This window comes from Streptomyces sp. NRRL B-1347 (genome assembly GCF_000720325.1).
Taxonomy (GTDB): Bacteria; Actinomycetota; Actinomycetes; order Streptomycetales; family Streptomycetaceae; genus Streptomyces.
Genome location: NZ_JOJM01000029.1, coordinates 55667 through 111134, shown reverse-complemented (window position 1 = coordinate 111134; position 55468 = coordinate 55667). Strand labels below are relative to the sequence as shown.

At 71.7% G+C, this 55468-nt stretch carries 53 protein-coding genes and 7 tRNA genes (2 of these 60 cut by a window edge); 15 read left to right on the top strand and 45 right to left on the bottom strand.

The window, feature by feature from the left end; all coding sequences use genetic code 11:
- The 5 genes from mltG to IG74_RS0124160 form a co-directional block, all read right to left on the bottom strand.
- Positions 1 to 909 carry the 5' portion of an endolytic transglycosylase MltG gene (gene mltG / locus IG74_RS0124180; RefSeq protein WP_037825956.1) on the bottom strand. Its footprint begins 759 nt before the window's first position, so 909 of the gene's 1668 nt are visible here — the first part of the coding sequence; it begins with the start codon at positions 907 to 909; its stop codon lies beyond the left edge, outside the window.
- Positions 910 to 1034: 125 nt separating this feature from the next.
- Positions 1035 to 1508, bottom strand: coding sequence for a Holliday junction resolvase RuvX (ruvX, locus tag IG74_RS0124175; RefSeq protein ID WP_030681116.1), 474 nt, complete (start codon positions 1506 to 1508; stop codon positions 1035 to 1037).
- Positions 1508 to 4177 carry an alanine--tRNA ligase gene (alaS, locus tag IG74_RS0124170; RefSeq protein WP_030681112.1) on the bottom strand — a complete coding sequence of 890 codons (2670 nt, stop codon included), beginning with the start codon at positions 4175 to 4177 and terminating at the stop codon, positions 1508 to 1510. The genes ruvX and alaS overlap by 1 nt, the downstream gene beginning before the upstream one ends.
- Complete coding sequence (locus tag IG74_RS0124165) at positions 4177 to 4530, bottom strand: DUF6167 family protein (RefSeq protein ID WP_030681109.1); 354 nt, start codon at positions 4528 to 4530, stop codon at positions 4177 to 4179. The genes alaS and IG74_RS0124165 overlap by 1 nt, the downstream gene beginning before the upstream one ends.
- A 7-nt stretch (positions 4531 to 4537) precedes the next feature.
- Entirely contained in the window at positions 4538 to 4966 is a 429-nt protein-coding gene (locus IG74_RS0124160) for a DUF948 domain-containing protein (RefSeq protein ID WP_030681106.1), read from the bottom strand.
- A 195-nt stretch (positions 4967 to 5161) separates the two neighbouring features.
- On the opposite strand from IG74_RS0124160, the gene IG74_RS0124155 reads away from it, so the two are divergent.
- Positions 5162 to 7396 (top strand): ATP-binding protein, encoded by a 2235-nt coding sequence (locus IG74_RS0124155; protein WP_051855215.1) that lies wholly within the window; start codon positions 5162 to 5164, stop codon positions 7394 to 7396.
- 13 nt (positions 7397 to 7409) lie between these two features.
- On the opposite strand, the gene rpsD is transcribed toward IG74_RS0124155, so the two are convergent.
- The 5 genes from rpsD to IG74_RS0124130 form a co-directional block, all read right to left on the bottom strand.
- A complete protein-coding gene (gene rpsD, locus IG74_RS0124150) occupies positions 7410 to 8024 on the bottom strand; it encodes a 30S ribosomal protein S4 (protein ID WP_030681098.1) in 615 nt (204 codons plus the stop codon).
- Positions 8025 to 8354: 330 nt separating this feature from the next.
- Complete coding sequence (locus IG74_RS0124145) at positions 8355 to 9710, bottom strand: replication-associated recombination protein A (protein WP_030681095.1); 1356 nt, start codon at positions 9708 to 9710, stop codon at positions 8355 to 8357.
- A gap of 57 nt (positions 9711 to 9767) precedes the next feature.
- On the bottom strand, positions 9768 to 10409 hold the full coding sequence (locus IG74_RS0124140; RefSeq protein ID WP_030681092.1) for a vitamin K epoxide reductase family protein: 642 nt from the start codon (positions 10407 to 10409) through the stop codon (positions 9768 to 9770).
- A gap of 162 nt (positions 10410 to 10571) precedes the next feature.
- Positions 10572 to 11834, bottom strand: a complete 1263-nt coding sequence (hisS, locus tag IG74_RS0124135) for a histidine--tRNA ligase (RefSeq protein WP_030681089.1) — start codon at positions 11832 to 11834, stop codon at positions 10572 to 10574.
- Between the two features lie 15 nt (positions 11835 to 11849).
- A complete protein-coding gene (locus IG74_RS0124130; protein WP_030681086.1) occupies positions 11850 to 12572 on the bottom strand; it encodes an MBL fold metallo-hydrolase in 723 nt (240 codons plus the stop codon).
- 228 nt (positions 12573 to 12800) lie between these two features.
- On the opposite strand from IG74_RS0124130, the gene IG74_RS0124125 reads away from it, so the two are divergent.
- Entirely contained in the window at positions 12801 to 13625 is an 825-nt protein-coding gene (locus tag IG74_RS0124125) for a peptidylprolyl isomerase (protein WP_030681084.1), read from the top strand.
- A gap of 177 nt (positions 13626 to 13802) precedes the next feature.
- Positions 13803 to 15035 carry a DUF349 domain-containing protein gene (locus IG74_RS0124120; protein WP_030681082.1) on the top strand — a complete coding sequence of 411 codons (1233 nt, stop codon included), beginning with the start codon at positions 13803 to 13805 and terminating at the stop codon, positions 15033 to 15035.
- Between the two features lie 86 nt (positions 15036 to 15121).
- On the opposite strand, the gene IG74_RS0124115 is transcribed toward IG74_RS0124120, so the two are convergent.
- The 15 genes from IG74_RS0124115 to pgsA all read right to left on the bottom strand — a co-directional run bounded on the left by IG74_RS0124115 (position 15122) and on the right by pgsA (position 30883).
- Positions 15122 to 17716, bottom strand: a complete 2595-nt coding sequence (locus tag IG74_RS0124115; protein WP_030681080.1) for a RelA/SpoT family protein — start codon at positions 17714 to 17716, stop codon at positions 15122 to 15124.
- Between the two features lie 190 nt (positions 17717 to 17906).
- Positions 17907 to 18446: an adenine phosphoribosyltransferase gene (locus IG74_RS0124110; protein WP_030681077.1), complete on the bottom strand. Its 540-nt coding sequence runs from the start codon at positions 18444 to 18446 to the stop codon at positions 17907 to 17909.
- A gap of 17 nt (positions 18447 to 18463) precedes the next feature.
- Entirely contained in the window at positions 18464 to 19597 is a 1134-nt protein-coding gene (secF, locus tag IG74_RS0124105; protein ID WP_030681074.1) for a protein translocase subunit SecF, read from the bottom strand.
- A gap of 1 nt (position 19598) precedes the next feature.
- Complete coding sequence (secD, locus tag IG74_RS0124100) at positions 19599 to 21428, bottom strand: protein translocase subunit SecD (RefSeq protein ID WP_030681072.1); 1830 nt, start codon at positions 21426 to 21428, stop codon at positions 19599 to 19601.
- Between the two features lie 171 nt (positions 21429 to 21599).
- A complete protein-coding gene (gene yajC / locus IG74_RS0124095) occupies positions 21600 to 22067 on the bottom strand; it encodes a preprotein translocase subunit YajC (RefSeq protein ID WP_030681071.1) in 468 nt (155 codons plus the stop codon).
- 177 nt (positions 22068 to 22244) lie between these two features.
- Positions 22245 to 23351, bottom strand: coding sequence for a Holliday junction branch migration DNA helicase RuvB (gene ruvB, locus IG74_RS0124090; RefSeq protein ID WP_030681069.1), 1107 nt, complete (start codon positions 23349 to 23351; stop codon positions 22245 to 22247).
- A gap of 37 nt (positions 23352 to 23388) precedes the next feature.
- Positions 23389 to 24000 (bottom strand): Holliday junction branch migration protein RuvA, encoded by a 612-nt coding sequence (ruvA, locus tag IG74_RS0124085; protein ID WP_030681066.1) that lies wholly within the window; start codon positions 23998 to 24000, stop codon positions 23389 to 23391.
- Positions 23997 to 24527: a crossover junction endodeoxyribonuclease RuvC gene (ruvC, locus tag IG74_RS0124080; protein ID WP_030681064.1), complete on the bottom strand. Its 531-nt coding sequence runs from the start codon at positions 24525 to 24527 to the stop codon at positions 23997 to 23999. Before ruvC ends, ruvA begins: the two co-directional genes overlap by 4 nt.
- Before the next feature lie 195 nt (positions 24528 to 24722).
- Positions 24723 to 25475, bottom strand: coding sequence for a YebC/PmpR family DNA-binding transcriptional regulator (locus tag IG74_RS0124075; RefSeq protein ID WP_030681062.1), 753 nt, complete (start codon positions 25473 to 25475; stop codon positions 24723 to 24725).
- Between the two features lie 49 nt (positions 25476 to 25524).
- A complete protein-coding gene (gene pdxT / locus IG74_RS0124070; RefSeq protein WP_030681060.1) occupies positions 25525 to 26136 on the bottom strand; it encodes a pyridoxal 5'-phosphate synthase glutaminase subunit PdxT in 612 nt (203 codons plus the stop codon).
- A 3-nt stretch (positions 26137 to 26139) separates the two neighbouring features.
- Positions 26140 to 26988, bottom strand: a complete 849-nt coding sequence (gene pdxS, locus IG74_RS0124065) for a pyridoxal 5'-phosphate synthase lyase subunit PdxS (RefSeq protein ID WP_216678465.1) — start codon at positions 26986 to 26988, stop codon at positions 26140 to 26142.
- Between the two features lie 391 nt (positions 26989 to 27379).
- On the bottom strand, positions 27380 to 27925 hold the full coding sequence (locus IG74_RS0124060; protein WP_030681055.1) for a hypothetical protein: 546 nt from the start codon (positions 27923 to 27925) through the stop codon (positions 27380 to 27382).
- Between the two features lie 170 nt (positions 27926 to 28095).
- Complete coding sequence (locus IG74_RS0124055) at positions 28096 to 29256, bottom strand: glycosyltransferase family 4 protein (protein ID WP_030681053.1); 1161 nt, start codon at positions 29254 to 29256, stop codon at positions 28096 to 28098.
- Complete coding sequence (locus IG74_RS0124050; RefSeq protein ID WP_030681051.1) at positions 29253 to 30212, bottom strand: phosphatidylinositol mannoside acyltransferase; 960 nt, start codon at positions 30210 to 30212, stop codon at positions 29253 to 29255. Before IG74_RS0124050 ends, IG74_RS0124055 begins: the two co-directional genes overlap by 4 nt.
- A complete protein-coding gene (pgsA, locus tag IG74_RS0124045; RefSeq protein ID WP_030681048.1) occupies positions 30209 to 30883 on the bottom strand; it encodes a phosphatidylinositol phosphate synthase in 675 nt (224 codons plus the stop codon). The genes IG74_RS0124050 and pgsA overlap by 4 nt, the downstream gene beginning before the upstream one ends.
- Before the next feature lie 260 nt (positions 30884 to 31143).
- Here pgsA and IG74_RS0124040 point away from each other — a divergent pair, with 260 nt between their 5' ends.
- A complete protein-coding gene (locus IG74_RS0124040; protein ID WP_030681045.1) occupies positions 31144 to 33351 on the top strand; it encodes an elongation factor G-like protein EF-G2 in 2208 nt (735 codons plus the stop codon).
- Between the two features lie 213 nt (positions 33352 to 33564).
- A complete protein-coding gene (locus IG74_RS0124035; protein ID WP_030681042.1) occupies positions 33565 to 35220 on the top strand; it encodes a hypothetical protein in 1656 nt (551 codons plus the stop codon).
- A 112-nt stretch (positions 35221 to 35332) separates the two neighbouring features.
- Here IG74_RS0124035 and IG74_RS0124030 read toward each other — a convergent pair whose 3' ends face one another.
- The 4 genes from IG74_RS0124030 to IG74_RS0124015 all read right to left on the bottom strand — a co-directional run bounded on the left by IG74_RS0124030 (position 35333) and on the right by IG74_RS0124015 (position 39994).
- Positions 35333 to 35893 (bottom strand): HIT family protein, encoded by a 561-nt coding sequence (locus tag IG74_RS0124030; protein WP_030681037.1) that lies wholly within the window; start codon positions 35891 to 35893, stop codon positions 35333 to 35335.
- A 135-nt stretch (positions 35894 to 36028) separates the two neighbouring features.
- Positions 36029 to 38008: a threonine--tRNA ligase gene (gene thrS / locus IG74_RS0124025; protein ID WP_037825952.1), complete on the bottom strand. Its 1980-nt coding sequence runs from the start codon at positions 38006 to 38008 to the stop codon at positions 36029 to 36031.
- A gap of 151 nt (positions 38009 to 38159) precedes the next feature.
- Positions 38160 to 39431, bottom strand: a complete 1272-nt coding sequence (locus IG74_RS0124020) for a hypothetical protein (protein WP_420709934.1) — start codon at positions 39429 to 39431, stop codon at positions 38160 to 38162.
- Positions 39428 to 39994, bottom strand: coding sequence for a DUF4365 domain-containing protein (locus IG74_RS0124015; protein WP_030681028.1), 567 nt, complete (start codon positions 39992 to 39994; stop codon positions 39428 to 39430). The genes IG74_RS0124020 and IG74_RS0124015 overlap by 4 nt, the downstream gene beginning before the upstream one ends.
- 167 nt (positions 39995 to 40161) lie before the next feature.
- On the opposite strand from IG74_RS0124015, the gene IG74_RS0124010 reads away from it, so the two are divergent.
- Complete coding sequence (locus IG74_RS0124010; RefSeq protein WP_030681025.1) at positions 40162 to 40887, top strand: 3'-5' exonuclease; 726 nt, start codon at positions 40162 to 40164, stop codon at positions 40885 to 40887.
- Between the two features lie 108 nt (positions 40888 to 40995).
- Here IG74_RS0124010 and IG74_RS0124005 read toward each other — a convergent pair.
- From IG74_RS0124005 to IG74_RS0123990, 4 genes are all read right to left on the bottom strand, one after another.
- A tRNA-Val gene (locus tag IG74_RS0124005) sits at positions 40996 to 41067 on the bottom strand.
- A gap of 73 nt (positions 41068 to 41140) precedes the next feature.
- Positions 41141 to 41611: an SRPBCC family protein gene (locus IG74_RS0124000; protein ID WP_030681021.1), complete on the bottom strand. Its 471-nt coding sequence runs from the start codon at positions 41609 to 41611 to the stop codon at positions 41141 to 41143.
- A 180-nt stretch (positions 41612 to 41791) separates the two neighbouring features.
- Positions 41792 to 41863 (bottom strand) — tRNA-Val (locus IG74_RS0123995).
- 96 nt (positions 41864 to 41959) lie between these two features.
- Entirely contained in the window at positions 41960 to 42406 is a 447-nt protein-coding gene (locus IG74_RS0123990) for a TIGR02611 family protein (RefSeq protein WP_030681017.1), read from the bottom strand.
- A 191-nt stretch (positions 42407 to 42597) separates the two neighbouring features.
- Between IG74_RS0123990 and IG74_RS0123985 the strand changes: the two genes are divergently transcribed.
- Together IG74_RS0123985 and IG74_RS0123980 are read left to right on the top strand one after the other, a co-directional pair.
- A complete protein-coding gene (locus tag IG74_RS0123985) occupies positions 42598 to 43011 on the top strand; it encodes an SsgA family sporulation/cell division regulator (protein ID WP_003959770.1) in 414 nt (137 codons plus the stop codon).
- A 207-nt stretch (positions 43012 to 43218) separates the two neighbouring features.
- Positions 43219 to 43836 carry a CGNR zinc finger domain-containing protein gene (locus IG74_RS0123980; RefSeq protein WP_030681015.1) on the top strand — a complete coding sequence of 206 codons (618 nt, stop codon included), beginning with the start codon at positions 43219 to 43221 and terminating at the stop codon, positions 43834 to 43836.
- On the opposite strand, the gene IG74_RS52790 is transcribed toward IG74_RS0123980, so the two are convergent.
- On the bottom strand, positions 43810 to 43980 hold the full coding sequence (locus IG74_RS52790) for a hypothetical protein (protein WP_170316395.1): 171 nt from the start codon (positions 43978 to 43980) through the stop codon (positions 43810 to 43812). The two genes, IG74_RS0123980 and IG74_RS52790, sit on opposite strands and share 27 nt — an antisense overlap.
- Before the next feature lie 212 nt (positions 43981 to 44192).
- The gene (locus IG74_RS0123970) at positions 44193 to 44630 is read right to left on the bottom strand and encodes a hypothetical protein (RefSeq protein ID WP_030681012.1); all 438 of its coding nucleotides are present in this window, start codon (positions 44628 to 44630) and stop codon (positions 44193 to 44195) included.
- Positions 44631 to 44815: 185 nt separating this feature from the next.
- On the opposite strand from IG74_RS0123970, the gene IG74_RS0123965 reads away from it, so the two are divergent.
- The gene (locus IG74_RS0123965) at positions 44816 to 45337 is read left to right on the top strand and encodes a DsbA family protein (protein ID WP_030681009.1); all 522 of its coding nucleotides are present in this window, start codon (positions 44816 to 44818) and stop codon (positions 45335 to 45337) included.
- 51 nt (positions 45338 to 45388) lie between these two features.
- On the opposite strand, the gene IG74_RS0123960 is transcribed toward IG74_RS0123965, so the two are convergent.
- The 3 genes from IG74_RS0123960 to IG74_RS0123950 all read right to left on the bottom strand — a co-directional run bounded on the left by IG74_RS0123960 (position 45389) and on the right by IG74_RS0123950 (position 48141).
- On the bottom strand, positions 45389 to 46213 hold the full coding sequence (locus IG74_RS0123960) for a GNAT family N-acetyltransferase (protein ID WP_030681006.1): 825 nt from the start codon (positions 46211 to 46213) through the stop codon (positions 45389 to 45391).
- Positions 46214 to 46279: 66 nt separating this feature from the next.
- Positions 46280 to 47101 carry an aminotransferase class IV gene (locus IG74_RS0123955; RefSeq protein WP_030681004.1) on the bottom strand — a complete coding sequence of 274 codons (822 nt, stop codon included), beginning with the start codon at positions 47099 to 47101 and terminating at the stop codon, positions 46280 to 46282.
- The gene (locus IG74_RS0123950; protein ID WP_030681002.1) at positions 47098 to 48141 is read right to left on the bottom strand and encodes a chorismate-binding protein; all 1044 of its coding nucleotides are present in this window, start codon (positions 48139 to 48141) and stop codon (positions 47098 to 47100) included. The genes IG74_RS0123955 and IG74_RS0123950 overlap by 4 nt, the downstream gene beginning before the upstream one ends.
- Positions 48142 to 48297: 156 nt before the next feature.
- Here IG74_RS0123950 and IG74_RS0123945 point away from each other — a divergent pair.
- The 5 genes from IG74_RS0123945 to IG74_RS0123925 all read left to right on the top strand — a co-directional run bounded on the left by IG74_RS0123945 (position 48298) and on the right by IG74_RS0123925 (position 48800).
- Positions 48298 to 48370: transfer RNA gene (locus IG74_RS0123945), tRNA-Gly, on the top strand.
- 40 nt (positions 48371 to 48410) lie between these two features.
- Positions 48411 to 48484, top strand: a tRNA-Cys gene (locus IG74_RS0123940).
- A 1-nt stretch (position 48485) separates the two neighbouring features.
- Positions 48486 to 48557: transfer RNA gene (locus IG74_RS0123935), tRNA-Val, on the top strand.
- A 53-nt stretch (positions 48558 to 48610) separates the two neighbouring features.
- Positions 48611 to 48682, top strand: a tRNA-Val gene (locus IG74_RS0123930).
- A 43-nt stretch (positions 48683 to 48725) separates the two neighbouring features.
- Positions 48726 to 48800, top strand: a tRNA-Val gene (locus IG74_RS0123925).
- Between the two features lie 109 nt (positions 48801 to 48909).
- Here IG74_RS0123925 and IG74_RS0123920 read toward each other — a convergent pair.
- The 4 genes from IG74_RS0123920 to IG74_RS0123905 form a co-directional block, all read right to left on the bottom strand.
- Positions 48910 to 49200: a zf-TFIIB domain-containing protein gene (locus tag IG74_RS0123920; RefSeq protein WP_078868994.1), complete on the bottom strand. Its 291-nt coding sequence runs from the start codon at positions 49198 to 49200 to the stop codon at positions 48910 to 48912.
- Between the two features lie 69 nt (positions 49201 to 49269).
- Positions 49270 to 50226 (bottom strand): aminoglycoside phosphotransferase family protein, encoded by a 957-nt coding sequence (locus IG74_RS0123915; RefSeq protein WP_030680997.1) that lies wholly within the window; start codon positions 50224 to 50226, stop codon positions 49270 to 49272.
- Positions 50227 to 50472: 246 nt separating this feature from the next.
- Entirely contained in the window at positions 50473 to 50676 is a 204-nt protein-coding gene (locus tag IG74_RS0123910) for a hypothetical protein (RefSeq protein WP_030680995.1), read from the bottom strand.
- A 220-nt stretch (positions 50677 to 50896) separates the two neighbouring features.
- On the bottom strand, positions 50897 to 51163 hold the full coding sequence (locus IG74_RS0123905) for a hypothetical protein (protein WP_030680993.1): 267 nt from the start codon (positions 51161 to 51163) through the stop codon (positions 50897 to 50899).
- 196 nt (positions 51164 to 51359) lie between these two features.
- Between IG74_RS0123905 and IG74_RS0123900 the strand changes: the two genes are divergently transcribed.
- Entirely contained in the window at positions 51360 to 52685 is a 1326-nt protein-coding gene (locus IG74_RS0123900) for a serine/threonine-protein kinase (protein WP_030680990.1), read from the top strand.
- Positions 52686 to 52715: 30 nt separating this feature from the next.
- Here the strand turns inward: IG74_RS0123900 and IG74_RS0123895 are convergent, their stop codons facing one another.
- The 3 genes from IG74_RS0123895 to cobT all read right to left on the bottom strand — a co-directional run.
- Positions 52716 to 53543, bottom strand: a complete 828-nt coding sequence (locus IG74_RS0123895; RefSeq protein WP_030680987.1) for a TrmH family RNA methyltransferase — start codon at positions 53541 to 53543, stop codon at positions 52716 to 52718.
- 64 nt (positions 53544 to 53607) lie between these two features.
- Complete coding sequence (gene cobA / locus IG74_RS0123890; protein WP_030680985.1) at positions 53608 to 54870, bottom strand: uroporphyrinogen-III C-methyltransferase; 1263 nt, start codon at positions 54868 to 54870, stop codon at positions 53608 to 53610.
- A gap of 189 nt (positions 54871 to 55059) precedes the next feature.
- A protein-coding gene (gene cobT, locus IG74_RS0123885; RefSeq protein ID WP_030680982.1) for a nicotinate-nucleotide--dimethylbenzimidazole phosphoribosyltransferase crosses the window boundary here: on the bottom strand, positions 55060 to 55468 show its 3' end. 3833 nt of this gene lie beyond the right edge of the window; the window shows 409 of its 4242 coding nt (coding positions 3834-4242); its start codon lies beyond the right edge, outside the window; it ends in the stop codon at positions 55060 to 55062.

Sequence of the window (55468 nt, the reverse complement as noted above, 5' to 3'; positions counted from 1 at the left end):
TTCGAGAGCGGAGGCGGCCGACATCTCTTTGTTCAGGGTGTAGACGCCCGCCTGGATCTTCTGGCCGTCGGGGTTCTTCCCTTGCGCGGAGACGAATGCGTCGACGCTCTTGACGACGCCGGCGTCCTTGAGCGCCTGGCCGATGGCGCCGCCGGTGGCACCCTTGTCGATCGTGACCGTCGCCCTGGCGCTGGTGCCGTTGCCCGTGTAGTCCGGGGCCGTGCCGAAACGATCCTGGTAGAACTGGTAGCCGAAGTATCCGACCCCGCCGATGCCGCCCGCGAACACCGCGGCCACGACCAGGCAGGCGCAGCCGCTGCGCCGTTTCTTGGGTTTCTTGCCGCCGCGGCCGCGCCGCTCGCTGCGGCTGCCGGGGGCCGCGGCGTCCCGGTCCTCGTCCTCGTCGCCGCCCGCGAAGAACGCGTGCTCGCCCTGGTCGGGGCCGGGATCCCAGCCGGTCTCGTGGTCGGGCTCGGGGGCGGCGCGGCGCCGCCCGGGCGGCTCCGGCGGCGGATACGCCTCGGGGGTGCCGTAGAAGTCAGGGCGCTCATCGCCGTACGCGGCGGACTGCTGCCCGTAGGGGTCGGCCGGGTCGCCGCCGTAGGGGACCTGGCCGGGCTGGCCGGTGTCCCAGCCGCCTTCGTGCGGCTGGGGGCCGCCGTTGTACTGCGCCTGCAGGGGGTCGTACCCCTGCTGATGACCGTAGGACTGCTGCTGGCCCGCGTCCCAGTCGCCGTACGGCTGCTGCTGGGGGTGGGCCTGCTGCGGCTGCTGCGGATGGTACTGCCCCTGGCCGCCGTAGGGGGGCTGGCCGTGCTCGGCCTGCTGCCCTCCCCATCCGCCGTCCCCGTACAACGGGTCCTCCGGATGCCACGGTTCGGAGCCTGGGCCCCGGCCATACTCAGTCATCGATCCCCTACGAGCCGCGAGGCGGGGGCCGCCGTCTGGATCCCAGGGCAACCGTTCCGCCTCTTGATGCTGTGCGGCGGCTGTTCGAACGCCGCCGCACCGCGCGGAACGTTACCGTATCGCGATCAGATGACCACTTCGACGCCCTCGCCCGGAGCCTTGCCTGACGCCCGTTCGGACTCCAGGGCCTGCTGCAGGATGACGACCGCCGCGGCCTGATCGATGACAGACCTGCCCTTTTTGGACTTCACACCGGAGGCGCGCAGTCCCTGACTGGCCGTCACTGTGGTCATCCTCTCGTCCACGAGCCTCACCGGAACGGGGGCGATCCCGGCGGCGAGCTCCTGGGCGAAGGCGCGGACCTTGACGGCCGCCGGGCCCTCGCCCCCCTTGAGGGAGCGAGGGAGTCCGACGACGACCTCGATGGGCTCGTACTCCTCGACGAGCTGACGGAGACGGCGGTGGGCGGCCGGGACGTCCCGGCCCGGCACCGTCTCCACCGGCGTCGCGAGGATCCCGTCGGGGTCGCACGAGGCGACCCCGATCCGGGCGTCCCCGACGTCGATCGCGAGGCGGCGGCCTCGTCTGACGGAGCTCATCAGGCGGTTTCGCCGACGAGGCGCTCGACGGCGGCGATGGCGTCGCCGATGGCGGCCACGTTCTGGCCACCGCCCTGGGCGACGTCCGGCTTGCCGCCGCCACCGCCGCCGAGGGTCTTGGCGGCGGTGCGGACCATATCGCCGGCCTTCAGACCGCGCTCGCGCGCGGCCTCGTTGGTGGCGATGACCGTGAGGGGCTTGCCGTTGGCCGAGGTGAACAGGGCGACCACGGCGGGGCGGTCGCCAGGGATGCGGCCGCGCACGTCCAGGACCAGCTTGCGCAGGTCGTCAGCGCCGGTGCCGTCCGGCACCTGGCCGACGGCGAGGGCGACGCCGTTGACGTCCTTGGCGCCCTGAGCGAGACCGGCGGCGGCCTGGAGGACCTTCTCCGCGCGGAACTTCTCGATCTCCTTCTCGGCGTCCTTCAGCTTGGCGAGCATGCCGGAGATCTTCTCGGGCAGCTCCTCCGGACGGCCCTTGACCAGCTCCTGGAGCTGGGCGACGACCGTGTGCTCCTTGGCCAGGAAGTTGTACGCGTCGACGCCGACCAGGGCCTCGATGCGGCGCACGCCGGAGCCGATGGAGGACTCGCCGAGCAGCTTCACCAGACCCAGCTGGGCGGTGTTGTGCACGTGGGTGCCGCCGCACAGCTCCTTGGAGAAGTCGCCGATCGTCACGACGCGCACGCGCTCGCCGTACTTCTCGCCGAACTCGGCGATGGCGCCCGCCTTCTTGGCCTCGTCCAGGGACATGACCTCGGCCTGGACGTCCAGCTCGCGCGAGAGGACCTCGTTGATCCGCTGCTCGACGTCCGTCATCACGGCCGTGGGCACGGCGGACGGCGAGCCGAAGTCGAACCGGAAGCGGCCCGGCTGGTTCTCGGAACCGGCCTGGGCGGCCGTCGGGCCGAGGGCGTCGCGCAGCGCCTGGTGCGTCAGGTGCGTGGCGGAGTGGGCGCGGGCGATGGCGCGGCGGCGGTGGGCGTCGATCGAGGCCCACGCCGGGGCGCCGACCGTGACCTCGCCGACCTGCACGACGCCCTTGTGGACGTGCACGCCCGGCACCGGCTTCTGGACGTCGCGGACCTCGATGACGGCGCCGCTGTCCAGGCGGATGCGGCCGGTGTCGCCGATCTGGCCGCCGCCCTCGGCGTAGAACGGGGTGCGGTCCAGGACGACCTCGACCTCGTCGCCCTCGGTGGCGGCGGGCGAGGAGACGCCGTTGACCAGGAGGCCGACGATCACGGCCTCGTTCTCGGTGAGGGCGTAGCCGGTGAAGTCGGTGGCGCCGGAGCTGTCGGCGATCTCGCGGTAGGCGCCCATGTCCGCGTGGCCGGTCTTCTTGGCCTGGGCGTCGGCCTTGGCGCGCTCCCGCTGCTCCTTCATCAGGCGGCGGAAGCCGTCCTCGTCGACCGAGAGCCCCTGCTCCGCGGCCATTTCGAGGGTGAGGTCGATCGGGAAGCCCCAGGTGTCGTGGAGCAGGAACGCCTTGTCGCCGGGCAGCACGGTGGAACCGGCGGCCTTGGTGTCGCTGACGGCGGTGTCGAGGATGTTCGTGCCGCCCTTGAGGGCCTTGAGGAAGGCGGCCTCCTCGGCGAGCGCGACGGTCTCGATGCGCTTGCGGTCGGTGAGCAGCTCCGGGTACTGCTCGCCCATGGTCTTGATGACCGAGTCGACCAGCTCGGCGACGACAGGGCCGGTGGCGCCGAGCAGTCGCATGTTGCGGATGGCGCGGCGCATGATGCGGCGCAGGACGTAGCCGCGGCCCTCGTTGCCGGGCGTGACGCCGTCGCCGATCAGCATCACGGAGGTGCGCATGTGGTCGGCGACCACGCGCAGCGAGACGTCCGAGCCGTGCTCGGCGCCGTAGCGCACACCGGTCAGCTCGGTGGCCTTGTCGATGACGACGCGCAGGGTGTCGGTCTCGTACATGTTCTGTACGCCCTGCAGGATCATGGCCAGGCGCTCGAGGCCGAGACCCGTGTCGATGTTCTTCGACGGCAGGTCGCCGAGGATCGGGAAGTCCTCCTTGCCCGTGCCCGCGCCGCGCTCGTACTGCATGAAGACCAGGTTCCAGATCTCCACGTAGCGCTCGTCGTTGACGGCCGGGCCGCCCTCCTCGCCGAACTCGGGACCGCGGTCGTAGTTGATCTCGGAGCAGGGGCCGCAGGGGCCGGGTACGCCCATCGACCAGAAGTTCGGGCCCATGCCCAGGCGCTGGATGCGCTCGGCGGGGACGCCGATCACGTCGCGCCAGATGCGCTCCGCCTCGTCGTCCTCCTTGTAGACGGTGATCCAGAGCTTCTCCGGGTCCAGGCCGTAACCGCCCTTGTCCTGGGGCGAGGTGAGCAGCTCCCAGGCGAGCTTGATCGCGCCTTCCTTGAAGTAGTCACCGAAGGAGAAGTTGCCGCACATCTGGAAGAACGTGCCGTGCCGGGTCGTCTTGCCGACCTCTTCGATGTCCGGCGTGCGCACGCACTTCTGGACGCTGGTGACGCGCGGGGCGGGCGGCTTGGTCTCACCCAGGAAGTAGGGCTTGAAGGGCACCATGCCCGCGGGGACGAGGAGCAGGGTCGGGTCGTCCGCGATCAGTGACGCCGACGGCACGACCTTGTGCCCACGCTCCTCGAAGAAGCTCAGCCAGCGGCGACGGATTTCAGCCGACTCCATCAGTGGTCCTCATTCCGGTTGTACGAGTACGTCGTGTCCGTCGTCTTTGCGAGGGACTTGGGGTTCTTCTCGGTGGCGGGCTCGACGAGCGCGAGGCGGCGCTGGGCGGGCAGTTCGGCGTCGACCGGGGCGTTCAGACCGAGGGCGTCGCCCAGTTCGGCCTCCCGCTCGGCCATGCCGTCACGGACGTCGAGCGCGAAGTCCTTGAGCCGGTGCCCGGCCTCGACGGCCTTGTCGGCGGCCCGCGCGGCGAGGCTCTCCGGGGTGAGCTGCTTCAGCTTGCGGTTGACCTTGGTGGTGGCCCAGACGCCGGCGGCCGCGCCCGCGGTGAACCAGAACGTACGTCGGAACATCGCTGCGTCAGTCCTTCTTCCGCTTGCCCCGCCGTGCCGACGGGAGGGTGCGGCCCACGATCACCGTACGACGGGACGGCTTGGCGGGCACTTCCTTACGGCTGATGGCCCGGCGCACCCCGTAGCCGAACGCCGCGACCTTGACGAGGGGTCCACCGAAGGTGGAGGCCACGGTCGTCGACAGCGCCGACGCGTTCGACGTGACCTCCTGGACGTCCGAGGCGATGGCGTCCACGCGGTCGATCTGCGTCTGCGCGGAGCGCACCGCCGTCGAAGCGTCGGCGAGGAGCGGCACCGCCTGCTCGGTCACGTCCGCGACGAGCTTGGTGGTCGCCCTGAGCGTCTGCGCCAGCCTCGCCAGCGCCACCGCCAGGAAGGAGACCAGAATCGCCCAGAAGACGGCCACCAGGATCCCGGCCACCTCTCCACCGGACACTGTGCACCGCTCCCTGAGACACCGCCCTGGATTCCAGGGTCGTCGAACGTCGAAAAGTCGTGCTCCGACCCTATCGCGCCGGGGCCCCGGCTCCGTACCGCATTACCGCACGCGGCACTTGCGGCGGGAGGCTTGCACGGAACTGACGCGAGCTGATTGTACGGACCGCATACGCGTGAGTACGCTCCGTACTCCATGCGACGCCCTCAGCGCCCCGACGACCGTCGGAACGATGCAGCAGCGGCCGGCCCGACGGCGGCCGCCCCTGCCGACGGCCCCGCGGGGAACCTCCCGGCGGAGCTCACCGCCTTCGTCGGCCGCGGCGCCGAACTGGCCGCCCTGACCGAGGCGTTGACCGCGGGCCGCCTGATCACGATCACCGGGGTCGGAGGCGTCGGCAAGTCCCGGCTCGCGGCGCGGGCGGCCGCCGCCGTGCGGCCGCCCGACGGCGCCTGGCTGGTGGAGCTGGACCCGGTGCGCGACCCCGAGCTCGTGGAGCACGCGCTCGCCAGCGCCCTGGAGCTCACGGACCACACGAGCCGCTCGCCGCGCCAGGTGCTGCTCGACCGGCTCGCCGGGCGGGAACTACTGCTCGTCGTGGACGGGTTCGAGCACCTCGTGGCGGCCGCCGCCTCGCTGGTGCGGGACCTCCTGCTGCGCTGCCCCGGCCTTCGGGTGCTCGCCGCCGGGCGCAGGCCGCTGGACGTGGCGGGCGAGCGGGTCTTCCCGCTCGCGCCGATGGCGGAGCCGGACGCGGCCGCCCTGTTCGCGGACCGGGCGTCGGCCTGTCTGCCGGGCTTCACCCTCGACGGCGGCCACCGCGCCGAGGTCCTGGAGCTCTGCCGCCGCCTGGACGGCATCCCGCTCGCCCTGGAACTCGCCGCCGGGCGCCTGCGAGCACTGTCGCCGGGGCAGCTCCTCGCCCGCCTCGACGACCGCTTCCGGCTCCTCGCGGGCGCCCGGCGCGATCTGCTGCCCCGGCACCAGACGCTGCGTACGGCGATCGGCTGGAGCCACGAGCTGTGCACGGCGCAGGAGCGGCTGCTGTGGTCACGGCTCTCGGTGTTCTCCGGGCCCTTCGACCTGGAGGCCGTCGAGTACGTGTGCAGCGGTGCAGGACTGCTCGCCGAGGAGGTGCTCGACGTCGTGGACGAGCTGCTCGCGCAGTCGGTCCTCACCCGCGAGGAGAGCCCCACCGGCGTGCGCTACCGCATGCTCGACACCGTCAGGGCGTACGGCGCGGAGTGGCTGCGGGCGACCGGGGACACCGCACGGATGCGGCGCAGGCACCGCGACTGGTACATGGGCCTCGCCACCTGGTGCGAGCTGGACTGGTTCTCGCCCCGGCAGGCGGAGGTCGCGACCCTCGTCGAGTGCGAGCTGCCCAATCTGCGGGCCGCCCTCGAGTTCTGTCTGACCGAGCCGGAGGAGACCCACCTCGGCCAGTACCTCGCGGGCACGCTGTGGTTCTGCTGGGTGGGCTGCGGGCGGCTCGCGGAGGGCAGGCACTGGCTGGACCGGGCCGTGGACCTGGAGGGCGGTCACGAGGAGTCGCGCCTGAAGGCGCTGTGGGTGCTCGGCTACGTGGCGATCCTGCAGGGCGACACGGTGCCCGCGCTGTGCGCGCTCCAGGAGTGCCAGGACACCGCCGAGCGCACGGGCAGCGCCGTCGCGGCGGCGTACGCGGTGCACCGCCTGGGCTGTCTCGCGCTGATCTCGGACGACATGCCGCGCGCGGAGCGGCTGCTGCGCACGGCCCTCGACGAGTACCGGCGCATCGGCGAGCTGAACAGCAACGTGCTGATGGGCCAGGTCGAGCTGGCGATGGCCCTGGCCTTCCAGGGGTCGCTCGGCGACGCCGTTGAGCTGTGCGAGGACGTACGCCAGGTGTGCGAGGACCACGGCGAGCGCTGGACGCTCGCCTACGCGCTGTACGTCCTCGGGTACGCGGCGTGGACGCGTGGCGAGCCGGACCTGGCGCGCGAGCTCGTCACCCGCTGCCTCGACCTCGACCACGCCTTCCACGACCTGCTGGGCACGGCCCTGGCGCTCGAGCTGCTCGCGCTGTTCACGGCGGCGGAGGGGGACGCGGCGGAGGCGGCCGTGCTCCAGGGCGTGGCCTCGCGGATCTGGCCGTCGGTCGGCCTTCCGCTGTTCGGCTCGCGGTACTTCGGCGGCCCGCACGCGCTGTGCGAGACGCGGGCCAGGGAGGGGCTCGGCGACGAGCTGTACGAGGCGCAGCTGCGGGCCGGGGCGCTGCTCCCGCCGGACGCGGCGGTGGCGCGGGCCCTGCGCCGGGGCCGCGCGGCGGCGTCGGGGGCACCGCGGGGCCTGCGTGGGGCACCGGCCGACGGCACGGCCCCCCAAACGCGCGAACCCGCCGCCTCCCCGACCCGGAAAGGGCGGGGAGACGGCGGGCTGAGCAGGTGAGGCTACGTCCGGGTCAGCGGGCGTAGTACTCGACGACGAGCTGCTCGTCGCAGATCACGGGGATCTCCTTGCGGTTCGGCTCGCGGTCCAGGCGGAAGGCCAGGGCCTTCAGGTTCACCTGGAGGTAGCGCGGGGTCTCGCCGTCGGCGGCGAAGCCACCCTCGCGCGCGACCTCGAACAGCGGCTTCTGGCGGCTGCGCTCGCGGACCATGACGACGTCGTCCGGCTTCACGCGGAAGGACGGCTTGTCGACCTTCTGGCCGTTGACCTCGATGTGGCCGTGGACGACCATCTGACGGGCCTGGTAGATCGTGCGGGCGATGCCCGAACGCAGGACCAGGGCGTCGAGACGACGCTCCAGCTCGATCACCAGGGCCTCACCGGTCTTGCCCTGGGTCTTGGCGGCACGCTCGTAGGCGCGGACGAGCTGACGCTCGGACACGTCGTACTGCGCGCGCAGACGCTGCTTCTCCAGCAGACGGACCTTGTAGTCCGAGTTCTGCTTGCGGCCGCGGCCGTGCTCGCCCGGCGGGTAGGGGCGGGCCTCGAAGTACTTGACGGCCTTCGGGGTCAGCGCGATGCCGAGGGCACGCGACTTCTTGACCTTGGGGCGGGACTGGTTCGCCATGAACCAAACACCTCTGCTCTTCTGTACGAAATCGGCTTCACCAGGGTTAGGGGAGGTCGCATCCGCAGCCCGGGAAAACCGGTGGGTCCTCGGGGGACTCGCCCGGCAGCCGCTCCTGGGTCTGGGCACTATGTGCAGCACGCGAGTGGCCCACCGACCTCTTCCCCGGGAGGGGGATGGTGGTGGGCTGCCCGCGACACCTTCGACGGTGCGCGACGCTCCTGGAGATTCCCGCCCTGGGGCCGGATCTCCGGCTGGATGTCCCGCTCTGGTGGCGCCGGTACGGGACCGGACACGGGACTCAGCACTTCGGGGAAGTCTACAGGCTGCTCAGGGGCGCTTGCGACCGAGGTGGTTCCTGGTCCACTCCACCGCGTCCGCGTAGCGCGCCTCGGCGCCGTGGCGGGTGGGGGTGTAGTACGCGCGGTCCTTGAGGGCGTCCGGGGCGTACTGCTGGGGGGCGATGCCCTCGGGCAGGTCGTGCGGGTACACATAGCCCTGGGCGTGGCCGAGCTTGGCCGCGCCCTTGTAGTGGCCGTCGCGCAGATGGGGCGGGACCGGGCCCGCGTGGCCCTTGCGGACGTCTTCCAGGGCGGCGCCGATCGCGGTCGTCGCCGCGTTCGACTTCGGGGCGAGGGCGAGGGCGATCGTGGCGTGGCTCAGGGTCAGCGCGGCCTCGGGAAAGCCGATCATGGCGACGGCCTGGGCCGCGGCCACGGCGATGGGCAGGGCGTTGGGATCGGCCAGGCCGATGTCCTCGCTCGCGGAGATCATCAGGCGGCGGGCGATGAAGCGGGGGTCCTCGCCCGCCTCGATCATCCGGGCCAGATAGTGCAGGGCCGCGTCCACGTCCGAGCCGCGGATGGACTTGATGAGGGCGCTCGCGACGTCGTAGTGCTGGTCGCCCGCGCGGTCGTACTTCACCGCCGCGCGGTCGACGGACTCCTCCAGGGTCTGGAGGGTGATCTCCTTCTCGCTCTTGGCGAGGGCCGCGCCCGCGCCCGCCTCCAGGGCGGTCAGGGCCCGCCGCGCGTCGCCGCCGGCGATCCGCAGGAGGTGCGCCTCGGCCTCCTCGGGCAGGGTGACCGCTCCCCCGAGGCCGCGCTCCTCGGTGAGGGCGCGCCGCAGCAGGCCGCGCAGGTCGTCGTCCGTGAGCGGCTCGAGGGTCAGGAGCAGGGAGCGGGACAGGAGCGGGGAGATCACCGAGAAGTACGGATTCTCGGTGGTCGCCGCGATCAGGGTCACCCAGCGGTTCTCCACGGCCGGGAGCAGCGAGTCCTGCTGGGCCTTGCTGAAGCGGTGGATCTCGTCGAGGAAGAGCACCGTCTCCTTGCCGTGGCCGCCCATGGCCCGGCGGGCGCCGTCGATGACCGCGCGGACCTCCTTGACGCCCGCGGTGATCGCGGAGAGCTCCACGAAGCGCTTGTTCGTCGCCTTGGAGACCACGTACGCGAGGGTCGTCTTGCCGATGCCGGGCGGGCCCCACAGGAACACCGAGGACGGTCCCGCGGGACCGCCTTCGCCCTCGCCGACGAGGCGGCGCAGCGGCGATCCCGGCCGCAGCAGATGCTGCTGGCCCACGACCTCGTCGATCGTGCGCGGGCGCATGCGGACGGCCAGAGGACTGCTCGCCGGGTCCTTCTCCTGGCGGTCCTCTGCTGCGGCGGTGAACAGGTCGGGCTCCACGTCCAGAACCCTATGTCACCCCACTGACAATCCGTCCGGGACCGCCGGTGCCCGGGCTCAGGCCCAGAGGTCGGCGCCCCACCGCGTGAAGATCAGGACGGCGATCACGCCGACGTGCATGACCGGCAGCGCCCAGGTGAAGTCCTCGAAGAAGGTCTTCGTCCAGCGCGGCGCGGGCAGGAAGCCGTTGCGGATGTTGAAGGACGTGACGTACCAGAACATCAGGATCGTGGCGACCCACGCCAGGCAGCACCACAGGCACAGCGCGTTGATCCGGTACAGGGACTGGAATTGCAGCCACGTGCAGAACCCCACCCCGAACAGCGTGCCCGCGTTGAACGTCAGCCAGTACCAGCGCGGGAACCGCGCCCCCGCCAGCAGGCTCATGCCGACACCGATCACCACGGCGTACGCGGCGAGCCCCAGCATCGGATTCGGGAACCCGAACGCCTCCGCCTGCTCGCTCTTCATGATGCTGCCGCAGGCCACCACCGGATTGATGCTGCACCCGGGCTGGAAGTTCGGGTCCTTCAGCAGCTCGAACTTGTCGAGCGTGATGATCCACGAAGCCCACAGCCCCGCCACACCGGTGATCACCAGAAGCAACGCGAACGCCCGGCTTCCGCCGACGGAACCGGACACGTCCGCACGGTCCTCGCCCGAAGCGGCGCCGTCCTTCACTGACATCGTTTTGCTCATCACGCCGTTTCCATCGCTCGTGGGTGGCCCGGGGCAGGGTCATTGTGCCGCAAGCTCCTGTGAGTCCACCGTCGGGTGGACATAAGCGGACACTCCTGGGGGGCGTGAACGACACAGGGGTGGGGCGCGCGAGCGCGCCCCACCCCTGTGTCAGCCGCCGTGTCAGGCCAGCTTGTTCTTGAGGATCTCCACGATCTCGTCCACGGCGACGGCCTCCTGCTCGCCGGTCTCCATGTCCTTGAGCTGGACGACGCCGTCCGCCAGATCGCGCTCACCGGCGACGACGGTGAAGCGGGCGCCGCTGCGGTTGGCGTTCTTCATCGCGCCCTTCAGGCCCTTGCCACCGAAGGAGAAGTCCGCCGCGATCCCGGCCTTGCGCAGCTGCGACACCTTGGCGAAGAGGACCCGGCGCGCCTCGTCGCCGAGCGGCACCGCGAACACGCTGGTGGCCGCGGGCAGCTCCAGGGAGACGCCCTCCGCCTCGAGCGCGAGCACCGTGCGGTCCACGCCGAGCGCCCAGCCGACGGACGGCAGCGCGGGGCCGCCGATCATCTCCGACAGGCCGTCGTAGCGGCCGCCGCCGCCGACCGCGGACTGCGAGCCGAGGCCGTCGTGGACGAACTCGAAGGTCGTGCGCGTGTAGTAGTCCAGGCCGCGGACGAGCTTCGGATCGTCCTCGTAGCGGACGCCCTCGGCGGCGAGCAGCTCGCGCACCTGCTCGTGGTACGTCTTGCAGGCGTCGCACAGATAGTCGCGCAGGAGCGGGGCGCCGACGAGCTGCTGCTGCACCTCGGGGCGCTTGTCGTCGAGGACGCGCAGCGGGTTGATCTCGATGCGGCGGCGCGTCTCCTCGTCCAGGTCGAGCGCGCGCAGGAAGTCCTGGAGCGCGGCGCGGTAGACGGGGCGGCACTCCTTGTCGCCGAGGGAGTTCAGCAGGATGCGGAACTCCTTCAGGCCGAGGGAGCGGTAGGCCTGGTCGGCCAGGATGATCAGCTCGGCGTCGAGCGCCGGGTCCTCGGCGCCGATGGCCTCGGCCCCGACCTGCGAGAAGTGGCGGTAGCGACCCTTCTGCGGGCGCTCGTAGCGGTAGTACGAGCCGGAGTACCAGAGCTTGACCGGGAGGTTGCCCGCCTTGTGGAGGTTGCCCTCCAGGGCGGCGCGCAGCACGGACGCGGTGCCTTCGGGGCGCAGGGCGAGCTTGTCGCCGCCCTTGGTCTCGAAGGCGTACATCTCCTTGCTGACGATGTCCGTGGACTCGCCGACGCCGCGCGCGAACAGCTCGACGTTCTCGAAGCCGGGGGTCTCCACATAGCCGTACCCGGAGTTGCGCAGGGGGGCCGCGATGGCCTCGCGCACCGCGAGGTAGGTCGCGGAGGCGGGCGGCAGCAGGTCGTACGTGCCCTTGGGGGCCTTGAAGGTGCTCACTTCAGAAGTCTCTCGTCACATTCCTCGTCGGGGTGCGGACATCGGGTCCGTGCCCCGGCCTTGGCGGTCGGCGGCCACCTGCCGCAGATACGGGTTGGTGGCGCGTTCCTGGCCGATGGTCGTCTGGGGGCCGTGGCCCGAAAGCACCACGGTCGAGTCGTCGAGCGGCAGGCACACGCGGCCCAGCGACTCGAGGATCTCGGCGTGGGAGCCGCCGGGCAGGTCGGTGCGTCCGATGGAGCCGGCGAAGAGCAGGTCGCCCGAGAAGAAGACCGACGGGATGTCGGCCGTCTCGGGCATCCTGAAGGTCACCGACCCCCTCGTATGGCCCGGCGCGTGCGCGACGGTGAGGTCGAGCCCGGCGAGGCTGAGGCTCGCCCCGTCCGTCAGCTCCCGCACGTCGTCGGGCTCCCCGACCGTCAGCTCGCCCATGAGCTGGGTCCCGATGGAGCGGCCGAGGGCCTTCTCCGGGTCGCTCATCATGTACCGGTCCTCGGGGTGGATCCAGGCGGGCACGTCGTGCGCGCCGCAGACCGGGACGACCGAGGCGACGTGGTCGAGGTGGCCGTGCGTGAGGACCACGGCGACGGGCTTGAGCCGATGCTTCTTGAGCGCTTCCTCGACGCCCGGAGCGGCCTCGTGCCCCGGGTCGATGATCACGCACTCCTCGCCTGCGGCGGGGGCGACCAGATAGCAGTTGGTGCCCCAGGCCCCGGCGGGAAACCCGGCAATGAGCACGATCGTCCTTCGTTTTGGTCGTACGGCGGCGTGGCAGCGGAGATTGCGGCGGGTCAGAGCCTACCGGCGCTGCCGATTCCACAGCTAACCCATATACGGTACGGGGCACGCGCGGCCCCTCGTGCCGCGCGCCGACGACAGCAGGCGACGTACGCGCGCGTGCGGCACGTACGCCATCGCGTACGGGACGCACGAGACGGCGGACGAGACGTTCGAGGAGTGGGCCCGGTGGTCAGCCAGCAGCAGCGGCGTAAGCAGCTCGCGCGGGAGAAGTACTTGCGGCAGCAGGAACGGCGGGAGGTCGCCCAGCGCCGCCGGCGGCTGCGCAACGCGGTCATCGCGGGCGCGCTCGCCCTGGTCGTGGCCGGCGGCGCCGCCTCGTACGCGGCGGGCGCGTTCGACGACGGCGGCTCCACGAAGGACGACGCCGCGAGCCCGACGCCCAGCAAGCCCGCGGACCCCTGCCGCAAGGCGGCCCCGGGCAAGGTCAAGCCGCTCAGCTTCAAGAAGGAGCCGGCGCTGACGGTCGACAAGGCGGCCTCGTACACGATGAGCCTTGCCACCACGTGCGGCGACATCGACCTCGACCTGGACGCGGCGAAGGCCCCGCGCACCGTCAACTCCTTCGACTTCCTGGTGAAGAAGGGGTACTTGGACCACACCGCGTGCCACCGGCTCACCTCGGGCAACGTCAACGTGCTGCAGTGCGGCGACCCCAAGGGCACCGGCCAGGGCACCCCGGGCTACTCGATCCCGGACGAGAACCTGAAGGACAAGCGCCTGAAGGGCAACGTGTACCCGGCGGGCACGGTGGCGATGGCGAACCGCTACGACGCCGGGAAGAAGACGGGCCGCGACACCGGCGGCAGCCAGTTCTTCCTCGTCTACCAGGACAGTCAGCTGCCGCCCGACTACACGCCGTTCGGGACCGTCTCCCCGTCGGGCATGAAGGTCCTGAAGAAGATCGCTGCCGCGGGTGAGAGTACCGGGCGGGGCGACGGGGCGCCGAACGCGACCGTGGTCATCGACAAGGCGACCGTACGGAAGTCCTGAGGCGGCACCGGGGAAGTCCGGAAGGCGACCCCGCGCGCGTCCCGGCCGCGGGCGGGGAATTTCGCTCGTGCTGGATGCGGACAGCCGCCCCGCCGGTCGCCTATGTTGGCGGTGACGAAACTGTGGACGATGCCGGGGGCCCGTGGCCTTGTGCAGGCATCATGTGGAGGAGGCGCTGTGAGCAGCGACCCGTGGGGCCGCGTCGACGAGACGGGGACCGTGTACGTGCGTACGGCCGACGGCAGCGAGCGAGTGGTCGGTTCGTGGCAGGCAGGATCTCCCGATGAGGCCCTGGCCTATTTCGAGCGCAAGTACGACGGTCTGGTCGTCGAGATCGGACTTCTCGAGCGCCGGGTGCAGACGACCGATCTGTCGGCCAAGGACGCGACGGTCGCCATCGACCACCTGCGCCAGCAGGTCGACGAGGCGCACGCCGTGGGCGATCTGGACGCCCTGAGCAAGCGGCTCGACAAGCTCGTCGCGTCGGTCGAGGCGCGCCGTGAGGAGCGCAAGGCGCAGAAGGCCAAGCAGTCGGACGAGGCGCGGCACGCCAAGGAAGCGCTGGTCACGGAGGCCGAGGAGCTCGCGCAGAGCGAGCAGTGGCGGGCGGCGGGCGAGCGCCTGCGGGCGCTCGTGGACACCTGGAAGGGTCTGCCGCGCCTGGACCGCAAGTCCGACGACGAGCTGTGGCACCGCTTCTCGCACGCCCGCTCGGCGTTCTCCAAGCGCCGCAAGGCCCACTTCGCGCAGTTGGACGCGCAGCGCGAGGACGCCCGCAAGGCCAAGGAGAAGCTGGTCGCGGAGGCCGAGGCCCTGTCGAACTCGACGGACTGGGGCCCCACGGCGGCGCGCTACCGCGAGCTGATGGCCGACTGGAAGGCGGCGGGCCGGGCCCAGCGCGAGCACGAGGACGACCTGTGGAACCGCTTCCGCGGCGCGCAGGACGTGTTCTTCGCGGCGCGCAGCTCGGTCTTCGCCGAGCGCGATGCCGAGCAGGGCGAGAACCTGAAGCTCAAGGAGGAGCTGGCGGACGAGGCCGAGAAGCTCGTCCCGGTGACGGATCTGAAGGCGGCCCGTGCGGCCTTCCGCTCCATCAACGAGCGCTGGGAGGCCATCGGTCACGTCCCGCGTGACGCCCGGCCCAAGGTCGAGGGCCGGATGCACGCGGTGGAGCGGGCCCTGCAGGAGTCCGAGGAAGCCGAGTGGCGCCGGACGAACCCGGAGGCGCGGGCCCGCGCCGAGGGCCTGACCGGTCAGCTCCAGGCCGCCGTGGACAAGCTGACGGGCCAGATCGAGGCCGCGCGCACGGCGGGCAACAACGCCAAGGCGGACAAGCTCCAGCGGGAGCTCGACGGCCGTCAGGCGCTGCTTGACCAGGCGCTCAAGGGCCTGCAGGAGTTCGGCGGCTGAGCCGGTTCCCGTCTTCTACGTAGAGGGGCTCCCGTACATCGCGTACGGGAGCCCCTCTACGTAGAGCCCGGTTCTCGGGGTCCGGCTTACGGCCTGCGCGCCGACGTCACGCGGTACACGTCGTACACGCCCTCCACTCCCCTGACCGCCTTCAGGACGTGCCCCAGGTGCTTGGGGTCGCCCATCTCGAAGGTGAAGCGGGAGGTGGCGACGCGGTCGCGGGAGGTCTGGACGGCCGCCGAGAGGATGTTCACATGCTGGTCCGAGAGGATGCGCGTGACGTCCGAGAGCAGGCGGGAGCGGTCCAGGGCCTCGACCTGGATGGCGACGAGGAACACCGAGGACTGCGTGGGCGCCCACTCGACCTCGAGGATGCGCTCGGGCTCACGGGACAGCGAGTCCACGTTCACGCAGTCGCTGCGGTGAACCGATACGCCACTGCCGCGCGTGACGAAGCCGATGATGGGGTCGCCCGGCACCGGCGTGCAGCAGCGGGCCAGCTTGACCCACACGTCGTCGACGCCCTTGACGACGACACCGGGGTCGGCGCTGGAGCGGCGCTTGGACCGGCCGCGCGAGGGCGGTGCGCTCTCGGCGATGTCCTCGTTGGCCGCCTCTTCGCCGCCGAGGGCCTGGACGAGCTTCTGCACCACGCTCTGCGCGGTGACGTGGCCCTCGCCGATCGCGGCGTACAGCGACGAGATGTCGGGGTAGCGCATCTCGTGCGCGAGCGTGACCAGGGAGTCGCCGGTGAGGATGCGCTGGATCGGCAGGTTCTGCTTGCGCATGGCCCGCACGATGGCGTCCTTGCCCTGCTCGATGGCCTCCTCGCGGCGCTCCTTGGAGAACCAGGCCCGGATCTTGTTGCGGGCGCGGGGCGACTTGACGAAGCCGAGCCAGTCGCGGCTCGGGCCCGCGCCCGCGGCCTTGGAGGTGAAGACCTCCACCAGGTCGCCGTTGTCGAGGGTCGATTCGAGCGGCACGAGCCGGCCGTTGACCCGGGCGCCTATGGTGCGGTGGCCGACCTCGGTGTGGACCGCGTACGAGAAGTCCACCGGGGTGGCGCCCGCGGGCAGCGCGATGACGTCGCCCTTGGGGGTGAAGACGAAGACCTCGTTGCGCGACAGGTCGAAGCGCAGGGACTCCAGGAACTCGCCCGGGTCCTCGGTCTCCTTCTGCCAGTCCAGGAGCTGGCGCAGCCACGCCATGTCGTTGAGGTGGTCGTCCTTCTTGCCGGACGACTTGGGGGCGTCGGTGCGCACCTTGGAGGCGCCGGCGACGGCCTCCTGCTTGTACTTCCAGTGCGCGGCGATGCCGTACTCGGCGCGGCGGTGCATGTCGAACGTGCGGATCTGCAGCTCGACGGGCTTGCCGTTGGGGCCGATGACCGTCGTGTGCAGCGACTGGTACATGTTGAACTTGGGCATCGCGATGTAGTCCTTGAACCGGCCGGGGACCGGGTTCCATCGCGCGTGCACCGTGCCGAGGGCGGCGTAGCAGTCGCGGACCGTGTCGACGAGGACGCGGATGCCCACCAGGTCGTAGATCTCCGCGAAGTCACGGCCGCGGACGATCATCTTCTGGTAGACGCTGTAGTAGTGCTTCGGCCGTCCGGTGACGGTGGCCTTGATGCGGGCGGCGCGCAGGTCGGCCTGGACCTCGTCGGTCACTATGGCCAGGTACTCGTCGCGCTTGGGGGCGCGCTCGGCGACAAGGCGCACGATCTCGTCGTACATCTTGGGGTAGAGGATCGCGAAGGCGAGGTCCTCCAGCTCCCACTTGATGGTGTTCATGCCCAGGCGATGGGCGAGCGGAGCGTAGATCTCCAGCGTCTCGCGGGCCTTCTTCTCCTGCTTCTCGCGCTTGAGATAGCGCATGGTGCGCATGTTGTGCAGGCGGTCGGCGAGCTTGATGACCAGGACGCGGGGGTCCTTGGCCATGGCGACGACCATCTTGCGCACGGTCTCGGCCTGCGCGGCCTCGCCGAACTTGACCTTGTCCAGCTTGGTGACGCCGTCGACGAGCAGGGCGACCTGGTCGCCGAAGTCGCGGCGCAGCTGCTCCAGGCCGTACTCGGTGTCCTCGACGGTGTCGTGCAGGAGGCCCGCCATGAGCGTGGCCGGGTCCATGCCCAGCTCCGCCAGGATCGTGGTGACGGCCAGCGGGTGGGTGATATACGGGTCGCCGCTCTTGCGCTTCTGGCCCCGGTGCCAGCGCTCGGCGACCTGGTAGGCGCGCTCGATCTGGCGCAGCGTGGCGGTCTCGATCTTGGGGTCGTTGCTGCGCACTATCCGCAGCAGGGGCTCCAGGACCGGGTTGTAGGGGTTGGAGCGCTGGACGCCCAGGCGGGCCAGGCGGGCGCGCACCCGGTTGGAGGAGCCGGAGCGCTCCGGCTTGCCGGTGGCGGGGCGGGCCGCCGCGGGGGGCGGGGCGGCCCGCTCGGGCTGCGGCTTGGGGCGGGGCTGCCGCTCGGCCGTCTGCTCCGGCCCGGCGGCCCTGTCGGCCTGCTCGCTCTGCTCACCGCGTGCCGGGGTGCCGCCGGGCGTGGTCGTCCCGCCCGGCGCGGGGGCCGCCGAGGGCGTGCTCGGCGCCTGGCGCGCGGGCGTGGCGGCGGGCGCCGTGGCCCGCTCGGACTCCTGGACGGGCTTGGCGGCGGCAAGTGGCTGGGACTCGTCTGGCAAGAGCGCTCCCTGTGCGCGATCGGGTCCCCCGGTCAGGTCCCGAAGTGCCCATGGTATCGATCCTGGGCCCACGGCTCGCCTTCGGCCGGTGAGACGGCTCCGTACTGGAGAAACGCCAGAGGCGGGCGCCGGATTCCGCCGGGCCCGCCTCGATGTCCCGTGGGGCCGCCGAGGCGGCCCCACGGGGTCCTCAGACCGTGAGGAGCGCCTCCAGGGGCGCGCCGTCCAGAGCGGGAACCAGCCGCTCCCGGCCGCCCAGGAAGCCCAGCTCCATCAGGACCGCCACACCGGCCACCTCGGCACCGGCACGGCGGATGAGCCGCAGCGACGCCTCGGCGGTGCCGCCGGTGGCCAGGACGTCGTCGATGACCATGACGCGGTCGCCCGCGGCCAGGTCCTCGGCGTGCACCTCGATCTCGGCGCTGCCGTACTCCAGGTCGTAGGCCTGGCGGAGCGTGGCTCCGGGGAGCTTGCCCGCCTTGCGGACCGGGATGAAGCCGAGACCGGCGCGCAGGGCCGCGGGGGCGCCCAGGATGAAGCCGCGGGCCTCCAGGCCGACGATCTTCGTGGCGCCGCTGCGCACGCTCAGGTCGGCGAGCGCGTCGGTGAGCGCCGCGAAGGCCGCCGGGTCGGCGAGCAGCGGCGTGATGTCCTTGAACATCACTCCGGGCGTGGGGTAGTCCGCCACGTCGCGGATGCGGCTGAGCAGCAGTTCCTTGATCTCGGTCATCGGGGTTTCCGTCTCCGTCATCGGCGCTTGCCCGAGGGGCGGCCGCGGCCGCGGTTGCGGACGGGCTGGGCGCGGGGGCCGGAGCGCGGGCCGACGACCGCGGGGGCGGTGTCGTCGCCGTCCTCGCCGTCCTCGGTGGCGTCGGCGTCGCGCGCCGGGGCCTCCTCGGACTCGCCCTTGGCGGCAGCCGCCCTGCGCTTGGCGAGCACCCGCTTCTTGAGCGCCTTCATCTGCGGGTCGGTCTCCTTGAGGTCGGCGACCAGCGGAGTGGCGATGAAGATCGACGAGTACGCGCCCGCGGCGAGGCCGACGAACAGCGACAGCGAGATGTCGTTCAGCATGCCCGCGCCGAGGAAGCCGCCGCCGATGAACAGCAGACCGGCCACCGGGAGCAGCGCGACGACCGTCGTGTTGATCGACCGGACCAGCGTGCTGTTGATGGAGCGGTTGGCGACCTCGCTGTAGGTGAAGCGGGTCTGCTTGGTGAGGTCCTTCGACTGTTCCTTGAGGCTGTCGAAGACCACGACCGTGTCGTACAGCGAGTAGCCGAGGATCGTCAGGAGGCCGATGACCGTACCCGGCGTCACCTCGAAGCCGACGAGCGCGTACACACCCACGGTGATGGTGATGTCGTGGATGAGCGCGATCAGGGCGGCCACGGCCATGCGCCACTCGAAGGCGATCGCCAGGTAGATCACCACGAGGATCATGAAGATCGCCAGGCCCTGCCAGGCCTTGTTGGCGATCTGGTCACCCCAGCTGGGACCGACCAGGTCGGCGTTGATGTCGTCCGCCTTCACATCCAGCTCCTTGGCGAGCTTGGACTTGATGTGGTCGGACTTGTCGGTGTCGACGCCGCTGATCTGGATGCGCAGCGTGTCGTTGCCGAGCCGCTGGGCGATCGCCTGGTGGCCGGAGGCCTCCTCCGCGATCTCCTCGGCGGTGGCGGCGGAGACGCTGGTCTTGGGCGTGTTGAAGACGGCGCCGCCCTCGAACTCGATGCCCATGTGCAGGCCCCGCACCATCACGGCCACGAAGGCCGTGATGGTGATGAGGATCGAGATGCCATACCAGATCTTGCGCTTGCCGACGAAGTCGTAGCCGACGTCGCCGCGGTAGAGCCGGGCGCCGAGATTGCCGAGCTTCGACATCTCACGCCTCCTTCGGGTTCGGGTCGACGGGGGCGGCGGGTGCGCTCGTACGGCGTGAGCGGCGCAGCGGCGGGTGGGCGCCGAGCCGCTTCGGGTCGAGACCGGACCACTTGTGGCCACTGGCGAAGAACTTCTTGCGGGCCATGATCGTCATCAGCGGCTTGGTGAAGAAGAAGACCACCACGACATCGAGGAGCGTGGTCAGACCCAGCGTGAACGCGAAGCCCTGGACCTTGCCGACGGTGACGACGAAGAGCACCGCGGCGGCGAGGAACGACACGAAGTCCGACACCAGGATGGTGCGCCGGGCCCGCGGCCAGGCGCGCTCGACGGCGGGCCGCAGCGTACGGCCCTCGCGGATCTCGTCCCTTATGCGCTCGAAGTAGACGATGAACGAGTCGGCGGTGATGCCGATGGCGACGATCGCACCGCAGACCGCCGGCAGGTTCAGCGCGAACTTAATGGTCGGGCCGAGCAGCGTCATGATCGTGTACGTCAGCGCCGCGGAGACACCGAGGCTCGCGATGGCGATGAGCGCCAGGCCGCGGTAGTACGCCACCAGGTAGATGATGACGAGCGCGAGGCCGATGGCACCGGCGATCAGACCGGCGCGCAGCTGCTCGCCGCCGAGGGCCGCGCTGACGGTGGTGACGCTCTGCTCCTTGAAGGTCAGCGGGAGCGCACCGTAGGACAGGATGTTGGCCAGGTCCTTGGCCTCGTCCTGACCGAAGCTGCCGGAGATCTCGGCCTGGCCGCCGGTGAGCGCCTGCTGGACGAAGGGCCAGGAGACGACCTCGCCGTCCATGACGATGCCGAACTCGTTCTGCGGGGACTGCTTGCCCGCGAGCTTGCCGGTGATGTCGCCGAACTGCTTGGTGCCGGTCTTGGAGAAGTCCATCGTGACCTTCCAGCCCGCGGCACCCTGGGTGTCGTAGACGGCCTTGGCGTCGTCGACCTCCTTGCCGCTGACCTCGGACGGGCCAAGGATGAACTTGTTCCAGTTGTCGTCGCTGTCCTTGCCACAGGCCACGACCGGGTCGGAGGGCTTGACGCCCTCCTTGATCTTCGTGCGGACCTTGGGGTCGGTGCAGTCGAGCTTGGCGAACTGCTCCTGGAGCTTGGCGGAGGGGTCGCCGGCCGGGTCGGGCTTCGGCGTCTCGTCCTTCTTGTCCTGCGGCTTGTCGCTGGACTTGCCGGACGGGGTGGGCTCGTCCTTCAGGCCGTCGGTGACGGAACGGCCCTGGGTCGTGGGGGTCGAGGAGGGGGAGGCGGACTCGTCCTTGGACTTGTCGCCCTTGTCGCCGTCCTTGTCCGTGCCCTTGTCGCTGGCGCCAGGGGTCGGGGTCGAGCTGGGCTTGTCCTTCTTGTCCTTGTCGCCCTTGTTCCCCTTGTCGCCCTTGTCCTTGCCGCCGTCCACCGGGACGCTGGGCTGACGGGCGATGACCGGCCGGAAGAACAGCTGCGCGGTGGTGCCCACCTGCTCGCGCGCCTGCTTGGCGTTCGTCCCCTTGGGGATGTTGACGATGATGTTCTCGGAGCCCTGGGTCTGGACCTCGGCCTCGGAGACACCCAGACCATTGACACGCTTGTTGATGATGTCAACAGCCGTGTTCATGTTGGTCTCGTTGATCGCGTTCTTCTGGCCCGGCTCGTTCTTCGCCTGGAGCGTGATGCTCGTACCGCCGGCGAGGTCGATACCGAGGCGGGGCGTGGTGTGCCCGGAGAGGAACATCCCCCCGGTGAGCGCCACCAGGGCGATCAGGATGAAGACCAGGGTGCGACCCGGTTTCCCCTGGGTTCCCTGCCTTCGGCCCTTCTTGGGTGCTGCCACCTTCTCGTTCTCCCTGTCCAACCGCCGGCCTGCGGGGTGCTCCCCTGGCCTTCGCTGAGCGGAGGGGGTCCCGGGCGGGCGGCCATGAAGTTGTGTCGAGACGCGGCGCGAAATCACCTGCGGCGGGGGCCGCGGTGCGCGAGCGGGCGCACGTCGGGCCCCCGGCTGTGACTACTTCGCGCCGGACTCGCCGTCGGTCTTCTTCGGCTCTGCGTCTGCGGCCTCGGGGGCCTCGTCGGCCGCGTCCTTCTTGCCGAGGTCGATGCGCGAGTCGTCGGACACGGGCTCGTCGGTCTCGTCGGTCTCGGTGAGGGAGGAGGCGTCGTCCGGCACCACCGGGGCGTCATCCTCGGGCTCCGCGCCGTGCACGATGCGGTTGTACTCGTCGTCGTCCAGGACGGCGCCGATGGCGTTCTTCGCGTAAACCGCGTGGACGCCCGGGGCCACCTCAAGGAGGACCGAGTCGTCGTGAACCTCCTTGACGGTGGCGTACATGCCTCCGATGGTGCGGATGCCGGTGCCAGGCGTCATGTCGCTGCGCATCTGGGCGGCCGCCTGCTGCTTCTTCTTGGCGGACCGGGTCATCAGGAACATGGCCCCGATGAGCACGATGAACGGGAGGAGGGTCACGATATTCACGGGACGGAGTTTCCTTCGCACGACCGCGTGTGGGGGCGGCCTGATGGATGGGGGTGGGCGGCGCTGCCTATAGAGGCGGCATCGGCGGAGTCTAAGCGAGTCCGCGCCTAACGAACAACGCTCAGCATGGCACCGCAGTTCCTGACCGTGCGACTCTCCGCGCCGTCACCGTCCGTGTCACGTCCCGAACAGGTCCTGTTGGCCACTTCCCGTCCCCTGCCCGGGCGGGGTCAGGCCCAGGTGCGCCCAAGCGGCGGGGGTGGCGACGCGGCCCCGGGGGGTGCGGGCGAGCAGGCCCTCGCGCACCAGGAACGGCTCGGCCACCTCCTCGACCGTCTCGCGCTCCTCCCCCACCGCCACGGCCAGCGTCGACAGGCCGACCGGGCCGCCGCCGAAGAGCTTCAGGAGGGCTTCGAGCACCGCGCGGTCGAGGCGGTCGAGGCCGCGCGAGTCGACCTCGTACACGCCGAGGGCGGCGCCCGCGATCTCACGGTTGATCACGCCGTCGGCCTTGACCTGCGCATAGTCCCGTACGCGGCGCAGCAGGCGGTTGGCGATGCGCGGGGTGCCCCGGGAGCGGCCCGCGATCTCGGCGGCGCCGTCCGTGTCGATCTCCACGTCGAGCAGGCTCGCCGAGCGGTGGATCACTCGCTCCAGCTCGGCCGGTTCGTAGAACTCCATGTGCGCGGTGAAGCCGAAGCGGTCGCGCAGCGGCGGCGGCAGGAGTCCCGCGCGCGTGGTGGCGCCGACCAGCGTGAACGGCGGCAGGTCCAGGGGGATGGCGGTGGCACCGGGGCCCTTGCCGACGATGACGTCGACGCGGAAGTCCTCCATCGCCATGTAGAGCATCTCCTCGGCGGGCCGGGACATGCGGTGGATCTCGTCGAGGAAGAGGACCTCGCCCTCCTGGAGCGAGGACAGGATCGCCGCGAGGTCGCCCGCGTGCTGGATGGCCGGGCCGCTGGTGATGCGGATCGGGGCGGCCATCTCGGCGGCGATGATCATCGACAGGGTGGTCTTGCCGAGGCCGGGGGCGCCGGAGAGCAGGACGTGGTCGGCGGTGGCGCCGCGGGCCCGGGCGGCGCGCAGCACGAGGTCGAGCTGCTCCCTGACCTTCTCCTGGCCGATGAACTCGCCCAGGTCCTTGGGGCGCAGGGCGGCCTCGACCGCCTGGTCCTCACCGTCGGCGACAGCGCCCACCAGGCGCTCGTCGGCGGAGCCGGCGAGCCGGTCGGCCGCGCCGGGTGCGGCCGTGGTCTCGTCGGTCGGGTCGTCCCAGTTCATGCGGTGTGCCTCGCGGGGTCTGTCGTCGGGCGGTGGGTCAGCGGGTGCGGTTCAGCGTCTGGAGGGCGGCCTTCAGGAGCTGGCCCACCTGCGGGTTCCCCCCGGCCGCTGCGGCCTGCGGGGCGACGGCGGTGACCGCCTCGTCGGCCTCGCGCGTCGCGTACCCGAGGCCGATGAGCGCGGCGTGCAGCTGCTCGCGCCAGCCCTGGGTGACAGGGGTGCCGACGGCCGGGCCGCCGGTGCCGAGGGGCTCGCCGAGGCGGTCCTTCAGCTCCAGGAGCAGCTTCTGCGCGCCCTTCTTGCCGATGCCGGGCACGGCGGTGAGCGCCTTCTCGTCGCCGGTGGAGACCGCGCGGCGCAGGGCGTCCGGGTCGTGCACGGCGAGCATGGCCTGGGCCAGGCGCGGGCCGACCCCGCTGGCGGTCTGGAGCAGCTCGAAGGTCTGCCGCTCGTCGTCGTCGGCGAAGCCGTACAGCGTGAGCGAGTCCTCGCGGACGACCAGGGAGGTGGCGAGCCTGGCGGGCTGGCCCACCCGGAGCGTGGAGAGCGTGTTGGGCGTGCACTGGACGGCCATGCCGACACCGCCCACTTCGACCACGGCGGAGTCCGGGGCGAGGGCGGCGACCGCGCCGCTGACGAAGGCGATCATGCCGTACGGCCTTTCCTTGCGTGCAGGGCTTGGGCCTGCTGGAGTCGGTTCTGCGCGGGGGCGCGCCAGATGTGGCAGATGGCGAGCGCGAGGGCGTCGGCCGCGTCAGCGGGCTTGGGCGGCGCGTCGAGCCGGAGCAGCCGGGTCACCATCGCTCCGACCTGGGCCTTCTCGGCCCGGCCCGAGCCGGTCACGGCGGCCTTGACCTCGCTGGGGGTGTGCAGGGCGACCGGGATGCCGCGGCGGGACGCGCAGAGCATGGCGACGGCGCTCGCCTGGGCCGTGCCCATGACCGTGCGCACGTTGTGCTGGCTGAACACGCGCTCCACGGCGAGGACTTCGGGACGGTGCTCGTCGAGCCAGTGCTCGATGCCCTGCTCGATGGCCACGAGGCGGCTGCCGAGCTCCGCGTCGGCGGGGGTGCGGACGACGCCGACGCCGCGCATCGTCAGCGGGCGGCCCGCGGCGCCCTCGACGACGCCGACACCGCACCGGGTGAGACCCGGGTCAACACCCAGTACCCGCACCGCAACCCCCTTCTTTGCGGCTAAACCGCCGCCGCTCTCGCGGACCTGGTTGATCACCGTCGTGGTCCCTCAATTGATAGTTGCGGTCCATGTCGGTGATCTTCAATTGCTTCTCAGGCTATCCGCCGCCACCGACAATGGCGGCGGGCCGGGGGGACGTGTCCCACCGGCCCGCGAAAAACCGCCCGCCAGGGCTCAGGCGTCGACCTTCTCCATGACCTCGTCGGAGACGTCGAAGTTCGCGAAGACGTTCTGCACGTCGTCGCTGTCCTCCAGCGCGTCGATCAGCTTGAAGATCTTGCGCGCGCCGTCCTCGTCCAGCTCGATCTGCATGGTCGGGACGAAGTTGGCGTCCGCCGAGTCGTAGTCGATCCCGGCCTCCTGGAGGGCGGTGCGGACCGCGACCAGGTCGGTGGCCTCGCTGAGCACCTCGAAGGACTCGCCCAGGTCGTTGACCTCTTCGGCGCCCGCGTCCAGGACGGCGCCCAGGACGTCGTCCTCGGACAGCTCACCCTTGGGGACGATCACGACGCCCTTGCGGTTGAACAGGTACGACACGGAGCCCGGGTCGGCCATGGAGCCGCCGTTGCGGGTCATGGCGACGCGGACCTCGGAGGCGGCGCGGTTGCGGTTGTCCGTCAGACACTCGATGAGCACCGCGACGCCGTTCGGGCCGTAGCCCTCGTACATGATCGTCTCGTAGTCGGCGCCGCCGGCCTCAAGACCTGCGCCGCGCTTGAGCGCCGAGTCGATGTTCTTGTTGGGCACCGACTGCTTCTTGGCCTTCTGCACGGCGTCGAAGAGCGTCGGGTTGCCGTCCAGGTCGGCGCCGCCGGTGCGGGCCGCGACCTCGATGTTCTTGATCAGCTTCGCGAAGAGCTTGCCGCGCTTGGCGTCGATCACGGCCTTCTTGTGCTTCGTCGTAGCCCATTTAGAGTGGCCGGACATCTGCCTGTCTCCTTCGCGTAACCAACCTCGATAACGAACGTCAGAGATCCTACAAGGACCGCCGCCCCTGCTCCGCCCGGACCATGTCCACGAACAGGCCGTGCACCCGGTGGTCGCCCGTCAGCTCCGGGTGGAAGGAGGTGGCGAGCGCGTTGCCCTGGCGTACGGCGACGATGTGGCCGCCGTGCTCGGCTAGCACCTCGGTCTCGGCGCCGACCGACTCCACCCAGGGGGCACGGATGAAGACGCCCTCTACAGGGTCGCCCTCGACGCCCTTCATGTCGACCGCGCTCTCGAAGGACTCGTTCTGCCGCCCGAAGGCGTTGCGCCGCACGATCATGTCGATGCCGCCGATCGTCTCCTGGCCCGAGCGCGGGTCGAGGATCTTGTCGGCCAGCATGATCATGCCCGCGCAGGTGCCGTAGACCGGCATCCCGGCGTGCACGCGCGCGCGGAGGGGCTCCAACAGGCCGAAGAGCACGGCCAGTTTGGAGATGGTGGTGGACTCGCCGCCGGGGATGACCAGGCCGTCGACCTCGGCGAGCTCCTCGGGGCGCCGGACCGGCCTGGCCACGGCGTCCGCCGAGGCCAGGGCGATCAGGTGCTCCCGTACGTCGCCCTGGAGGGCCAGGACGCCGATCACGGGTACGTCGTGGGCCATCGGTTACCAGCCGCGGTTCGCGTAGCGCTCGGCCTCGGGCAGCGTGTCGCAGTTGATGCCGACCATGGCCTCGCCGAGGTTGCGGGAGGCGTCCGCGATGACCTTGGGGTCGTCGTAGAAGGTGGTTGCCTTCACGATGGCGGCGGCGCGCTTGGCCGGGTCGCCGGACTTGAAGATGCCCGAGCCCACGAAGACGCCCTCGGCGCCGAGCTGGCGCATCAGCGCGGCGTCGGCGGGGGTGGCGACGCCACCGGCGGAGAACAGCACGACCGGCAGCTTGCCGAGCTCGGCGGTCTCCTTGACCAGCTCGTAGGGGGCGCGCAGCTCCTTGGCGGCGGCGTACAGCTCGTTGTTGTCGAAGCCGCGCAGCTTGGCGATCTCGTTCTTGATCTGGCGCAGGTGGCGCACGGCCTCGACCACGTTGCCGGTGCCGGCCTCGCCCTTGGAGCGGATCATGGCCGCGCCCTCGGCGATGCGGCGCAGGGCCTCGCCCAGGTTGGTGGCGCCGCACACGAAGGGGGTGGTGAAGGCGAACTTGTCGCTGTGGTTGACCTCGTCGGCCGGGGTGAGGACCTCGGACTCGTCGATGTAGTCGACGCCGAGGGACTGGAGCACCTGGGCCTCGACGAAGTGGCCGATGCGGGACTTGGCCATGACGGGGATGGAGACGGCCTCGATGATCTCTTCGATCATGTTCGGGTCGGACATCCGGGCCACGCCGCCGTCCTTGCGGATGTCGGCCGGGACCCGCTCCAGGGCCATGACGGCGACCGCGCCCGCGTCTTCGGCGATCTTCGCCTGCTCGGCGTTGACCACATCCATGATCACGCCGCCCTTGAGCTGCTCGGCCATGCCGCGCTTGACGCGGGCCGTGCCGGTGGCCGTGTTCTCGGCGGTCTTGGCGTTGCTGGAGAGCGTGCTGGACACGGGTTGACCTCACTCGGTGGAGACTCGGGGGAAGCGAGCTGCTGAGAGCTGCGTGTGGCGATTCCGCCGACTTGAGGAAACGCCCGCGGACCAGGCCACAGCAAGGGCCAATGGTGAGGCGGTGGATCGTTTTGCGGACCTCCGGTCCGCTCCCGTGACGGGGGCGCGACGCTGGGTAACCTCTCCCCGGGCGCCGCCGTCCGGTTCGTCCTTGGACCATGCGTGGGCGTGGGCGTGGGCACGGGCGGCACCGGCACCGGCGTCGGCTCCGGCGGCGGAGCTGGTGTGCAGGGCGCGCGGCCGTTCCTGAGGCCGGTCAGGTCGCGGTGCGGTCGGCCAGGGCCACCGGCGGCTCGTCGTCCATCTCCACCGCCATCGGGAACGGCGCGTGCCCGGCGAGCCGGAACCAGCGCACCTTGCGGTGGCGGCGCAGCGCACGGGCCGCGCGCACCGCGTCGTTGTGGAAGCGTCGCGCCATCGGCACGCGGCGCACGGCCGCGGCGAGTTCGCGCGTGGCCTCCTCGCCGCCCGGCGCCTCCCGCACCGCCTCGACCTGCTGCGCCTCTCCGAAGACCGCGCGCAACGCCTGGCTCAGCTCGCTCTCGGCGACCTCGCGCTGCTCCTCCTCCGCCTGCCGGGCCGCGTGCGCCGCCTCGTACAGGACGATCGACGCGGCCGGATCGAGCACTCCGGAGGTGGCCAACTCCTGGGCGACCGAGGCGCGCCGCAGCAACTGCGCGTCGAGCGCGGCGCGGGCCGCGTCGATGCGTGCGTGCAGCCGGTCCAGACGGCCCGCGGTCCAGCTCAGGTAGAGGCCGATCGCGAACAGGGCGGCCGCGATCCAGATCAAAGTGGAGGTCACAGGCGCCTAGGCTACCGCCGGGGCCTGGCAGCGGTGGCGGGGCCGGGCCCTGGTGCCCCGTGCTCGCCGACGCCGCCCGAGCCCCGGGGCTCCGCCCCCTGGACCCCCGTTCGTCGGCCTGCGGCCTCGTCCTCAAACGCCGGACGGGCTGGTTCTGCCCGTACGGGCCGCTAGTCCCTCGCCAGACCGAAGCGCGCCCGCAGGCCCGTGCGGTCGTCCGCCGCGACCGCCGCCGCGCCGTCCGTGACCGTCTCGTACACCGACAGGATGTCCGCGCCGACCGTCGACCAGTCGAAGCGGCGCACGTGCTTGCTGCCCCGTTCGCGCAGCTCCTCGCGGCGCCGGGGGTCGCCGAGCAGGCGTACGGCGGCCTCCGCGAGGGACTCCGCGTCCTCGTTCGCGAACAGGTCGCCCGCCGCGCCCTGGTCGAGGACCTGCGCGAAGGCGTCGAGGTCGCTGGCGAGCACGGGGGCGCCCGCCGACATCGCCTCGACGAGGATGATGCCGAAGCTCTCGCCGCCGGTGTTCGGCGCGACGTACAGGTCGACGCTGCGCAGCAGCCGCGCCTTGTCCTCGTCGCTGACCATGCCGAGGAACTCCACGCGCTCGCGCAGCGCGGCCGGGAGCGAGGCCACGGCCTCCTCCTCGTCCCCGCGCCCGGCGACGAGCAGCCGGGCATCCGGGCACTCCGCGAAGATCCGGGGCAGCGCCTTCATCAGGACCGGCAGGCCCTTGCGGGGCTCGTCGATGCGGCCGATGAAGCCGATCGTCTGCCCCTGCCACTCGGGCTTGGGCTCGGCGTCGGCGAAGAAGTCGACGTCCACGCCGTTCGGGATGACGACGGCGTCGCCGCCCAGGTGCTCGACCAGGGTGCGGCGGGCGTACTCGCTGACCGCGATGCGCGCGCTGATCTTCTCCAGGGCGGGCTGCAGGATCGGGTACGCCGCGATCATGGCCCGCGAGCGCGGGTTGGACGTGTGGAACGTCGCCACGATCGGGCCCTGTGCCGCCCAGCAGGTCAGCAGGCCGAGCGAGGGCGACGTCGGCTCGTGGATGTGGATGACGTCGAAGGTGCCGTCGTGCAGCCAGCGGCGCACCCGCGCGGCCGAGAGGAAGCCGAAGTTGAGCCGCGCCACCGAGCCGTTGTACGGAACCGGCACGGCACGCCCCGCCGACACCACGTACGGCGGCAGGGGGGTCTCGTCGTCCGCAGGGGCGAGGACGGACACCTCGTGCCCCAGGCGGATGAGGTGCTCGGCCAGATCGCGGATGTGGAACTGGACGCCGCCCGGCACGTCCCACGAGTACGGGCAGACGATGCCGACCTTCACGGCGTCCCCTCGCTCCGGGGCCCGGCCGTCCCCGCCCGGCCCGGCGGGGACGGCGCCTTCGCCGGGTCCAGGTCCGCGAGCCACAGGCGCTGCAGCATGTGCCAGTCCTCCGGGTGCTCGGCGATGCCGGTGGCGAAGGCGTCGGCGAGCGCCTGGGTCATGACGGCCGTCTTCTCCGCGCGGGTGCCCGTCTCCGGGACCTCGACGGGCGGGTGCACGCGGCCGCGCATCACCGGCGAAGCGTCGTACCAGAGCGTCACCGGCAGGAGCAGCGCGCCCGTCTGCTGGGCGAGCGCGGCGGGCCCCGCGGGCATCCGCGCGGTCTCGCCGAAGAACTTCACCTCGACGCCGGACGCCGACAGGTCCCGGTCGGCGACGAGGCAGACGAGCCCGCCCGCGCGCAGCCGCCGGGCGAGGGTGCCGAAGGCCGAGCCGCCGGTGTGCGGCAGGACCTCCATGCCGAGACCGCTGCGGTAGGCCACGAAGCGGTCGTACAGGGACTCGGGCTTCTGCCGCTCCTGCACGGTCGTGAACGGCGTCTTCAGCTTCGTGGTGACCCAGGCGCCCGCCAGGTCCCAGTTGCCCAGGTGCGGCAGGGCGAGGATGACGCCCCTGCCGCTGTCCAGGCCGTCGGTCAGATGGTGCAGGTCCTGGGGCGCGAAGCCGTTCTTGACGCGGTCCTCGCTCCAGGCCGGAAGCCGGAAGGACTCCATCCAGTAGCGCATGTACGACCGCATGCCCGCCTTGGACAGCTCCGCGAGGCGCTGCGGCGTCGCGTCGGGCACCACGCGCGCGTAGTTGGCCTCCAGGCGCAGCACGCCCTTGCCGCGGCGCTTCCACGCGAGGTCGGCGATGGTGCGGCCCAGGCGCACGGCGGCCGGCTCGGGGAGCTTCTTGACCGTGCTCCAGCCCACCCCGTACAGCGCGTCCGTCAGCTTGTCCGCGGCGCGGCTCACGAGGCGGTCCCGCTCTTGTGGGCAGCTTCCCGCGCGGCCTCCGCGTCCGCCTCCGCGGACTCGCGGCGCACCGTCACCACGCGCTGCACGAGCGTGACGAGGCTGCCGACGGCCACGATCCACAGGGCCACGGGCAGCAGGACGTCGATGCCCGGCACCCCGAACTTGTGCAGTCCGGCGAAGCCCGCGGCGACGAGCGAGATCACCAGCCGCTCGGCGCGCTCCACCAGGCCGTTCACGGCCACGGGCAGGCCGATCGCCTCGCCGCGCGCCTTCGTGTACGACACCACCTGGCCGCTGGCCAGGCAGAAGATCGAGACGGCGCACAGGATGTTGTCGTCGCCGGAGCCCGCGTACCAGAGCGCGAAGCCGCCGAAGATCGCACCGTCGGCGACCCGGTCGAGCGTCGAGTCGAGGAACGCGCCCCAGCGGCTGGAGCGGCCGAGCTGACGTGCCATGTTGCCGTCGACGAGGTCGGAGAACACGAACAGCGTGATGACGATCGTGCCCCAGAAGAACTCCCCGCGGGGGTAGAAGACCAGCGCTCCCGCCATCACTCCGGCCGTACCGATGAGCGTGACCGTGTCGGGGCTGACCCCGCGGCGGATGAGAAACGCGGCGAACGGCGTGAGGACACGCGTGAAAAACGCACGCGCGTACTTGTTCAGCATGGCCTTCCCGAGGGTCGGTGCGCACGGCGGCCCCGTTGGCCACCGGCTGGCCCATCGTAGTCACGCCCCGGACACGGCGGCTCGCCCCCTCACGATCGCGTACGACGTATGGACGCACAGTGACGCAAGTGGAAAGCTCGGAAGCACCGCGGGCGTCGTCGGAGCCGCCCCCGCACGCGGGTCCCGCGTGTCCGCGCTTCAGCCAGCATCCCCGAGGGGGCTGTGCCTCCTCACCACGCACGTAACCGGGAGGCCAAGGCATGGGCGACAAGGCGAACGCACACCCCGGAGCCGCCGGCAGGGCAGCGACGGCCGACCATCCCGCGTCCGTACGGAATGTGGTGCTGGTCGGCCACAGCGGATCGGGCAAGACGACCCTGGTGGAGGCCCTCGCGCTGACCGCGGGGGCGGTGAACCGGGCAGGCCGCGTGGAGGACGGCACGGCGGTCTCCGACTACGACGAGATCGAGCACCGGCAACAGCGCTCGGTCCAGCTGTCCCTCGTCCCCGTCGAATGGGGCGGCTACAAGATCAACATCCTGGATACGCCCGGCTACGCCGACTTCGTCGGAGAGCTGAGGGCCGGTCTGCGCGCGGCGGACGCGGCCCTCTTCGTCGTCTCGGCCGCCGAGGGCGCCGAGGGCATCACGGGCACCACCCGCATGGTCTGGGAGGAGTGCGCCGCCGTCGGCATGCCCCGGGCCATCGTCGTCACCCACCTGGAGTCCGCGCGCGCGGACTTCACACAGATGACGCGCACCTGCGCCGAGGCGTTCGGCGCCGACGACCCCGACGCGGTGCTCCCGCTGTACCTGCCGCTGCACGGCGAGCCGGGACCCGACGGACACGCACCCGTCACCGGACTCATCGGACTGCTGTCCCAGCGCGTCTACGACTACGCGTCGGGCGAACGCAAGGAGTCCGAGCCGGGCGCCGACCAGCTGCCCGCCATCGAGGAGGCGCGCAACAAGCTCATCGAGGGCATCATCGCCGAGAGCGAGGACGAGTCCCTCATGGACCGCTACCTCGGCGGCGAGGAGATCGACTTCAAGACACTCGTCGACGACCTGGAGCGGGCCGTCGCCCGCGGCATCTTCCACCCGGTACTCGCCGCCGCCCCGGCCGCCGAGGGCGCCCGCCAGGGCATCGGCACCGTCGAGCTCCTGGAACTCGTCACCGGCGGCTTCCCGACCCCCCTGGAGCACCCCGCGCCCGCCGTCACCACACCCGACGGCAAACCCAGGCCCGCCCTCACCTGCGACCCCGAAGGCCCCCTGGTCGCCGAGGTCGTGAAGACCGCGTCCGACCCGTACGTCGGCCGGATCTCGCTGGTCCGGGTCTTCTCCGGCACCCTGCGCCCCGACGAGACCGTGCACGTCTCGGGACACGGGCTCGCCGACCGCGGCCACGAGGACCACGACGTCGACGAGCGCGTCGGCGCCCTCTCCGCCCCCTTCGGCAAGCAGCAGCGCACCCTCCCCCAGGCCATCGCGGGCGACCTGGCCTGCGTCGCCAAGCTCAACCGCGCGGAGACCGGAGACACCCTCTCCGCCAAGGACGCGCCGCTCCTCATGGAGCCCTGGGACATGCCCGACCCGCTCCTGCCGCTGGCCATCCAGGCGCACAGCAAGGCCGACGAGGACAAGCTCTCCCAGGGGCTCTCCCGCCTCGTCGCCGAGGACCCCACCATGCGCCTGGAACAGAACCAGGACACCCACCAGGTCGTCCTGTGGTGCCTCGGCGAGGCCCACGCGGATGTGGCCCTGGAGCGGCTGCGCAGCCGCTACGGCGTCCAGGTGGACGTCATCCCGCACAAGGTGTCCCTGCGCGAGACCTTCGCGGGCCGATCCGGCGGGCGCGGCCGCCACGTCAAACAGTCCGGCGGCCACGGCCAGTACGCCATCTGCGAGATCGAGGTCGAACCGCTGCCCGGAGGCAGCGGCATCGAATTCGTCGACAAGGTCGTCGGCGGAGCGGTGCCGCGGCAGTTCATCCCGTCCGTGGAGAAGGGCGTCCGCGCCCAGGCCGCCAAGGGCGTCGCCGCGGGCTACGCGCTCATCGACGTACGCGTCACGCTCCTCGACGGCAAGGCCCACTCCGTGGACTCCTCCGACGCCGCCTTCCAGACCGCCGGCGCCCTCGCCCTGCGCGAAGCCGCCGCGGGCACCACCATCCACCTCCTCGAACCCGTCGCCGACGTCCAGGTCCTCATCGCCGACGAGTACGTGGGCGCGGTCATGAGCGACCTGTCCGGCAGGCGCGGCCGCGTCGTCGGCACCGAACAGGCACCCGGCGGACGCACCCTCGTCCGCGCCGAGGTGCCCGAGATCGAGATCGGCCGGTACGCCGTCGACCTCAGGTCCCTGTCCCAGGGCACGGCCCGCTTCAGCCGCGCCTACGCCCGGCACGAACCGATGCCCCCGCAACTGGCCCAGAGGATTCGCGAACAGGCCCAGGACACCGCCTAGTTGGGCCGCACTGGCCGAATGCCGCCTGCGCCGCCCCCTCCGCGCGGGCGGCATTCGACCGACACCTGACGGATGTCGGTGGGCCCCGATACGCTGATGACCTGATCAACAGCCGTACCGGCCAGGTCAACAGGTGTGCCGGGCCGCACAGTCGGGAAACAACGCAATCGGGAAGGGCCGCGGCGGTCAGCGGCGCGGCGATGGGGGCGGCAGGTGGCGGACGACGCATTCGACTTCAGGCCAGGGGCCCAGGTACCGCTCTCCGGCGCCGCCGGACAGACCGCGGCCACCCACGCCCTGGCCTCCGCGGCATACCGCGACGGCGAGGTCGACGAGATCCTCAAGGCCAACAGCGACTGGCACAAGTCCGTGGTGAAACCGGGCATCTGGTCCCTGTTCAAGCCCAGCCTCGGCGAGGCCTTCGCCAGAACGGTCCAGGTGCGGATGCTCGGCGGCGCCCGCAGCCCCCTCATCCAGGCCTTCGGCATCGACCCGCAGTCCGTCGTCGAGCACTGCCTCGCCGCCACCGGCATCCGCCGCCACCGCGACAGCTGGCTCACCCTCGTCATGGCCGTGTGCGGACTGCTCTTCCTGCCCGGCCTGTTCGCCTGGCTCCTGGTCTTCACCGCCCGCCGCTGGATCACCAAGCAGAAGGACAAGCGCACCCAGGCGATCGCCACGGCCCTCCTCGTCGCCGTCGGCGTCGTCGTGGCCATCCTCCTCGTCAAACTGCCCTTCCACGGCCTCCTGGCCTGGTATCTGCGCCTGTGTCCCATCGTGCCCGTCATCGGCTGGTTCTGGGCCAAGCACATAGCCGAAGGCACCGCCAAGGACCTGCGCGAGCGGTGGAGCGCGCTGCTCTCCGGCGGCGGCATCGGCGCGAAGATCCCCGAAGCCGTGCCCGGCAGCCCGGGCGACGCCTCCGCCGAGCGCCTGCGCCAGGGCCTCGCCCGCCTCTCCGCCGAGCAGCAGAGCAACTCCGTCTTCTACGCGGGCCCCAAGGGAATACTGGGCATGGGCACCCGCTGGGGCAGCTGGCAGCTCGCCGAGGAGCTCGTCCCCCGCGAGGACGGCAAGGAGATCAACCCCTTCCGCAGCTGGGACGTCGTACGGGCGGTGCACGACCAGCTCCGCATGCTCGAGCGCGGCCCGCTGCACACCGGCGGCTTCACCACCCCGTCGATAAGGCACTGGATCGTCACCCCCGTCGGGGAGAACGCGGGATCGGTCTCCCGCCCCTCCGGCACGGACGTCGAGGCCTTCCAGATCAAGGGCCACGAAATACAGCGCATCTGCAACGAGCAGCAGTTCGGCAGCGGCGACCGCCACTACCTGGGCGTGCAGTTCACGCTCTGGGACGGCCAGCTCGTCATCACCATGCTGATCACGGTGACCGTCCTGCACGAGACCCTGCGCATCGAGGTCACCGGCCACGCCCTCGGCCCCGTGCACTCGCTGTTCACCAGCAAGCCCTCACCCAAGACCAAGACGGTCAGCAAGACCATCAAGTTCTGGGAGACCACGACGCGCAACCTCCCGCTCGTCGACGCCCAGGAGGTGGTGCGCCTCGCGGTCCGCGCCCCCTTCACGTGGTACCCGCCGATCCTGGACTACCTCGGCGGCAAGCTGGTCCTGCCCGAGCCCTTCGGCCTGCGCCACGCCTGGGCGGACAAGCCCTGGCGGCACCGCTTCATGGCCGACGACGCGCTGCGCGCCGCCACCCCGGTCCTGCGCGTCGTCCACACGGCCGCCATCAAGGTCCTCGAGGAGAACGGCGTGAACACCGACCGCTTCAGCGGCCGCGCCACCTTCCTCAGCGGCGCGATCCAGGACCCCATGCCACGCCAGGCGGACGTCTACGGCGCGTAAGCGCTCCGCTGGGGCGCGGTTCGGAATCTGCGGGCCGTCCGTGGCCGGTCGCGCCACGCGGCGGAGTCGCATGTCGATACCGCCCCGCGCCCCTTCGGGGCGCTTTCGCGCCCTACTCCGCGGGCCACGCCTCCGCGAGCATCTTGCGGGTGTCGGCCAGGAGCTGCGGCAGCACCTTGGTGTGCCCCACGACGGGCATGAAGTTCGTGTCCCCGCCCCAGCGCGGCACGATGTGCTGGTGCAGGTGCGCGGCGATCCCCGCACCCGCGACCGTGCCCTGGTTCATGCCCAGGTTGAAGCCGTGCGCGCCGGACGCCGTGCGCAGCGCGGTCATCGCCTGCTTGGTCAGCTCGGCCAGCTCCAGCGTCTCCGGACCCGTCAACTCCGTGTAGTCCGCGACGTGCCGGTACGGGACCGTCATCAGGTGCCCGCCGTTGTACGGGTAGAGGTTGAGCACCGCGTACACGTGCTCGCCCCGTTTGAGGACGAGACCGTCCTCGTCCGACTTGGCCGGGATGGAGCAGAACGGGCAGCCGTCGTCGGCCCCCGAACCGGTCGGCTTGTTCTCGCCTTGGATGTACGCCATCCGGTGGGGCGTCCACAGGCGCTGGAACGCGTCCTGCGTCCCCACTCCGATCTGCTGCTCCGGCTCACTCGTCATGGTGGTCAGCATATTCGCCACCGGACACACGACGAGGGGCGGCCCCGAACGGGACCGCCCCCGAACCCCGCGTACGCAGGGAGCACTGCTTGGCAATGGCGTCCCCCGCCGGAATGCCGGGGCCACCCCCTCATGCGAGGGGAGCAATCACACCTGTGCTCGCCGCTCCACCACATCAACCAGCTTCGCGATCGCCTGGTCACGGGGAATCCCGTTCTCCTGCGACCCGTCCCGGTACCGGAAGGACACCGCGCCCGCGTTCATGTCGTCGTCGCCGACGATCACCATGAACGGAACCTTGGCCTTCTGCGCGTTGCGGATCTTCTTCTGCATGCGGTCGGAAGACGCGTCCACCTCGACCCGCAGCCCGTGCTTCTTCGCCTCCTCCGCGAACTCCTGGAGGTACGGCACGTGCGCGTCACCGACCGGAATCCCCACGGCCTGCACCGGCGCGAGCCACGCCGGGAACGCGCCCGCGTAGTGCTCCAGGAGCACCCCGAAGAACCGCTCGATCGAGCCGAACAGCGCGCGGTGCAGCATGACCGGCTGCTGCTTGGTGCCGTCCGCGGCGGTGTACTCAAGCCCGAACCGCTTGGGCTGGTTGAAGTCCACCTGGAGGGTCGACATCTGCCAGGACCGGCCGATCGCGTCCTTCGCCTGGACGGAGATCTTCGGCCCGTAGTACGCGGCCCCGCCCGGGTCGGGCACGAGCGGCAGGCCCTGCTTCTCCGCGGCCTGGCGCAGCGCCTCCGTGGCCTCGGCCCAGTCCTCGTCCGAGCCGATGAACTTGTCGGAGTCGTCGCGGGTGGACAGCTCCAGCTCGAACTCGTTCAGACCGTAGTCGCGCAGCAGGTCCAGGACGAAGGTCAGGAGCTTGTCCAGCTCCTCGGCCATCTGCTCCTTGGTGCAGTAGATGTGCGAGTCGTCCTGGGTGAACCCACGCGAGCGGGTCAGACCGTGCACGACGCCCGACTTCTCGTAGCGGTACACAGTCCCGAACTCAAACAACCTCAGGGGCAGCTCACGGTAGGACCGGCCCCGGGACTTGAAGATCAGGTTGTGCATCGGGCAGTTCATCGCCTTGAGGCGGTAGTTCTGCTCGTCGAACTCGATCGCCGGGAACATGCCGTCCGCGTAGTGCGGCAGGTGCCCCGAGGTCTCGAAGAGCTTCTCCTTCGAGATGTGCGGGGTGTTCACGAACTCGTAGCCCGAGTCCTCGTGCCGCTTGCGGGAGTAGTCCTCCATCACCTTGCGGATCACGCCGCCCTTGGGGTGGAAGACCGCGAGGCCCGGGCCCAGCTCCTCGGGGAAGGAGAACAGGTCCAGCTCGGCGCCGAGCTTGCGGTGGTCGCGCTTCTCGGCCTCGGCGAGGAACTCCAGGTGCGCCTTCAGCTCGTCCTTGGAGGGCCACGCGGTGCCGTAGATGCGCTGGAGCTGCGGGTTCTTCTCGCTGCCGCGCCAGTAGGCGGCGGCGGAGCGCATCAGCTTGAACGCCGGGATCACCCGGGTCGTGGCCAGGTGCGGGCCGCGGCAGAGGTCCTTCCAGCACAGCTCGCCGGTCTTGGCGTCCAGGTTGTCGTAGATGGTCAGCTCGCCCGCGCCCACCTCGGCGTCGGCGCCGTCGGCGGCCTGCGCGGCGTTGCCCTTGAGGCCAATGAGCTCCAGCTTGTACGGCTCGTCGGCGAGCTCGACGCGGGCGTCGTCGTCGGTGGTGACGCGGCGCGAGAACTTCTGGCCCCGCTTCTGGATCTCCTGCATCTTCTTCTCGATGCGCTTGAGGTCCTCGGGGGTGAAGGGCTCCTTGACGTCGAAGTCGTAGTAGAAGCCGTCCCGGATGGGCGGGCCGATGCCGAGCTTGGCGTCGGGGAAGAGCTCCTGCACGGCCTGGGCCATGACGTGCGCGGTGGAGTGGCGCAGGATGTTCAGGCCGTCCTCGGAGGAGATCTCGACGGGCTCGACCTCCTCGCCGTCCTGGATCTCGTACGCGAGGTCCTTCAGCTCGCCGCCGATGCGCGCGGCCACGACGGTGCGCTCGCCCTCGAAGAGCTGGGCGGCCGTGGTGCCCGTGGTCACCACGCGCTCTTCCCGCTCGGAATCGCGTTGGATGATCACACGGACGTCTGACACCGGTCTCTCCTGCCTGAAGGGGGCTGCCCTGCCTGAATGGGGGCTGCGGCAGATCTGCTCCTGCGCGCGCAACGAATCGTACCGAGCCCTGGGGGCCCACCGCGAAACGGTTGTCCCCCGACCCGGCCCGGCCTCCCCCGCGGGCGCCGCCTCAGTCGGTGCTGCACGCCTCCTCGAAGAAGTCGAGGTTCTCCTGGAGAGACTTCATCAAGCGGTCCCGCTCGGCGTCGTCGACCTGGACCGGCACCACCTTCGTGGCCCCCGTCAGCCTGCGGAAGCCGCCGCGGCTCTCCAGGCGGCCGTGCACCCGGATCGGCAGCCCGACCAGGTGGGCGTGGCCGGCGATCCGGTACGACTCCTCGTCGAGGGACATCCGTACGTGCGGGACCTCGGCGCCCGCGAGCACCCGCACCCGGACCGTGCCCGCGCCGCGCGGCCCCGAGCGCCGCATGCGCACCACGGCGCCGGTGATCCGTACCGGCACGGACGGTTCGTCGCGCAGATAGCGGGCGCCGGCCTGGCGCAGGACGGCGAGGTCGCCCGGGGAGAACTCGACGGGCTCGGTGGTGGCGGCGCAGCCTTCGGGCACGCCCGCGGCGGGCGACCACTCGACGTGCACGCGGGCGCCCTCGGTGCCGCGCACGAGGGCGACGATGGCCTCGACCAGCTCGTGGCTGACGCCCGCCTCGACGGCGCCGTCGAAGGCGTCCATGCCGCCGGTGGCCCGCTGGTAGTCGACGGCCTCGCGGGCCGCGTACAGCGCCTGGTGCAGCCGTACGGCCAGCGGCCGGGCGGCGGAGACGGGCACGAAGGCGGTGAGGCGGCGCCCGCCCGGCGCGGTGCCCACGAGGACGTTCTCCAGGGACGCGGCGGCGGGGCGGCGGTGCCGGGCGCCGTAGTACCCGGCGCGCTCGCGCGCGGCGAGGGCACCGGCGAGGAGCATCTGCCGGGCGGCGGCGCGCAGCTGTTCCTCGACGGTCCAGGAGGCCGCGCCCGCGGGCCCGTCGGGGACGTCGCGCCACCAGCGGATCTCGTCGCTGGGCACGGCGAGCGACACGAGTACGTCACGGGCCGAGGGTGAGGAGCTGCGGGTGAGGGCGGTGAGGGCTTCGTCGATGAGGTCGTCGCTGTCGGGGAAGGCGCGGTTCTCGGGGACGAGGAGGCTGGTGCCGCGGGCGGCGGGGCCCGGCGGGGTCCAGCGGGAGTAGCGTCCGGCGGCGCCGCCGCGGCGCTGCCAGCCGTGCCGGTGCAGGAGGGCGATGAGCACGGCGGGGTCGACGCGGCCGGGGTCGGGCGGCTCGGACCACATGCGGGGGGCTTCGGCGGGGTGGGGACGTACGCCGCGCAGTCCTCGTGCGGCGGGCGCGGTGACGGGGTCGTCGCCGCGTGCGGGGGCTGGGTCGTCGATCGGGCGGTGCATCAGGGTCTCCCTCCCGTGCCGACGCGCGTCATGATCTCGCAGAGTGCGCGGTCGTCGAAGATCCGTGCGGTGGGGACGCGGACGGTGGTCCTCCGTCTGCCGGTCACGGGGTGTCCGGCGAGGTTGGTCCAGTAGCAGCAGTGCCGCAGGTCGAGGCGGTCGTGGCCGGCGCGCAGCCAGTCGTCCTGGGAGCGGGGCACGATCATGACCACCAGTATTTTGTGCACCGAGACCGGGGTGCGGGCGAGCTTCTCCAGGTGGGCGTTGTCCAGGGTGAAGGAGAAGGCGGGGCCCTTGGGGTGGGGCGGGATCTGGTAGGTGCACTTGAGCTGCACCTTGATGGTGACTTCGTCGTCGACGGTGTGGCCGGGGGCGCTGTGGCTGACGTGCCAGTCGATGCCGTTGTCCGGGAAGGGTTGCGAGAGGGAGCAGCCGGCCGCCGCGGCGACCGCGTGCAGATAGCCCACCTGAAGGGTCTCCATGCAGGCGGTGGTGGCGAGTGTGCCGCGCGGCGGTGCGATCCGCTCGGGCAGCAGCCCGCCCTGTTCGGGCTGCGCGAGCGCCATGTCCTGAAAGCCTTCCGAGCCGGTGAAATCCCCGCTTGAGCCGTCAACCACCCGGCTCCGTACCTGTGTTGTCTCCTGAGCGGGTTCGGCGCAAACGGCTCGGGTATCACCTGCGTGAGGCAGGAGCGGAGGTCAACTGCCAGATCTGAACGAGGAGTTGCGTCGGGATGACGTGCTGGTATGAGGGGCCCTTGGCCGCATTCGACACGGAGACGACGGGTGTCGACGTGGAGACCGACCGGATCGTGTCGGCCGCCGTCGTCGTGCAGAACGGTGCGGGGGCCCGCCCGCGAGTGACACGCTGGCTGGTGAATCCGGGGGTGCCGGTACCGGCGGCGGCGACGGCGGTGCACGGCCTGACGCAGGACCATCTGGAGCGCAACGGCCGCTGGCCTGCGCCCGTGATGGAGGAGATAGGCCGGGAGCTGGCGGAGCAGGGCGCGGCGGGGCGGCCGCTCGTGGTGATGAACGCGCCGTTCGATCTGACGCTCCTGGACCGGGAGTTGCGCAGGCACCGCGCCTCGTCGCTCTCGCGCTACGTGGGCAGCTCGCCGCTGTGCGTGCTCGATCCGCGGGTCCTCGACCGGCATCTGGACCGGTACCGCAAGGGCCGGCGCACGCTGTCGGACCTGTGCGAGCTCTACGGGGTGGAGCTGAGCGGCGCCCATGACGCGGCGGCCGACGCGCAGGCGGCGCTCGATCTGGTGCGCGCTCTCGGCCGTCGTTTCGCGGCGCGCCTCGACCGTCTGTCCCCGGCCGAGCTGCACACGTTGCAGGCGGTGTGGCACGCGGCGCAGGCGCGGGGGCTGCAGACGTGGTTCGCGCGCAGCGGGTCGTCGGAGACGGTGGACCCGGCGTGGCCGCTGCGGCCCGAACTGCCCGCGGCTGCCTGAGGCCTGACGGGCTTCGGGCGTGGGCCGCGGGCTTCGGAGTGGCCTTCGGGCAGCGGCCTTCGGGCATGAAAAAACCGGTCCGTCTGGGACGGACCGGCATTCTCCGGGTGGGCGATACTGGGTTCGAACCAGTGACCTCTTCGGTGTGAACGAAGCGCTCTCCCACTGAGCTAATCGCCCGGGCGCAGAAAGAACATTACAGGTCCGGGCGCCGATCCTTCAAACCGCCCGCTCACCCGACGGCCGCGGCCCCTCAGGAGCGCGCCGCGTGCGGCCCGTCCCGGTCGAGGCGGGCGGCGAGTCCGCGGCTTCCGGCGCGCATCATCAGCGCGTGGTTGAGGAGCAGCAGCGGCCTGCCGGGCACGGCGAGGCGGCGCAGTAGGGGCTTGTGGACGTCGACTTCCTGGTCGTAGCGCGCGCGGGTGCCGCCGTCGGGCGCGGGCGTCAGGGTCCAGCGGGCCCAGCCGTCGAGGTCGCCGGTCATGGTGATGGCGAGGACGCCGCGGTCGGGGTCCCGGCACTGCTCGCGGGCGGTGATCACCAGGTCGTACGGCAGGAGTGAGCGGAAGCGCGCGGTGCCACTGCGGTCGTCGAGGGGGGTGACCTCGCGGACCTGGGGCCACCAGGCGGGGTAGTCCTCGGCTCGTTCGAGCGCCGTATAGACGGCGGTGGGCTCGGCGTGCAGATTCCATACGCTGCGGAAGCGGTAATGGCACCAGTCCATGGCTTCAAGTCTGCCGCCGGTGGCCGCGATCCGCGCCCCTGTTTCCGACGGGTCGTCAACTCGAAGAAATAGGAAGCAGTTATTCCGGACGGTTCGACGCGGTCCGTGAATTTCATGAAAGGGCGTCAAATACGACAGTGACCCGGAGGCTGTTTCCAGCCTCCGGGCCACAATCCCGGGTGGGCGATACTGGGTTCGAACCAGTGACCTCTTCGGTGTGAACGAAGCGCTCTCCCACTGAGCTAATCGCCCGGGCGCAGAGAGAACATTACCCCATGTCAGAGGGTGCGTGTGACCACCTGACCGAGCACGTCCCCGGCGGGCTCGCGGAGCCCGCCGGGGCACTGCTCACTGATCGTTGATCTTCCACGGCATCTCGAGGCCGTACTTCCAGAGGTAAACCCCGGCGAGGGCGCCGATGATCACGAGACCGATCGACGTGAGGATGATGTTGCGGCGGCGGACTCTGGGGTCGAGCGCGCGCTGTGCGGCCTCGGTGACCTTCCGTTTCGTCCACCGGAGGACAAGCTGCGCCCAGACGAACTCGGTCGCCCAGATCGCCATGCCACAGAAGATCACTACCCAGCCGGGTCCCGGCAGCGGCAGCATGATGATGCCCACGACCACGACCGCGAGCCCGACGATGAAGACGCCGACCTGCCAGCTCAGGTGCAGTGCGCGGCGTGCCTTGACGAACTCCGGCGCCCGCGACCCGAAGGGCTTCTCGGGCTTGGTCGTGCCCGCCGCGCCCTCGGCCGCCTCGGCCACCGCCGGCTCGTTACTCCCCGTATTCATGCCGCCAAACCCTACCGGACGGAAACGCGTCACCGGAATGGCCGTACGAACCAATCGGACAGTCCGCCATACGAGCCACCTAAAGACACCCAAAACTCTCAGAGGGGTTTACAACGGCACCGTAGGTGGCATGTCGATTTCGCCGACGTGCGAATCCCCGAGCGCACACTGAGCGAAAGGCCTTGGCGCTTATGAACACCACGGTCAGCTGCGAGCTGCACCTGCGCCTCGTTGTGTCGAGCGAGTCCTCACTGCCTGTACCCGCAGGACTGCGGTATGACACGGCCGATCCCTATGCCGTGCACGCCACCTTCCACACCGGAGCCGAGGAGACCGTCGAGTGGGTGTTCGCCCGCGACCTCCTCGCCGAGGGCCTGCACCGGCCCACCGGCACCGGCGACGTCCGTGTCTGGCCGTCCCGCAGCCACGGTCAGGGCGTCGTCTGCATCGCCCTGAGCTCCCCCGAGGGTGAGGCTCTGCTCGAGGCCCCGGCGCGGGCCCTGGAATCGTTCCTGAAGCGTACCGACGCGGCCGTGCCGCCCGGCACGGAACATCGTCACTTCGATCTCGACACGGAGCTCTCGCACATTTTGGCCGAAAGCTAGTCTCCGGCCCGTCCGGGAGCCGCCCACCGCCGTCCACTCGGGGAGACGGCGTGGGTACGACAACGACATAGCAGGCACAGCAGACACCGGCGCCGGTGCCGCGGCACTCCGCGGCTCCGGCGCCGTGGCGCGTACGGCGTGAGCCGCTAGCATCGGCCAGCATCAGGCGGGCGCCCGCCCGACCCTCATCAGGCCAGGGAGCGAATCGTGCTGATCACCCATGACACCAGGTGCGCGCTCGACGCCGTGGTCGATCTGGTGAACTCCGCGCCGGACGACCCGGACGACGAGGGCGGTGGCAGCCCCGAGGGACTGGCGGACGTCGCGGCCCTGCGCGAGTTCGTACGGAACCACTCGATCAGTGACGTCGGGGCGCTCACGGAGCGGGACCTGGCGGCCGTGCGCCGCATCCGCACCCGGTTCGCCGAGGTCTTCGCGGCCGCCGAGGCGCATGTCGCGGCGTCCCTGCTGAACGAGCTGGTGGCCGCGGCGGGCACCACGCCCCGTCTGACCGACCACGACGGCTACGACTGGCACGTGCACTACTTCGCCCCGGGCGCCTCCGTCGCCGACCACCTGGCGGCGGACTGCGGGATGGCGCTGGCCTTCTTCGTCGTCGCGGGCGAACAGGAGCGGCTGCGCCGCTGCGAGGCGCCGGACTGCCGCCGGGCCTTCATCGACCTGTCCCGGAACCGCTCGCGCCGCTACTGCGACAGCCGCACCTGCGGCAACCGACTGCACGTCGCCGCCTACCGGGCCCGGCGCCGGGAGGCGGCGGGCCAGGAGCAGGAGCAGGAGCTACAGCAGGAACAGGTCGTGCAGTGAGGCCATGAGCAGCAGGCAGCCGATCACCGCCAGGAAGATCATCAGCGGGGGCTGGGAGAGGGCGAAGAGGCAGCCTCGCGGCTCGTCGGCGGTTCCGTGCCCGTCGGGCGGGGCGGGTTCGCTCTGTGTGGTGGTGTCCAGCATCTCGCGGTGATGATGGCGCAGCGCGCACACCGCTGTTGACCAACACGCCCGGTCGGAGCGGCAGTTCGCCGCATTCCGTGACCTTGGTGGGCCCGGCGTGGCGTACCTGCGAACGGTGTCCGTGGATACGCTCGAACCGGCGACCCGGCAGGGTGACGTCCGGCGCGCGTGCCGGACGGCTCAGCCGCCGCGCTGGTGCTCCTGGCTTCGGCTCATATGCCGTGCTTCTTGAGGATGGCCTCGATGTCGCTGAAGTCCTCGGTGGGGGCCGCCGCCTTCTTCGGCTGGGCCGCGGGCCTGGTGCTCGCGCCGAGGGAGGGGGCGGAGGCGGCGGGGGCGACCGCGTCGCGCTGGGCCGCCTTCGCCGCCGCCCTGCGCTCCTTGCGGGTGCCTCCGGAGCGGCGCTCGGCCGAGCGCGTGCCCATGAACAGCAGCCAGGCGGTGCCGAGGACGCCGAAGCCCGCCCAGGCGACCGGGCTGAACGCGGTCTCGGCCGCCCATTCGACGGCGCCCGTCATGACCAGGCCGAGCGGGACCAGGGCATAGGCAGCGAGGCGGGCCGCGGCGAGGAAACGCTTGCGGTACGCCGTGACGGCGGCTATGCCAAGGCCGGCCGCGGCGACGGCGGAGCAGATGGTCTCGGCAATCATCCCGGTCCTCCAGGCGTGCGGGTGTGGTGCGGTCGCGCGGGCACGGTGTGGTCACGCTTGTCCCTTCCATCCTGCACCTGGCCGGGCGCTCGTAGCCACGGCGCAGGAGGACATCAGGGAGATATCCGGGTCGGCCCTCCTCCCCAGGTGCCGGTCGGCGGGCCGCTGCCTGGGAGACTGTGCGCATGAACGACTCTTCCACCACCGGCCCCGCCAGCCCCGTCGTCATCGACCTCTGGTGCGAGCTGCAGTGCCCCGACTGCCGCACCGCCCTGGACGACGTGCGCGCCCTGCGGGACCGCTACGGCGACCGCGTCGAGCTGCGGCTCCGCCACTTCCCGCTGGAGAAGCACCGGCACTCCTTCGCCGCCGCGCAGGCCGCGGAGGAGGCTCTGGAGCAGGGCAAGGGCTGGGAGTACGTCGAGTCGGTCCTGGCCCGGGTCGAGGACCTGGACCGTAAGGGAGAACCCTTCCTGGTGGAGGTGGCGCGGGAACTCGGCCTGGACGCCGAGGAGTTCGACACCGCCCTGGTGGACGGGCGGCACATCCTGATCGTCGACGCCGACCAGGCCGAGGGCAAGGCGATCGGGGTCACCGGCACGCCGACGTACGTCGTGGACGGCGAGCGCCTCGACGGCGGCAAGAGCCAGGACGGCCTGCGCGAGCGCGTCGAGGAGATCACCGACCGCCTGCTCGCCAGGGCCTGACACCGGCCGCCGGTGCGGGCACCGGCGGTCGGAGCGGCGGCCCGCTCGGAGTCAGAGCAGCTGCTTGTAGAGGAAGTACGCGTCCACCTCGTAGCCGAGGGACTCGTAGAGGCGCAGGGCCGGGGTGTTGCCCGCGAAGACGTTCAGGCCGATGCGGGTCCGGCCCGCCGCAAGGCTCTGTTCCTCGGCGAGGAGCATCAGCGACCGGCCGTGGCCGCGCCCGCGGTGCTCCTCGGCGACCTCGACGTCGTACAGGAACGTCCCACCGTCGCGCTCGGCGAGCCACAGCGTGCCCACCGGTGTGTCCGCCTCGGTCAGGACGCTCAGGCGGACGCCGGGGGTGGCCGTCCTCTCGGGAAGGGCACGGGTGTAGTCCCGCTCGGCCTTGGCGCGGGCCTCGGCCTCGGGGACGCCGCGCTCGATCCAGTCGCGGGCGTAGGACTCCGTCCCGTGCGCCACCCAGTCCGTGAACTCGGCGTCCGTCATGGGCCGTGCCCGCACGCCTTCGGGCAGTGCGGGCGGCTCCGGGGGCAGCGCCTTGGACATGTTGCGGTTGCGCTCCACGTAGCCGAGCGCGGTGGCGAGGGCCAGCGCGCCCGGCGCGTCCCCGAGCACCTTGAGCTCGATGCTGGCGCAGCCCCAGCCGCGCGCCACCTCCTCGGCGGCTAGGGCCGCCACGGTGCCGCGGCCGCGGCGGCGGTCCCGCTCGTCGATCCGCAGGTCCAGGATCTCGGCGACGCGGGCGCCGAAGGCGGGGTGCGTGGCCAGCTGGATCCGGCCGACGGGGCGGCTGTTCACGCACACGTCGTACGTGCGTGACTTCCTGCCGTCAGTGCTCTGCTGGAGCGGCCCGGCCGGCCGCAGAGTCGTGGTCATCACGGGAGTTGTACCCATCCCGCGCCCCCGCGTCATCTGTTTTTCCCGTCGGCCGGGCCGGTTCCCCTACGGGTCGAGGTCGTCGGCGGCGCGCTCGTCGAAGACCCGCATGGCCTTGGCGGTCGCCGGGCCGGGGGCGCCGGGCAGGTCACGGCCGTCGACGCGGTGGACGGCCTGCACATCGCGCAGGGTGGAGGTGAGGAAGACCTCCTCGGCCCGGCCCAGGACGTCGAACGGCAGGTCCGTCTCGCGCGCGCCGGTCCACTCGACGGCCAGCGCGCGCGTGATGCCCGCGAGACAGCCGGAGGCCACCGGCGGGGTGTGGATCTCGCCGTCGAGGACGACGAAGACGTTCGACCCGGTGCCCTCGCACAGCTGCCCCACGGTGTTCGCGAACAGTGCCTCGGTCGCGCCCTGTGCGGTGGCGCGGGACAGGGCGAGCACGTTCTCCGCGTACGAGGTGGTCTTCAGGCCGGTCAGGGCGCCGCGCTCGTTGCGGGTCCAGGGGACCGTGATCACTGCGGTGGAGTCGGGCCTGCGCGTGGTCTCGCCGAGGGCGACGACGAGGGTCGGGCCGTGGTCGCCGCGGTCGGAGCCGAGCGGGGAGAGGCCGCCGGTGTAGGTGATGCGCAGGCGGCCGAGGGCCATGGGGTTGGCCTCCAGGACGGCGGCGCAGGCCCTGCGGACCTCGTCCAGGTCCGGCTCGGGCAGGCCGAGGCCGCGCGCCGAGCGGGCGAGCCGGTCGAGGTGGCGGGTGAGCGCGAAGGGCCGTCCGGCGACCGCCTTCACCGTCTCGAAGATGCCGTCGCCGACGGTCAGGCCGTGGTCGAGGACGGAGACGCGCGCGGTTTCGAGGTCGTGCAGGCCGCCGTTGAGCCATATCTTCACGAAGGGGTCCCTCCCGTTGGTTCGTACGTTCCCGACGCTACCGCCAGCAGCCGCTCGGCCTTCAGCTCGGTCTCGCGCCACTCCCCCTCGGGGTCGGAGCCCCAGGTGATCCCGGCGCCCGTGCCGAACCGCAGGGCGCCGTCGGCGCGGTCGATCCAGAACGTGCGGATGCCGACGGCCAGCTCGCCCGTGCCCCGGTCGGCGTCGACCCAGCCGACGCCGCCGCAGTAGGGGCCGCGGGGCGCCGTCTCCAGGGCGTCGATGATCCGCAGGGCGCTGGACTTCGGGGCGCCGGTGACGGAGCCGGGCGGGAACGCGGCGCCGAGGAGCTCCGGCCAGCCCGCTCCGGGGCGCAGCTCGCCGCGGACGGTGGAGACGAGGTGGACCAGGCCCGGGTGCTTCTCTACGACGCACAGCTCGGGCACGGTCACGGTGCCGGTGCCGCAGACCCGGCCGAGGTCGTTGCGGACGAGGTCCACGATCATCACGTTCTCGGCGTAGTCCTTGTCCAGGAGGTCCGCCTCGGTCCGGCCGGTGCCCTTGATCGGCCCCGACTCGACGGCGCCGCCCGTGCGGCGCAGGAAGAGCTCGGGCGAGGCGGTGGCGACCTCCACGCCGTGCCCGGGCAGACGAATCGTTCCGGCATAGGGAGCGGGGTTCCCCCGCGCGAGGAGGGCGGTCAGGGCGTCGATGTCGGCGTCGTCCGGGACGGGCGCGGACAGGACCCGGCAGAGGTTCGCCTGGTAGACGTCCCCGGCCGCGATGTGCGCGCGGATCCGGCGGACGCCGTCCGTGTACGCGGCGCGGTCGAGGGAGGACGTCCAGTCACCGGCCGCCGGGCCGTGCCAGGCCCCGGGCACGGGGGCGGGCACCGGCTCCTCGCGCACGCGTCCGAAGCGGGCGCACACCAGGCGGCCCTCGAAGTCCGCGCAGACGGCCCAGAAGCCGCTGCCGTCCAGGGCGGAAGGGTCGCTGGTCACGTCGCGCAGATCGGTCGCGACAAGGCCGCCGAAGCGGGCCAGAGGAGGCAGGTCGTGCACGGCTGCGAGTCTATGACCGGCGCCCCTGCGGCGCCCCGGGCCCGGGTGACCAGGGCGGCAGCGCAGCACGCTGCGCAAACGCGTTTTTGTACTGGCCCGGGAATCCGCTAGAGTTCAACACGTCGCCGGGACGCGGAAGCGGACCGGGAAAGACAAGCGGACGTAGCTCAGTTGGTAGAGCGCAACCTTGCCAAGGTTGAGGTCGCCAGTTCGAACCTGGTCGTCCGCTCGCAGGAAAGTGGGGGATCTTCCCGAACCCCTACACTCCTGGTGGAGTGGCCGAGAGGCGAGGCAACGGCCTGCAAAGCCGTCTACACGGGTTCAAATCCCGTCTCCACCTCCAAGGACGATTAGCTCAGCGGGAGAGCGCTTCCCTGACACGGAAGAGGTCACTGGTTCAATCCCAGTATCGTCCACTGGAATCTCTGATCATGAGGCCCTCGGGTCTTGGATCACCAGAGGTTTCCCCGCGCGATTAGCTCAGCGGGAGAGCGCTTCCCTGACACGGAAGAGGTCACTGGTTCAATCCCAGTATCGCGCACGCAGCACCTACCACCTGCGGGTATACACTCGCTGATGGTCCCGCGCGATTAGCTCAGCGGGAGAGCGCTTCCCTGACACGGAAGAGGTCACTGGTTCAATCCCAGTATCGCGCACCAGCTCCACGAAGCCCCCGGCCGTTCCTCGGCCGGGGGCTTCGTCGTGCGGGCGCCCGGCGGCGCTCCCGCCGGGCGCGGCCGGGTCGGCCCGCGCCGGGCGGGAACGGGGTCAGGACGAGAACAGCATGTGGCCGAAGCTCTTGTGCCGCTTGTGACCGTGATGCCCGTGGTGCTCGTGGTGCGGGGCGCCCCAGGCGGGGGCGGGCGCGGCCGGGTAGCCCTGGGGCGCGGCGGGCGGCACGGGCGGGGCCTGGTGTCCGCTCCACTGGCCCTCCAGGCGCGTCAGGGCCTCCAGCTCGCCGTAGTCGAGGAATATCCCGCGGCAGCCGCTGCACTGCTCGATCTGGACGCCGTTGCGGTTGTACGTGTGCATCGCTGCGTGGCACTTGGGACAGTGCATGGGCGGCTCAACTCCTCGCCGGTCGTGACAGTTTCGCCGGATGTCTGCCCGGCTTCGGTGCGTTGCACCCTACTTCGGGCCGATCGGAGCCGGATCGGGAGGGATGCCGGTCATCCGGCGGCAGGCGTCGACGACGTCCCGCTCCACTTCGTCCAGGGCACGGCCGCCGGCCACCGCCTTGGTGATCGCGAGCGCGGCCGTCTGCACGGTCAGCGCACGGGCCGGGACGTCGAGCGCGGGCCACGGGTCGCCCCCGTCGGCGGGGACGGCCGGGCCGCCCGCCGCCCGGTAGGCGTCCAGGAACCTGGTCCACTCCGTCGCGCCGAGCAGGCCGCAGGCGTACCAGGCGGCCGGGCGGGCCAGGTCCCAGGCGGGGTCGCCGAGGCCCAGGTCGTCGATGTCGATCAGCAGCCAGCGGCCGTCGGGGGCGCGGACGAGCTGGCCCAGGTGCAGGTCGCCGTGGCACAGGTACGGCCTGCCCGGCGGCGGGGCCTCGGCCCGGGCCCAGGGGGGCAGGGCCGCCCAGGCGCCCTCGACGGCGGGGGCGTCGGGGTGCGGAGCCGTCGCCGTCGCCGCGTGCAGGCGGGCGACGGCCCGGGCCGCCTTCTCCGGGCCCCGCATGCGCGGCAGGGCGGACGGGAGGCGTGCGGGCGGGGTGCGGTGCAGCCGGGCCAGGAGGGCGGCGACCGCCTCCCAGGGGGCGGCGTCCGGGTCGTCCCGGTCCACGGGGGTGCCGTACGGCCAGAGCGTGACCAGGCGGCCGTGCAGCGGGGCCGGGTGCGGGCTCAGCGGGGCCAGGAGGACGCCCGCGAGGCCGGGGTGGGCCGCGGTGGCAAGGCGGGCGGCCAGCGGGCGCTCGGGGGTGCCGGGGGCGTGGGCCTTGGCCACGACGTCCCCGTGGCGGACGACCGCGGCGTCGGGGCGGTCGGCCAGGACGGCGGCGGGCGGGGCGCACGGGCAGGCATGCCGGGCGGGGGCGTGGGCCCGGAGCTCGGCGTGGCCGGCCAGGGCGGGGAGGAGGGTCACGGCGGTCCTGGGAGGGTGCGGGTCTGCCGCGAGCGTACGGGGTGGGGCCTGGTCAGGGAGGCCCGGTCCCGTCGGCGGGGAGACTCGGACCGCTGCGCGGGGAGAGCCCCCGCGTGGTGAGAAAAGAACAGCCCGCGCAGCTCCCCAGCTGCGCGGGCTGTGTGCCGTCCGCCGCACCCCCGTCCCCACGGGGTTTCATGGCCGGATGTCCCCGCCCGGACCGCTCTTCCGGGCCTGGGGCGCCGCTCAGCGCCCCAGCATCTCGCCCACGGACGACGCTTGTGTGAGCACTGCCTCCCAGCCGCCGAAGGCGACGATCAGCAGCGCTGCCAGGGGGAGGACCATGAGCGTCGCCACCAGTGGGTGGCGGGTTCCGGAAGGCCGGACGCCCAGGGTGGAGAGCTTGCGTCCCTGCGTACGGACCATCGTCCGCGGCGCGGTGTCCGCCATGGCCACTCTCCCTTCCTGACTTTGTTCTTCATGGAGGTTCGTTGGCAGCGGCGGGTGTCTGACCTCGGGGGACGAGTGCTGCACCCGCCGCTTGACCTCAAATCTAGGGGCGTGAGGCGTGCCGCACGTCATGCCCTCGTACCGATTGCCGGGCCTCCCGGAGGATGAGCGCTCGTCACACAACTACTCCCGTGGGTGGAGACGAAGACCTAGGTCCCTCCTAGGTCTCAGGGTCTTCCCCGAGGGGGCGTCCGGTTCGCTCCGAGCTGTCCTCCCTCGGGACGGGCTGCTCGACCAGGGCCAGGACGCGGGTCGCCATGAACCGCGCGGTGCGCACGACGGAGCCACTGCGGGTGACTTCGCTCACTTCCACCACTCCCCTGCGGACGGCGGTCTCCACGCGGCGGCCCGCTCGGCTCGCCACCACTTCGTACGTACGCGTCGTGTCCCCGGCGTCCACGACTATCTCCACGCGATCACCCTTCACGGGATCAATCCCCCTTCGACGGTGGGTGGTTGGGGGTGCGGGTGGCGGCGATGAGCCCTGGGCGCGCGCCACCTGACCACTTTTCAAGTTTCGCACCGGGCACTGACAATCGATCGGCCCGTGAGGGCGCGGCCTCTGCACGGCCCGGGCCGCGGAAACGTAAGCTGTGGCTCGTCAGACGGACCGGGCAGCGGGGATGAACATGGCGATGATGCGCCTGAGGCGCGAGGACCCGCGTGTCGTCGGCTCGTTCAGGCTGCACAGGCGGCTGGGCGCCGGCGGGATGGGTGTCGTCTATCTGGGCTCCGACCGTCGCGGGCAGCGTGTGGCGCTGAAGGTGATCCGGCCCGATCTGGCCGAGGACCAGGAGTTCCGCTCGCGCTTCGCCCGGGAGGTCTCGGCCGCCCGGCGCATCCGCGGCGGGTGCACCGCCCGGCTCGTCGCCGCCGATCTGGAGGCCGACCGGCCCTGGTTCGCCACGCAGTACGTGCCCGGTCCCTCCCTGCACGACAAGGTCGCCGCCGAAGGGCCGCTGGCCGCCGCCGAGGTCGCCGTCGTCGGCGCCGCGCTTTCCGAGGGGCTCGTCGCCGTGCACGAGGCCGGTGTGGTGCACCGGGACCTCAAGCCGTCGAACATCCTGCTGTCCCCGAAGGGGCCGCGGATCATCGACTTCGGGATCGCCTGGGCCACCGGCGCCTCGACCCTGACGCACGTCGGCACGGCCGTCGGCTCGCCCGGCTTCCTCGCCCCCGAGCAGGTGCGCGGCGCCGCCGTTACGCCCGCAACGGACGTCTTCGCGCTCGGGGCGACCCTGGCGTACGCGGCGATGGCGGACTCGCCCTTCGGGCACGGCAGTTCCGAGGTCATGCTCTACCGGGTCGTCCACGAGGAGGCCCAGCTGCGCGGCGTGCCCGACGCGCTCGCGCCGCTGCTCCGGGCCTGTCTCGCGAAGGACCCGGAGGAACGTCCCAGCACGCTCCAACTGTCGCTGCGGCTCAAGGAGATCGCAGCCCGCGAGGCGCAGGGGCTCAGCGACGTGCGGCCGCCCGCGCCGCGCCAGGAGCAGCACGAGCGCCCGACGGGCCGCCTGGCCGAGGAGTACGCGGAACAGCGCACCCAGCGCCGCGCGGCGCCGGGCACTCCCCCGCCGCGCACCGGCCCGCCCAGGACCAACGGCTCCCGCGACGGCGGTCCGCGTACGGGCGGCGGCTCCAAGACCGGCGGCGCGCGCACCGGTGGCTCGCGGCCGTCCGCGCCGCGCGGCACCCGGGGCTCCAGCGGCAGGCCCGGACCGCGCAGCGGCACCGGGCGGCAGGGGCCGCGCACCACCGGCACCCGGCTGCGGCCCGCCAACCCCCGGCTGCTGCGGCAGCGGCTCTTCGTGTTCGTGGTCGTGACGCTGCTCGTGGCCCTGGGGATCGCGGCCGCGCAGGGGTGTCAGGGGCCCGCGCGCGGGCTCGGCGACGTCCGCCAGGAACAGGGCGTCAGTGACGTGCGCCAGGGGCCCGGCAGCGGGTCGTGACCGCCCCGGGCCCTGGGGTCCGCCGGCGGTTCAGGAGGCGGGGCGGCCCGTCGCCACGGCGTAGAAGGCCACCGCTGCCGCCGCGCCCACGTTCAGCGAGTCGACGCCGTGCGCCATCGGGATGCGCACCCATTCGTCGGCGGCGACCAGGGCCTGCCGGGACAGTCCTTCGCCCTCCGCGCCGAGCATGAGGGCGACGCGCTCCATCCGGTGGGGGGCGGCCTCGTCGAGGGTCCTGGCCTTCTCGTCGGGGGTCAGGGCGAGCAGGTTGTAGCCCGCTTCGCGCACCCCTTCCAGGCCCTTGGGCCAGGAGTCGAGACGGGCGTACGGCACGGAGAAGACCGCGCCCATGGAAACCTTCACGGAGCGGCGGTACAGGGGGTCGGCGCAGTCCGGGGAGAGCAGGACGGCGTCCATGCCGAGGGCGGCGGCCGACCGGAAGATCGCGCCGATGTTCGTGTGGTCGTTGACGGCCTCCATCACCACCACGCGGCGGTGGGTCCGCAGGAGTTCGTCGGCCGTGGGCAGCGGCTTGCGCTGCATGGAGGCGAGGGCGCCGCGGTGCACGTGGTAGCCGGTGACCCGCTCGGCGAGTTCGGGGCTGACGGCGTAGACCGGGGCGGGCACCTCGTCGATGACGTCGCGCATGACGTCGACCCACTTGGCGGAGAGCAGCATCGACCGCATCTCGTAGCCGGCGAGCTTGGCGCGCCGGATCACCTTCTCACCCTCGGCGATGAACAGGCCCTCGGCGGGCTCGCGCTTGCGGCGCAGCTCGACGTCGGTCAGGCCGGTGTAGTCGCGCAGGCGCGGGTCGTCCGGGTCCTCGATGGTTTCGATGCTGCTGAGATCGGCCACAGGGTGATACTGCCTTGTCCGGGGAGAGGTGCCAACGGCTGCGGGAGGGTTCCGTTACCGATGGTTACGGTTGCGGGTTCCGGGGCTCCTGATGGGGGGCCGCGGCGCCCACGGCCACCACGTCGCCCACGACGATGACCGCCGGGGGCTTCACCTCGTGGGTGCGGACGGCCTCGGCGACCGTGGCCAGGGTGGCGTCGACGCGGCGCTGAGCGGCCGTCGTGCCCTCCTGGACGAGCGCGACGGGGGTGTCGGCGGGCTTGCCGTGGGCGGTCAGGGCCTCGGCGATCTTGCCGATCTTGTCGACGCCCATGAGGATGACGAGGGTGCCGCGCAGCTTGGCGAGGGCGGGCCAGTCGACGAGGGAGCGCTCGTCGTCGGGGGCCACGTGGCCGCTGACCACGGTGAACTCATGGGCCACGCCCCGGTGCGTGACCGGGATGCCCGCGGCGCTCGGCACCGAGATCGAGCTGGAGATGCCGGGCACCACCGTGCAGGGGATGCCCGCTTCGGCCAGGGCCTGGAGCTCCTCCATGCCGCGGCCGAAGACGTAGGGGTCGCCGCCCTTGAGCCGCACGACGGACCGGCCCTGCTTCGCGTGCTCGATCAGGGCGTTGTTGATGGCCTCCTGGGCCATGAAGCGGCCGTACGGGATCTTCGCCGCGTCGATCACCTCGACGTGCGGCGGCAGTTCGGCGAGCAGGTCGCGGGGGCCGAGTCGGTCGGCGATGACCACGTCGGCCTCGGCCAGGAGCCGGCGGCCGCGGACCGTGATCAGGTCGGGGTCGCCGGGGCCGCCGCCGACCAGGGAGACGGCGCCGGTGGCGGGGCGCGCGCGGTGGTGCGGGGCCACCAGGGTGCCGTCGCGCAGGCCCTCCACCACGGCGTCGCGGATGGCGGCGGTGTGGCGGGGATCGCGCTCCTTGGCGTCCGTGGTGAGGACGGCGACGGTGACGCCCGCGCTGTGGCCGGTGGCCGGGGTCCAGGCGGTGGCCTCGTCGGCGTCGTCGGAGCGGACGCACCAGACGCGGTTCCGCTCGCCCTCGGCCGAGGCCAGCGTGTTGGCCTCGGGGTCGCTGGTGGAGATCAGGGCGTACCAGGCGCCGGTGAGGTCGCCCTCCTCGTACCTGCGCCGGTGCCAGGTGATCTCTCCGCCGGTCGCCATCGCCTCCACCGACGCGGTGGCGGACGGCGAGACGAGGTGGACGTCCGCGCCCGCCGCGATGAGGGCGGGCAGGCGGCGCTGGGCCACCTGGCCGCCGCCGAGGACCACGACGCGGCGGCCGGTGAGGCGGAGGCCTACGGGGTAGGCGGGGTGTACGGCCATGGCGGTGCGGCTCCTCGTCGGGGCGGGACAGTGGGCGCTACTGCTCTGGAGCGGCCCTGACGTGCGGATTTTAGAGGTGGCTTCAGCGTACGGCGGGGGCGGGGCGAGGGCTTGCGGCGACGGCGGGGGCCACGGCGGCACCGGGACGGCCGAGCGCCCCGGTGCCACGCCCCCCGCCGGGGGGCCGTGCTACTTCTCCGTGACGCCCGCGGAGTCGAACGTGGCGACTTCGTGCATCGCCCGTGCCGCGCTCTGCACGACCGGGAGGGCGAGCAGGGCGCCGGTGCCCTCGCCCAGGCGGAGGTCCAGGTCCACCAGGGGGCGCAGGCCGAGCTTGTTCAGGGCGGCCACGTGGCCGGGCTCGGCGCTGCGGTGGCCCGCGATGCAGGCGGCGAGGACCTCGGGGGCGATGGCGCGGGCCACCAGGGCGGCCGCACCCGCGCTGACGCCGTCCAGGATCACCGGGGTGCGCAGCGAGGCGCCGCCGAGGAGCAGGCCGACCATCGCGGCGTGCTCCAGGCCGCCGATGGCGGCGAGGACGCCGATGGGGTCGGCCGGGTCCGGCTGGTGCAGCTCCAGGGCGCGGCGGACGACCTCG

Bases quoted from the DNA above. Each gene is read 5' to 3' on its own strand.
- ruvX (WP_030681116.1), bottom strand. From the start codon at position 1,508: ATGAGCTCCGTCAGACGAGGCCGCCGCCTCGCGATCGACGTCGGGGAC.
- alaS (WP_030681112.1), bottom strand. From the start codon at position 4,177: ATGGAGTCGGCTGAAATCCGTCGCCGCTGGCTGAGCTTCTTCGAGGAG.
- IG74_RS0124165 (WP_030681109.1), bottom strand. From the start codon at position 4,530: ATGTTCCGACGTACGTTCTGGTTCACCGCGGGCGCGGCCGCCGGCGTC.
- IG74_RS0124155 (WP_051855215.1), top strand. From the start codon at position 5,162: ATGCGACGCCCTCAGCGCCCCGACGACCGTCGGAACGATGCAGCAGCG.
- rpsD (WP_030681098.1), bottom strand. From the start codon at position 8,024: ATGGCGAACCAGTCCCGCCCCAAGGTCAAGAAGTCGCGTGCCCTCGGC.
- IG74_RS0124140 (WP_030681092.1), bottom strand. From the start codon at position 10,409: ATGAGCAAAACGATGTCAGTGAAGGACGGCGCCGCTTCGGGCGAGGAC.
- IG74_RS0124110 (WP_030681077.1), bottom strand. From the start codon at position 18,446: ATGACCGAGATCAAGGAACTGCTGCTCAGCCGCATCCGCGACGTGGCG.
- secF (WP_030681074.1), bottom strand. From the start codon at position 19,597: ATGTCGAAGCTCGGCAATCTCGGCGCCCGGCTCTACCGCGGCGACGTC.
- ruvB (WP_030681069.1), bottom strand. From the start codon at position 23,351: ATGAACTGGGACGACCCGACCGACGAGACCACGGCCGCACCCGGCGCG.
- ruvA (WP_030681066.1), bottom strand. From the start codon at position 24,000: ATGATCGCCTTCGTCAGCGGCGCGGTCGCCGCCCTCGCCCCGGACTCC.
- IG74_RS0124075 (WP_030681062.1), bottom strand. From the start codon at position 25,475: ATGTCCGGCCACTCTAAATGGGCTACGACGAAGCACAAGAAGGCCGTG.
- pdxT (WP_030681060.1), bottom strand. From the start codon at position 26,136: ATGGCCCACGACGTACCCGTGATCGGCGTCCTGGCCCTCCAGGGCGAC.
- pdxS (WP_216678465.1), bottom strand. From the start codon at position 26,988: ATGGCCGAGCAGCTCAAGGGCGGCGTGATCATGGATGTGGTCAACGCC.
- pgsA (WP_030681048.1), bottom strand. From the start codon at position 30,883: ATGCTGAACAAGTACGCGCGTGCGTTTTTCACGCGTGTCCTCACGCCG.
- IG74_RS0124040 (WP_030681045.1), top strand. From the start codon at position 31,144: ATGGGCGACAAGGCGAACGCACACCCCGGAGCCGCCGGCAGGGCAGCG.
- IG74_RS0124030 (WP_030681037.1), bottom strand. From the start codon at position 35,893: ATGCTGACCACCATGACGAGTGAGCCGGAGCAGCAGATCGGAGTGGGG.
- IG74_RS0124015 (WP_030681028.1), bottom strand. From the start codon at position 39,994: ATGGCGCTCGCGCAGCCCGAACAGGGCGGGCTGCTGCCCGAGCGGATC.
- IG74_RS0124010 (WP_030681025.1), top strand. From the start codon at position 40,162: ATGACGTGCTGGTATGAGGGGCCCTTGGCCGCATTCGACACGGAGACG.
- IG74_RS0124000 (WP_030681021.1), bottom strand. From the start codon at position 41,611: ATGGACTGGTGCCATTACCGCTTCCGCAGCGTATGGAATCTGCACGCC.
- IG74_RS0123990 (WP_030681017.1), bottom strand. From the start codon at position 42,406: ATGAATACGGGGAGTAACGAGCCGGCGGTGGCCGAGGCGGCCGAGGGC.
- IG74_RS0123985 (WP_003959770.1), top strand. From the start codon at position 42,598: ATGAACACCACGGTCAGCTGCGAGCTGCACCTGCGCCTCGTTGTGTCG.
- IG74_RS52790 (WP_170316395.1), bottom strand. From the start codon at position 43,980: ATGCTGGACACCACCACACAGAGCGAACCCGCCCCGCCCGACGGGCAC.
- IG74_RS0123970 (WP_030681012.1), bottom strand. From the start codon at position 44,630: ATGATTGCCGAGACCATCTGCTCCGCCGTCGCCGCGGCCGGCCTTGGC.
- IG74_RS0123965 (WP_030681009.1), top strand. From the start codon at position 44,816: ATGAACGACTCTTCCACCACCGGCCCCGCCAGCCCCGTCGTCATCGAC.
- IG74_RS0123960 (WP_030681006.1), bottom strand. From the start codon at position 46,213: ATGACCACGACTCTGCGGCCGGCCGGGCCGCTCCAGCAGAGCACTGAC.
- IG74_RS0123920 (WP_078868994.1), bottom strand. From the start codon at position 49,200: ATGCACTGTCCCAAGTGCCACGCAGCGATGCACACGTACAACCGCAAC.
- IG74_RS0123910 (WP_030680995.1), bottom strand. From the start codon at position 50,676: ATGGCGGACACCGCGCCGCGGACGATGGTCCGTACGCAGGGACGCAAG.
- IG74_RS0123900 (WP_030680990.1), top strand. From the start codon at position 51,360: ATGAACATGGCGATGATGCGCCTGAGGCGCGAGGACCCGCGTGTCGTC.
- cobA (WP_030680985.1), bottom strand. From the start codon at position 54,870: ATGGCCGTACACCCCGCCTACCCCGTAGGCCTCCGCCTCACCGGCCGC.